The organism is Actinoplanes sp. NPDC051405 (genome assembly GCF_055586185.1).
Genome location: NZ_JBVJIR010000009.1, coordinates 112021 through 168163, shown reverse-complemented (window position 1 = coordinate 168163; position 56143 = coordinate 112021). Strand labels below are relative to the sequence as shown.

Genomic DNA, 56143 nt, shown 5'->3' with positions numbered 1-56143 from the left:
TCGCGGAGTCGTAGATCCGGGCCAGCACGCCGGCCAGCGACTGGTTGGCGATCGCGTCGACCGGCCCGGTGCGGTCGATGCGCCACAGCACCTCGCCGAGCCAGGCGGCAGTCTCCCGAGGACTGATCAGCCAGGCGGCAAGCGCCGCGCTCAGAGCGGTGCCCGTTGCGGTCAGCGCTGCCCGCCACTGTTTGGTCACCGCCAGGTACACGATGAAGAAAGCCGGAGTCACCGCCAGCGCCGTCGCCAGCCCCACCCCGAGGCCGGCCCAGGCGCCGGTCGACCATCCGCGGCGCAGCAGGTCGCCCGGGGTGCGGCCGCGCGGCGGTGAGGATGCCGGCCGGCCCGGCCACCACGCCGCCCGGCTGAGCGCCCACGCGCTTCGGCGCAGCGCCACGATGTCCGCGGTGACCAGGCCGAACGCGAGCAGGTCGAGCGTGCCGAGCCCGAGGGCGGCGCGTACCGGCTCGATGGTCAGGGCCAGGGCGCTCGCGGCCAGCACGACCGGCCAGGGGCGGCGGCCGTAGCGTCGTGCCACCGGGCTGACCAGCGCGATCATCGACAGGCCGAGGGCCGCCACTCCGGCGAGGGCGGTCAGCCAGCCGGCGAGCGGCAACGGCAGGAACACCGCGGGGGAGACGACGAACAACGCCGGCGGTGGCAGTGCGGTGCCGAGGTGGGTCAGCGGCGAGCGGTACGCGTACAGGCCGTCGCCGGCGAGGGCGTGGATGATCGCCGCCCGGTCCACGGCGAGGCCGCTGAAGCCGTACCGCTGGGCGATCGTGGTGATCGCGGCCAGGATGCCGACCCACGCGAGCAGGACCACCAGGCACCTGGTCGTGGCCGGACGCGCGGCAGTCCGCCTCGCGGGCATGGCGCGACCTCCCCGTAGCTCGACCCGGCGGCACGGCGCCGGTCTCGAGCGCGCCGCCGCCCTGGTGCTTCGACGGCTTAACGCCGGGCGAGCCCGTTAGGTGATTTACCCGGGGATCTTGCGCGCGGCGGCCGCGGAGACAGTGGCGATCTTGGCTTCGCGCCGGGCTGTCCGCACCGCGCGGCGCACCGAGCGTTGCGAGCGGTCCACCGCGTGGCTGGTCCGATAGCCGATGCCGGGCTTGCCCTGGGTGTCGACGGCGGCGAGCAGCAGGCCGCCGAGCAGACCGAGGTTCTTCAGGAAGTCGGTCTGGTGCTGCGCGCGCTGCGGTTGCGGATAGGTCCAGAACGGATGCCCGGCGAAGGTGGTCGGCACCAGGCCGGCGGCGAGCGCGAGGGCGGCCGGCCGGGTGAGGCGGCCGCTGGCCAGCAGCAGTCCGGCGACGACGTCGGACGCGGCCTTGGCCCGCACGAGGTCGCGCGCTTCGGTGGGCAGGCGCGGATCAACCTTCTCGATCAGCGGCGCGACCTTGTCGGTGATCCGCTTGGCCGCGGTGACCTTGGCATCCGGGTCGAGCACGACGCGGAGGCCGCTGACCACGAAGATCGCACCGAGCATGGCACGGGCTGCAGTACGCACAGGCTTCATAACCCTCGTTATACCCGGATCCGCGCCGGTGTGCCGGGTGAGTGGTGGACAGGGCTCCTGACCGGCCACCGTAGGCTTTCCGAGCATGACAGAGGTGCGGATCGAGCAACCTGAGGATGCCGACGGCATTCGCCGTCTGCTGGAGTCGGCGTTCGGCGGTGAGGCTGAGGCCCGGCTGGTCGCGGCTCTGCGGCCGACCCACGCCTGGCTGCCCGAGTTTTCCGTCGTCGCCGAGGAAAACGGCCGCCTGGTGGCGTTCGCGCTGCTCAGCAGGGTGATGGTCGGGGGCGAGGAAGCGCTCGCGCTGGGGCCGGTGGCCGTCACGCCCGAGCGGCAGCGACAGGGGCTCGGCACCAGCGTTGTCCGGGACGCGCTGCGGCGGGCCACCGAGGCGCGGGAACGGCTCGTGCTGGTGCTCGGCGAACCGGCGTACTACCGGCGGTTCGGGTTCGTGCCGGCTGCGCCGTACGGGATCACCAGCGAATGGTCCTCGGCCGGCGACGCCTGGCAGGTCCTGGCCCTGCGGCCGGTCGAGGCCCGCTACCCGTCGGCCTGGCGCCTCGTCTGAGCCACGCTAGGGCTGGGTGCGCAGATACCGCCCGAAGTGCGGCACGGTGAACGCCACCGTCCCCCGCTCGCCCGAGTAGATCAGGCCCTTCTTGATCAAGGCGTCCCGGGCCGGCGACAGGCTGGCCGGGCGCCGGGACAGCGCGGCGGCGATGTCAGCGGTCGGCACGGCGGCGTCCATGTCGTTGCCCGAGTCGCCGGAGAGGGAGGCCATCGCGCGCATGTACTCGCGTTCGGCCGGGGTGGCGCGCTCGAAGCGGGAGCCGAAGAAGCCGACCGCCAGCTCCGCCTCGGCCTCCGGCGCCGCCACCCGGACGTCCTCCGCGGTCACCGGCGACGTCGGCGCGTGGTCCCAGGTCGCCTTGCCGTACGCCTGCACGAAGTACGGATATCCGCCCGACTTGTCGTAGAGCAGGTCCAGCGCCTTGGGCTCGTACTCGACGTCCTCGCGGGCGGCGGGCGCGCACAGGGCCAGGTCCGCGGCGATCCGGTCGAGGCGGTCGATGCGCTGGTACCGGAAGAGGCGCTCCGAGTAGGACTTTGCCGCGGACAGGACGGCCGGCAGGTGGGGCAGGCCGGCGCCGACGACGATGAGCGGTGCGCCGAGCTGGGACAGCTCGTGGCAGGCGGCGCACAGCGCGGACACGTCCGTCGGGCCGAGGTCCTGCATCTCGTCGATGAACAGGGCGATGCCGGTGCCCACGTCCGTGGCCAGCGACGCGGCGTCGGTGAACAGCTCGACCAGATCGATCTCGATGTCGCCGGAGTCGGCGCGACCCCGGGCGGCCGGCACGTCGATGCCGGGCGTCCAGCGGTCGCGCAGTTTTGCCGAGGAGTCGTTGGCCCGCAGCGCGAAGGCCTTGAGGACGGCCAGCACCTCGTCGACCCGTTCCGGGTTGCGGTGGTGCGGGGTCAGCTCGCGGATCGCCATGTGCAGCGCGGCGGAGACCGGGCGGCGCAGCGACTGATCCGGCCGCGCCTCGATCTTGCCGGTGCCCCAGAGCCGGCCGATGGCGGCCGAGCGCAGGGTGTTGAGCAGGACGGTCTTGCCGACGCCGCGCAGTCCGGTCAGGACCAGGCTGCGTTCGGGACGGCCCCGGGCGACGCGTTCCAGGACGACGTCGAAGGCGTCCAGCTCACGGCCGCGACCGGCCAGCTCGGGCGGGCGTTGGCCGGCGCCGGGCGCGTACGGGTTGCGGACCGGATCCACGGATAGCACCGTATCGGGCTCTCTAGCCGAAAAGCTAGAGTTCGCAATCGAACGCTCTCTACGAGTGTCTAGCGTCAGCCCTAGAGAGCGCTAGTCGACCCCATACTCCTTGAGGCACAGCACGAAGTCGAGACTGTCCAGCTCGCTGTCGTAGAAGTACCACTTCGTGTACTTTTGAACCTTGCTGCACTTGGACTCGGCGTCAGCCTCGCCGGTGGTGCGGCCGTCGACGCGCCTGAGCACCTGGTAGGTGCCGCTGGCGCAGGCCACGATCTTGAGGTCGGGGCTGTCGTCCGCCGTACCCTCGTTGCGCACGCACTGGCCTTTGCCCACGAAGCGCGCGTCTTCGCTGCTCTGCGGCTCGGGCACCGAGCCGTTGGTGGCGCTCGCCGACGCGGTGGGCTGGGCCGACCGCCCGGCCTCCGGGTTGCCGGCCCGCTGCACCAGCCAGCCCGCGGTCGCCAGCCCGCCGATGATGAGCAGAGCGAGCACGACCACCAGAGCGATGATCGGAGTGTTGCGCTTGCGCGGCGGTGGCGCCGGCGGCTGCTGCCAGACCGGCGGCACGCCGTTCATCGGCGCCACGGGATAACCACCGTGGAAGCCCGCGGAATTCTCCTGCGAGGGCGGCACCGACATCGGCTGGCCACCCCAGGCCGTCTCGGGCACCGGCGACGGATGCGTCGCGGCGTCACCCCACGGATCGGCCGGCTCGGTGTACGGCTCGTCGGAACCCGGCGGTCCGCCGGCCGACCAGCCCTGGCCGGGGTAGGGGCCGTTCTGCGACATCGGGGTTCCTCCAGGCGCGGGTTCGCTGTACGCCACCGTAGCGTGCACGCCCGGCTCGTTCTCTCCCGGAATCGCGCCGACCTGGGCTCAACTCGGCTACAACAGGGCCATTCGCCTCGTCTGTCGGCAACGCGACCCGCGCGGGGGACGCCGGACCACTACCGTTCAGCCCCATGTCGTTCACGGTGACGGTTTGCGCGGCGATCTTCGGCGGCGCTTCGGCCGCCTTCGTCCCCCGCCTGGCGCACCGCCTGGCGGTGCCCCGCGGCAGCCGGCCGCGATCGACCTGCGCTGACTGCACGGCCGATCTACCGACCTGGGTACGGGCGGGAGCATCGTGCGACTGTGCCCGGGCACCGGTGTGGACCTTGACGACAGGTGCGCTGGTCGGGGGCGTGCTGGGCGCGACGATCGGGCCGGCGCCGCTGCTGGTGGTGCTGCTTCCCGCGGCACTGCTGGGCATCCTGCTGGCCTTGATCGACCTGCGCTGCCTGCGTCTGCCGGACCCGCTGGTGGGGTTGCTGGCGGTCGGCACGGTGTTGCCTCTCAGTGCTGTCGCTCTACTGACCGGCGAGCCTGCTGGTCTTGTGCGGGCGACTTTGGGGGCTCTGCTCAGCGGCGGTGTCTATCTGATCGTCGCTTTGCTGCCCGGCGCCGGGCTGGGAATGGGTGACGTGAAACTCGCCACGGTGCTCGGTTTCACGTTGGGGTTCGTGGGGTGGCCGGCCGTGGTCGTCGGGCTCATGGCACCGCATCTGATCAACGGTCCGGTCGCGCTGATGCTCTTGCTCGCCGGGAGAGCAAAACGCCGGACCGCTCTGCCGCTGGGGCCGGCTCTGCTGACCGGCGCGCTGCTCGGTTGCCTGGTCACTTAACTACCTGTCCCAGCTCAGAGGAGGCGCAGCTGGCGATCCTTGGGCCGGGACGGGACGGCGTCACCCATGCGTTCGAACAACCCCGCGTCGATCGCGTCCAGGAACGGTGTCGGTGACTGCTCGCGCTCCTTGCCGTGCCGGAAGCGCCGCGCCGCGTGGCTCACATAGAGCCGATCCTGCGCCCGCGTCAGCCCCACGAAGAACAAACGCCGTTCCTCAGCCGTCTCGTCATCCGTCGGCTTGCTGCCCGGCCAGCGCAGCGGCAGCAGCCCGTCCTCGCAGCCGACCAGGAACACGACCGGGAATTCCAGCCCCTTCGCCGCGTGCAGGGTCAGCAGGTTGACCGCCTCCGCCCGCGGGTCGAGCGCGTCGACCTCGGCGCCCGTGGCGATCTCCTGCAGGAAGCGGGTCATGTCCTCGCCGATCCGGTGGGCGAGCGGCATCAGCAGGTCGGCAGCCGTCCAGACGTCCTCGGGCGCGAGCTGCTCGGCGTCCAGGGTCGGCGCCGCGTACCGCTGAGCCAGGACCTGCGCGGTCAGCTTGACCCGGGCGGCCAGCGATCCGCCCAGGCCGTCGGCGTGCCGCAGCTCGCGCGCCAGCACCTGGACCCCGGGCCGGTCCCGCAGGCGATTGTGCGACCGCTTCTGCACCGGTACGCCGGCGCGAGACAGCGCGTCCACCACAGCCTGAGCCTGGGAGTCCGTGCGGTAGAGCACCGCGATGTCCGCGAAGGACAGGGTGCCCGGCGCGACCGCGCGGGAGTCGATGCGGCCGGAGTCGAGCGAACGGTGCGACAGGCCACCGACCAGCTCGTCGACGGTACGGACGACGAAGTCGGCCTCGTCCGCCACGCTGCCCGCGAAGTAGCGACCGACCAGCGGCGACTCGGGGTTGACGCGGGCCGGGTCCAGCCGGCGGCCCTGCACCAGCGTGGTCGGCGCGATGGCCTGCACGGCGGCGGCCAGGATCGGCGCCGACGAGCGGTAGTTGCGGGTGAGCCGGACCAGCCGGGCGTCGGTGAAGTCGCGGCTGAAGCGCAGGAAGTAGCCCACGTCGGCGCCGCGGAAAGAGTAGATCGCCTGGTCGGGGTCGCCGATCGCGCACAGGTTGCCGTCCGCCGGGGAGAGCAGGCGCAACAGCTCGTACTGGGTGTCGTCGACGTCCTGGTACTCGTCCACGAAGATCCACTGCCAGCGCTTGCGGTACCGCTCGACCAGCTCCGGCTCGTCACGCAGCAACGCGACAGGCATCGTGAGCAGGTCGTCCAGGTCGACGAGGTCCTGCTGACGGAGCAGTTTCGCGTACGCATGGTCGTCGTCGCCGGCCTGCTCACGGGCCGCGGCGCGCTCCGCGTCGTCGGCGATCCGCCAGCTCGCGCCGAGCCCGGCCGCCTTGGCGTTCTCCTTGAGAATGGTCAGCCCGAGCGAGTGGAACGTGCCGACCGTGATGTCCTCGGCCACGTCCGGGATCAGCGCGTCGAGCCGGTGGCGCATCTCCTCGGCGGCGCGCCGGGTGAAGGTGATGGCCAGGCAGCGCTCGGGGAAGACACCCAGCTCAGCACAGAGGTACGCGATCCGGTGCGTGAGCGTGCGGGTCTTGCCGGTGCCGGGCCCGGCCACGATCAGCAGCGGGCCGCCGGGCGCGGAGGCCGCCACCCGCTGCATGGCGTCGAGGCGGTCCAGCAGCCCGGTGCCGACCTCTTCCATGCCGGCCAGCATCGGCTCGAACGGCTCGTGCGGGCTGGCCGGCGGGGGCAGCGGCGGCGCCTTCTTCTTCGGCTCCTTGGCAGCCTTCGGGACCGGGGCACGGCCGATCGCCGGCTCGGCCTTGCGCTGCTGCGGCACCGGTACGGGGATCATGTCGAACAGCGTCTCGGCCTGCGGAGCGCTCTGCTTGTTGCGCAGTTCGCCGGGCTCGAAGAGGGTGATGACGCCGTACTCGCCGTCGTACCCGGAGATCCGCCGCACGTCGCCGCGCCGCAGCCGGTCGATGGCCTCGCGCAGCTGCTCGCCGCCGGCCTGGCCGATGTCGTCGAGCGGGACGTTGCGCAGGATGTCGAGCTCCGCGCCGAGGCCGGCGACCACGTGGTTGAGCTGGCCGTCGACGGTTTTCGACTTCGGGCCGACGCCGTTGATCTCGCCCAGGATCTCGGCGAGCTGGATGAGGTGCACGACCTGCTGGTCCCGTTCGCCGCCGTCGGTGCGGTCGGCCAGCTCCTCGACGCGGTTGAGCACGCCGACGGTCAGCGGCTTGCCGCACTCGGGGCAGCGGCCGCCGTGCTCGCGGGTCTGCTGCGGCGCCCAGTTGATGCCGCAGGCCCGGTGCCCGTCCGCGTGGTACTTGCCCTCTTCGGGGAAGAACTCGATCGTGCCCGCCAGGGTCTCGCCGGCCTTGATCGCGAAGTAGTCGGGGGCGCCGGTGAAGAGCGTCGCCTCCCGGGCCAGCGCCGCGGGCGAGTGCGCGTCCGAATTGGACACGAGCCGGTAGCGGTCGAGGCTGGAGACCCGCCAGTTCATCGCCGGGTCGGACGAGAGCCCGGTCTCCACGGCGGTGATGTGTTCGGCGAGGTCGGCGTAACAGTCGGCGATGGCGTCGAAGCCGGATTTGGAGCCCAGCGCGGAGAACCACGGGGTCCAGATGTGCGCGGGGACGAGGTAGCCGTCCGGGCTGGCCTCGAGCACGATCTCCAGCAGATCGCGGGAGTCGAGGCCGAGAATCGGGCGGCCGTCCGCGGTGAGGTTGCCGATCCGGCCGAGCGCGGTGTTGAAGCGCGCGGCGGCGGCCAGGTCCGGCATGTAGATCAGGTGGTGGACCTTGCGGGTGCGGTCGTCGCGTTTGTAGATCGTGGAGATCTCGACGCTGAGCATGAAGCGCGCGTCGGTGCTGCTCTGCAGGATCGGCGGCAGCTTGCGGCTGACCTCCTGCTCCGCGTCGGCGCCGAGCCGGTAGAGGCCGGGCTCGTCGGCGGGGACCAGATTTTCCCGGAGGTGGTCGAACCAGGCGGGATGCGTGAAGTCCCCGGTGCCGAGCACGGCGATGCCCTTGCGGCGAGCCCACCAGGCCAGGTTCGGCAGGGTGAGGTCGCGGCTGCAGGCCCGCGAATACTTGGAGTGGATGTGCAGATCCGCGACGTATGTGTCCGCGGTGACCGAGGACCCTGCGCTAACCGAGGGCACGCTGCATCCTGTCACGAGCGCCCGGCGCGCCACGAGCCGCCACGCGCGAAGTGACATAACCGATCCACGATTGAATCCTGCGGAGATGTGCCCCGTGGCTCAGCGCAACCCCCAAGATTCACTGCTAAGGGGTACGCAGCTCGATGACAGTGACCTGCGGCGGCGCGCCCACCCGCACCGGCGGACCCCAGAAACCGGCCCCGTTGGTGACGTAGACCGGCACACCGTCGACCGTGCCGAACCCACTGACCACCGGCTGCTCCAGCTTGACGAGCAGGTTGAAGGGAGCCATCTGACCACCGTGGGTGTGCCCGGAAACCTGAAGGTCTACGCCAAACGGAGCAGCGTCCCGGGCGACGACGGGCTGATGAGCCATGAGCACAACCGGCCGGCTGGTGTCGCGGTCCCCGAGGGCCCGTCGCAGATCAGGCCCGTCCCCGAAGTCGGCGCCGCCGATGTCGTTGACGCCGGCCAGGTCGAGCCCGTCCAGCTCCAGCCGCTCGTTCCGCAGCGGCTTCACCCCGAGCCGGGCCACCTCGGCGACCCACTCCTGGTAACCGGAGTAGTACTCGTGGTTCCCGGTGACGAAATAGGCGCCCCGGCGTGACTCGATGTTCGCGAGCGGCGCGGCGGACCGGCCCAGTTCGGCGACACTGCCGTCGACCAGGTCTCCGACGATGCAGACGATGTCGGCGTTGACGGAGTTGATGAGATTGACGATCCGGGCGGCGTGATTCGTGCCGGTCAGCGGGCCGAGGTGGATGTCGGACACGACGGCCAGCCGGGTGCCGTCCATGGCGCGGGGGAGCTTGGCGATGGGGAGTTGGAACCGGTCGAGCTGCGGGGGGCCGAGGGCGGTCTTCACGCCGTAGCCGGTGATGCCGGCTGCGGTGAGCCCGGCGAAGATCGCGGCGCCGCGGGCGAGGAGGAGCCGCCGGTCGATGCCCTGCGAGCCGGATGAATCGGTGGTGACCTCGGGCTTGCTTGCCCCTTCAGGGTCCGTATCGGCCGCGAGGCCGTCACCGGGCGTGGGCCGGGCGGCTCCCGCACCGGTCGTAGGCGGCCCGGCTGCAGCCGCAGCGGCCGGCGTGAGTCCAGCCGCTCCCGCAGTGGCCGGAGCGGCCTCGGCTGCTTCCGCGGCGGCCGTGGTGCGTCCGGCTGCTCCCGCGGTGGCCGGCGTGGGTCCGCCTGCTCCTGCAGTGGCCGTCGTGGGTCCGGCTGCTCTCGCGGTGGCCGTCGTGTGTCCGGCTGCTCTCGCGGTGGCCGGCGTGGGCCCGGCTGCTCCCGCAGCGACCGTGTTGTTCCCGGCTCCCGCAGCGGCCGTCGTGGCTGTGGCCTCGGCACCAGGGCCGGTTTTGGCCGGACTGGCGGACTTGCTCGTCGCCCGGATCCAGAGGTTGATCACCAGGCGCGGGATCTCCAGGACCGCCAGCGTCACCAGCAGGTAGAACATCAGCGCGATCCAGAGGTACCCCGGCCAGGCCAGCCACTCGACATAACCGGACCGCACCCCGATCAGGGTCGCCGGCACCAGCACTGCCAGCGCAATCGCCACGAAACCGCCGAACCGGCGCACCCGCCCAGCGCGGAACGGGTCCCGCACCAGCCGCTTCCACAGGTAGAAGTGGATCAGGCCGATGACGACGATGATGAGCGCGACGAACGCGATCAAGCTCAACCCCCAGCGAACGGCGGCAGGACGTCCACCGTCGCGCCGGCGGGCAATGCCGCTTGTCGATCATGACAGGCGAGTCCGTCCACCAGGAAGCTGGCCGCCTTCAACACCATCGCGAGCCGCTCGCCGTGCCGCTGCGCCAGAACCACGGTGAGGTCCTCGAGTGATCCGGCCGCGACGCTTTCCGACGAACAACCAGCAGCCGCCCGCGCCCCCGCGAAGTACCTGATTTCCACCAGGCCCGCACCGCTCGACACGTCAGCCCCCGATCGCTGACATCGGGCGGACCGGCTGCAGGAAGGAGGGGTCGTCGATCCCGTGACCCGCTCGCTTGCCCCACATCGCGGCCTGCCAAGCCTTGGCGATGTCCGCGTCCGGCCGCCCCGAGCGCAGCAACCCGCGCAGGTCCGATTCCTCCGTGGCGAACAGGCAGTTGCGGACCTGGCCGTCCGCGGTGAGCCGGGTGCGGTCGCAGTCGCCACAGAATGGCCTGGTCACGCTGCCGATCACCCCGACCCGGGCCGGATTGCCCGCCGCGTCGACGTAGCCGGGCACGAGCCAGGTCTCGGCCGGCGCTGTTCCACGTGAAACCGAATCGGGTAGCAGGCCGTACGGCTCGAGCGAGGCCAGGATCGCCTCAGCGGTCACCATCTCGTGCCGATCCCACTGGTGCTGAGCGTCCAGCGGCATCTGCTCGATGAATCTGAGCTGGTAGCCGTGGTCGAGCGCGAAGCGCAGCAGCGCCGGAGCCTCGTCGTCGTTGACCCCGCGCATGAGCACAGTGTTGATCTTCACCGGGGTGAGTCCGGCCTGGGCTGCCCCGGCCAGGCCCTTCAGCACGTCGGCATGCCGGTCGCGGTGGGTCAGCTCCATGAACCGGGCCGGCGACAGAGTGTCCAGGGAGACGTTGACGCGATTCAGGCCGGCGTCCCGCAGCGCACCCGCGAGCCGCTCAAGCCCGATGCCGTTGGTGGTGATGGAGAGCTTGGGCCGAGGTTTGAGCGCGGCGGCCGCGGCGATGATGCCCGTCAGCCCTCGCCGGATCAGCGGTTCGCCGCCGGTGAACCGTACGTCGGTGACGCCGAGCTGCTCGACGGCGATCCGGATCAGGCGGCTGACCTCGTCATCGGTGAGCTGCTGCTCGCGCGGCATCCACGCGAGGCCCTCCTCGGGCATGCAGTACGAGCAGCGCAGATTGCACCGGTCGGTCAACGACACCCGCAGGTCGGTCGCGACCCGCCCGAAGCGGTCAGCGAGCACACTCATGTCGACTCCTCGCCCCGCTGGTAGGCCACGTGGGCAGGAGCTCGGTGCCACCCGGATCGCCCGGCACGCTCGCTCACTGATCGAACGTAGCGCTTGGAGATGACATTTGGCGTCGCGCGTTCTGTGGTCCGGGGCACGCTGAGCGCTCAGCTCCGCAGTGCGGCGTCGGCCGTGGAGCGCACTGAGCTGCGGTAAGCCCCGCCGAACGCCGCTGTGTGCACCAGCAGGAGGTGCAACTGATGCACGGGTACGCGCTCGCGCCAGCCGTCCGCCAGGGGCCACTCCTCCGCGTACGCCCGCATGATCGTCTCCAGGTGCGGCGCCCCGCCGAAGAGCGCGAGCTGCGCCAGGTCGGTCTCCCGGTGCCCACCGTGCGCAGCCGGATCGACCAGCCAGGCCCGCCCGTCGGCGCCCCACAGGACGTTCCCCGGCCACAGGTCGCCGTGGAGCCGGGCCGGCGCTTCGTCCCCGCCGTACCCCTGGATCCGCTCGATCACCTGCTCCACAACCGCGACGTCCGCCGGCGGGACAGCGCCGCTGTCGGCCGAGATCTTCAGGTACGGCCGCAGCCGCCGCTCCGCGAACCACGGCCCCCACGGCCCGGCGGAGGGCGTGTTGTCCTGAGCCAACGGCCCGATGAACCCAGGCCAAGGCGCGCCGAAGGTATCCGCCCCCCGGCGATGCAGCCCGGCCAGCTCCCGCCCGAACCGCTCGGCGGCAGCCGGGGACGGCGGACCCGAGTCGATCCATTCGAGCGCGAGCATCTCCGGAAGCGCCACCAGCACCTCCGGGATCGGCACGGTCCCCGTCTCGCGAAGCCATTGCAGACCCGCGGCCTCGGTCGCGAAGAAGTGCTCGGGAGCGCTGCCGGACGGCCACGTCTTGGTGAACAGTGACGCGCCATCGTCCAAGGTCAGGCGGGATGCGGTGCATACGTCACCGCCCCCGACGGGGGTTTCCCGGATCCGCTGGTGGGTGAGAAATGTCGGGAGATGCTGGGGGTGCGCGCGCAGGTACGCCAGATCCACCGCCTTATCTTCCACTTCGGGTTACGGCGTGCCCGGATCGGAGTCAAAATGTCGGCATGACACCTGTCGCGGTGCGTTCGTACCGGCCGAGCGACCACAGCGCTGGTCGCCGCCTGTGGTCGGAGCTGACCAATCAGCACAACCAGATGTACGGCGATGCCGCCGACGATGCCGGCGCGGGTTTCGAGGAGTACCTCACCCGGCTGGATCTGAGCGGGCTCTGGGTCGCCGACCACGCCGATGACGGGGTGATCGGCCTGGTCGGGCTCATCATGCGCGGCCGCGCCGGTGAGGTCGAGCCGGTGGTCGTCACCGGCTCCCACCGGCACAAGGGGGTCGGCCGCAAGCTGCTGCGGCACGTCGCGGCGGAAGCGAAGAAGCGCAACATGGTCTCGCTGACGATCTCGCCGTCGTCGCGCAACGTCGACGCGATCCGCAGCCTGCACGCGGCCGGATACGACGTGGTGTCGTCGATCGAACTGACCATGGACCTGGACCGGCATGCCCATGACTGGCAGCAGGACGGGCTCGAGTTGCATGAGTTGCAGTTTCGTTCCTGAGCCGAGGTCGTGGGGGACGCCTGTGGATAACCCGGTTATCCACAGGCGCCGGGTTTGGCAGGCGGCGGCGGGCTGAATTCGGCCACGCTGCCGGGCATGAAAAAGCAGATGGTCAGTTCACCGGCCGAGCTCATCTCAGCCGTGCCGTTCCTGATCGGCTTCCACCCGGCGGACAGCCTCGTCGTGGTGGCGATGCAGGGCACGCTCATCACCTTCGCCGTGCGCATCGACCTGCCCGAACTCAACGCACCCGAGGAAGAGGCCCGGGCCGCGGTCCTGCACCTGGCAACGGTCGTCCTGCGCCAGGACGCCGAGGCGGTCACGATCATCGGGTACGGCGAAGAGCCCCGCGTGGCACCAGCAGTGATGCGCATCGCGGACGCATTCCGCAAGGCCGGCGCGGCGGTCGTCGACGAGCTGCACGTGGAAGACGGCAGGTTCTGGTCATACCTGTGCACGGACTCGACGTGCTGCCCACCGGAGGGCCAGCCGTGCGAGCCGGCGCACAGCGTGGTGGCGGCCGAAGCGACCTTCGCGGGGGCAGTGGCGCTGCCGAACCGGGAAGCCCTGTCCGAACAGCTCGCACCGGTGACGGGTGACGATCGCAAGGCGATGGAGGCCGCAACGGCGCGGGCGGTCCTGCGCTTGGCGGCCCTCGCCGGCGAACGCCCGCCGCCCCGGGAAGCCAAGACACCCGACGGCCCGCGTCCCGACAGCCCGACACCCGACGGCCCGCGTCCTGACAGCCCGATACCCGACGGCCGGCTGCCGAGCTGCTCGCTCGACGGGCGGGAGCGGGCCGGCAGCGGCTCAACAGAGGCACGTCGCAGCGACGCGCCGGACCTACCGCACCTGCCCGTCTCGCCGACCGGCGGAAGCCGCGGCGACCCGGCCCGCGCTCCGCGTTTCCACGAAACGACCGCCCAGCAGGCCGCGGCGGCCGCACGCGGCTGGAGCCGTCCCGGATCGGCCGAACTACGCCTGGGCAACGTCCTCTGGGCAAGCCTCGGTCTGAAGATGCCGGTGCCGGAAGCACCGGACGAGGTCGCCGAACGCCCGGACCTGGTGTCGGACGAGGACTACTTCTTCGCCCTGGTGCGACGAGCGGGCCGGTTGGCGGTGCGCGAGGCGGAGCGCTGCTACAGCACCGGCGGCCGGCTCAGCGACGACGCCGCCGCATGGCTCGGCGTCCTGTTGCTGCACATGCCGATCCGTGACTACGCCTGGGTCCGCACGCGAACAGAGGACTGGGAGCTGGCGCTCTGGTCGGACCTGGTTCGCCGGGTGGACACCCGCTACCGCTCGGCACCGGCGGCGCTGCTGGCCTTCGTGGCCTGGCGCAAAGGGATGGGTCCGCTGGCCAGCGTCGCCGTGGAGCGAGCCCTCGAATACAAGCAGGACTACCAGCTCGGGGTGCTGATGCAGGCCGCGATCATCACCGGGCTGCCCCCGTCGACGCTCGACGGCTGGCCGGCCGTGGACGGCCTGCCACCGATGGACGCCTCCCCCGAAGCGGACGAGCCTGACGAAAGCGAGGGTGCCCCGCAAGCGCGGTCCAAGAAGTCGAAGCCCGACTTGCCCACCGGCTCGGAGAAGGCGGCTCCGAGGAAGGCAACGCACCCGGCCAAGCCACAGTCCGCAAGAGAGGCAACCGACCGACCCGAGCGGCAGCCTGCGACTGAGGCAACCGACCAAGCCGAGCTACAGGCGGACAGCAGGGACCGGCCACGGCCGGTCAGCCACGTCCCGAGACCGGACAGCGTCAAGCGCCGCGAGAAGCTTCCGGTCCGGGTCGGACCCGAACCCGAAACCCGGCCCGGCGACGGAGCAGGAAAGCGCGAAAGACGAGGCCCCAAGCCTCGCCGCGCGGCTCACCGCCGGATCTGACTCTCGGTCGCGCCCGGCTGCCGGGCCATCCAAGATCAACGGGATGGCCCGGCCGAACTGATCAAGGCCTCTCAGACTCCTGCCGGACCGTATCGGCCCCCAGATCCCCACTACCTCGCAGGACAGCAGCCCCACCCGGCGTCGGGTTGTCCGCGACCTGCTGCAACCCAGGCACCCGGTCCTCGATCACAAAGCTCGCCCGCGTGTGCACAGCCGCCCCCGGCCGAGTCACATACGGCAACACCTGGAAGTCCGCCGTCATCGCGTCCTTCGTGATCGTCGTCCGGACGTAACCCCGCTGGTTGTTGTAGAAGCGCAGATGCGGATTCCAGGCCGCCCAAGGGTGCTGCCCCGAGGGCACATCCGCCCCGTCCCCCGTGGAGGTGATCGACGAGCACACCAGCTCCGTGCCGACCGTGCGCGACGTCGGGTCCGTGTAGTCCAGCTTCAGCTCGTCCGCCCAGTGGGCGTGCACGTCGCCGGTCAGGACCACCGGGTTGCGGACCCCGGCGTCCACCCAGCCCCGGGTGATGCGGTCGCGGGAGGCCGCGTAGCCGTCCCACGAGTCCATGCTCACCACCTTCGCCGGGCCGGCGTTGTTGTCGCGCTGGCCGAAGAAGACCTGCTGGCCCAGGATGTCCCAGCGGGCCGTCGAGCGGTGGAAGCCGTCCAGCAGCCACTTCTCCTGCTTTGCGCCGGTGATCGAGCGGGCCGGGTCCGTTGCGGCCGGGCAGTCCTTGTAGCCGTCGCCGCAGCCCTGGTCGTCGCGGAACTGACGGGTGTCGAGCATGTGGAACGTCGCCAGCCGTCCCCAGTGCAGGCGCCGGTACAGCTGCATGTCGATGCCGCGGGGGATCGAGGTTCGGCGCAGCGGCATGTTCTCGTAGTAGGCCTGGAAGGCCGCGGCGCGGCGGGCCAGGAAGTTCGGGTCCGGCTGCTCCGGGACCTCGTCCGCCCAGTTGTTCTCGATCTCGTGGTCGTCGAAGACCACCGCCCACGGCGCGACCGCGTGCGCCGCCTGCAGGTCCGGGTCGCTCTTGTACTGGGCGTGCCGCTGGCGGTAGTTCGCCAGGGTCACCGTCTCCGGGCCCTGATGGTCGCGCGGGTTGCCGCCGGGGATGTTGTACGTGTCCGGGCCGTACTCGTACTGGTAGTCGCCCAGGTGCAGGATCAGCTGCGGCTCATCCTCGGCCAGCCGCCGGTACGCGGTGAAGTAGCCGTGCTCGTACTGCGAGCAGGACACGAACGACATCGCCAGGGTGCCGCCGCTCGCCCATGGCGCCGGGGCCGTACGGGTCCGGCCGGTCGGGGACACGTACCGCTCCGCCTTGAAGCGGTAGAAGTATTCGCGGGCCGGCGCCAGCCCGTGCAGTTCGACGTGCACGGTGTGCGCCGCTGCCGCCCGGGCGACGGTGACGCCGCGGCGCACGATCCGGCGGAAGCGGGCATCGGCCGCGATTTCCCACTGCACCGGTACGTCGCGGGACGGCATGCCGCCCAGGCCGTCGTCGGCCAGCGGGGTCGGGGCCAGCCGGGTCCAGAGCACGAAGCCGTCGTGTTCCGGGTCGCCGGAGGCCACTCCGAGGGTGAACGGGTCGTTGCGCAGCGGCCCGCGGTACGGCGCGGCCGAGGCAGCCAACGGCCAGACGCTCGCGGCGCCGGCCGCGCCCACCGCAGCGCTGCTGAGCAGGAGAGTACGTCGTGAGAGTGCCATGCCGGCAGCCTCATGACCGTGAATGTCCTACCCAAGTGGCCCGGGTGAAGGGCCGAGGAAGACCGTACGAAGCTCAGACGGTCACGCGTTGCGTCCCCGCGTACACGTTCATGGTCTGTCCGCGCAGGAAACCGACCAGCGTCATCCCCGCCTCGTCGGCCAGCTCGGCCGCCAGCGTGCTCGGCGCCGACACGGCCGCCAGCAGCGGAATGCCCGCCATCCAGGCCTTCTGGGTCAGCTCGAAGCTGGCCCGGCCGGAGACCAGCAGCACGTGCCCGGTCAGCGGCAGCCGCCCCTCGCGCAGCGCCCAGCCGATCACCTTGTCGACGGCGTTGTGCCGCCCGACGTCCTCGCGCAGCACCACCAGCTCCCCCTCGGCGGTGAACAGGCCGGCGGCGTGCAGCCCGCCCGTACGGTCGAAGGTGCGCTGGGCCGCGCGGAGCCGGTCCGGCAGCTCGGCGAGGACCCGGGCCGGCACGGTGCTGTCGTCCGCGGCCACGTCGAACTGCGACCGGGTGCGGACCGCGTCGATGCTGGCCTTGCCGCACACCCCGCACGAGCTGGTCGTGTAGAAGTTGCGGCTCGGGTCGGTCACCGGCGGCGGCACGTCCGCACCGAGCACCACGTCGACCACGTTGTACGTGTTAGGCGTGTCAGTGCCCGCGCACAACTGCGCAGTGACCACGTCGGCCGCCGTACGGATGATGCCCTCGGTCAGCAGGAAGCCCATGGCCAGGTCGATGTCCTGCCCCGGGGTCCGCATCGTCACGGCCAGCGGGGTCTTGCGCAGCCGGATCTCCAGCGGCTCCTCGGCGGCCAGGTCGTCGGGGCGCCGCCGCGGCTCGGCCGTCCCATCCAGGTCGATCTTCATCACGGGTCGCCGGTTCATCGTGCGCGCCATCACCCGAGCGTATGTCGGCCGTTGCGGCCCACGTCAGGGCGCGAGCCGGCAGCCGCGCACGGCGCAATGCCGTCCGCACAGTCACGCTCATGTCCCCCACGGGATACGGTACGTACGTGGGGGGATTCGCGGCGGTGGTGTTGGCCGGCGGTGCGGCACGTCGGATGGGTGGTGCGGACAAGCCCACCATCCCGGTGGCCGGGCAGTCGATGCTGACGCGTGTCCTGGCCGCGGTGCACGATGCCGACCCGCAGGTGGTGGTCGGGCGCGTGCCTCCCGATCTTCCGGTGCCGGTCGCTTCGACCACGGAGCAGCCGCCCGGTGGTGGCCCGGTCGCCGCGACCGCTGCCGGTCTGGAGCTGGTTCCCGCCGATGTCAGCTTCACCGCGTTGCTCGCTGCCGACCTGCCGCTGCTGACCGGCGAGGCCATCGACGTGCTGCGGCTCACCGTCGAGTCGGCGCCGATGCAGGGCGCGGTCTACCGGGACGCCGAGGGACGGCTGCAGTCGCTCTGCGGGGTCTGGCGGACGACGGCTCTGCGGGACGCGCTGAAGCGGGTCGCCGAGGAGCGGGGCAGCCTGCACGGCGCCCCGATGCACGCGCTCATGGACCAGCTGCGCTTCATAGAGGTGTCCTGGCGCCGCCCGGGGCCGCCGCCCTGGTTCGACTGCGACACCGACGACGACCTCCGCACCGCCGAGGAATGGGCCCGATGACCGCACGCGACAACCGAGCAGCAAGCCGGTGAACGTGCTCGACACCTGGATCGCGGCGGCCTGCGATGAGCTCGGGCTGAGCCCCGACGACGTCGAGGCCAAATCCGTGCTGGACGTCGCCCGCGATGTCGCCCACAACGTCGTGCGCCCGGGTGCGCCCGTCACGGCGTACCTGATGGGTATTGCTGTGGGCCGCGGCGCGGACCCGGCGGAGGTCGCCGCCCGGCTCAGCTCGCTGGCCCTGGACTGGCCGGCCGACGGCCGGGAATGAGACGCGGCCGGTGAGCGCGCCGCGCGCTCGATAGGGTGGCGGGCGGAGGTACCGATCATGACGGCGGAGAACACTGCTGACCAGCCTGAGGGCGTGCTGCTGGACGAGCCGACCACGGCCGACCTGCGGGCGAAGGTGACCGAGGCCTGGCGGGAGTTCGCGAGCGCGCTATCCACGCTGCTGCCCACGCTGGCCGAGGGCGCGCACGTCGACATCACGCTCGACCCGACCGCTTCGGGCACCGGCACCGCCGTCTATTCGGTGAGCATGCGGGTGCTGCCGGACGGCGTCATCGAGGCGCTCGCGGTCGGCAACGCCGGCCTGCCGGAGGGGTTCCGGATGAACCGCGCTTCGGTCGCCGACCTGGTCGCGCTGGGCTGGTCCCCGCCGGGTGTGCTGCCCGGCTCGCGGGACTCGTTCGGCCTGCGGACCACCACCGACGGCGCCAAGCAGCTGGCCACGGTCGTGTCCCGCACGCTGCGCGACGTGTACGGCGCCCCGCACCCGGCGTTCCTGGTCTACCTCGTGCACGACGACGAGGACGAGCCGATCGAGACCGCACCGATCGGCACCGCCCGGCACGAGCCGAGCATCGACGAGGAGCTCAGCCTCGACGATCTGGACGAGGACGGCGTGCTCTCCGAGGCGCTGGCCAACGCCGCCGACGAGGTCATCCCGCTCGAGGAGCGGGTGCGCACGGTCGTCGCCACCATGAGCAAGACCACCGTCGACCAGTTGCAGGTCGACACCGACGGGGACATCGGCATCCGGGCCGGCTCGGCGATGGTCTTCGTCCGGTGCCGGGACAACCCGCCGCTGGTCGACGTCTTCTCGCCGATCCTCACCGAGGTGGAGCCGACCGAACAGCTCTACGTCAAGCTGTCCGAGCTGACCAACAGGATGCCGATCGGCCGGCTCTACTGCGCCCAGGACACGGTGTGGGCGTCGATCCCGGTCTTCGGCCGCAACTTCCAGGCCACCCATCTCATGCTCGCCGTGCAGGTGATGACCGGTCTGGCCGACGAGCTTGACGACCGGCTGCACGGGGAGTTCGGCGGCAAGCGTTTCTTCGGCGAGGGTGACAAGCCGGCCCCGCCGAAGGACGCCAAGGACGGCGACGACCACCGCCCGGGGATGTACCTCTAGTTTCCCAGCGGCACCCAGGCCAGCTGGTCCAGCGTGGACAGGTCGGAGGCCCGCAGGCCGTTCTCCGACAGCGTCCACAGCTCGGTCCCGATGACCAGCGAACGCAGCAGCCTGGTCTGGCTGACCTCGCCGGTGAGGGTGAGGTCGTCGGTCACCCGCAGGGCCAGCACGCCGCGGGACTCCACCGGCACGACCAGCATGCGGGTCGACGGCCACCAGAGCAGGGCGTGCGGGTCGTACTCGGCGCCGGAGTAGGCGCCCGGCAGGTGGTACTGCGCGAGCCGCTTCGGGTTCTTCGGGTCGGCCACGTCGAAGAGAGAGACCTGCAGGCCCTGAACGCGCCCGTTGCCGTCCGCCTCCTGGCCGATGCCGATGAGCCGGTCCTCGCCGACCGGTTGCAGGTGGGCCGAATAGCCGGTGATCTTCAGCTCGCCGGTGACCGTGGGCTTCGCGGGGTCGCGCAGATCGAGGCTGTAGAGCGGGTCGGTCTGCTTGAACGTGACCACGTAGCCGCGGGCGCCTATGAAGCGCACCGAGTAGATCCGCTCACCCTGGCCGAGCCCGTCGACGATGCCGGTCTGCACCAGCTTGCCGTCGCGCTCCGCCAGCACCCGTACGGCTGAGCGTTCCGTCGTGCCGTCCGTGGTGGCGACGCGCAGGTGTCCGTCCCATTCGGACATCGCGTACTGGTTGATCAGGTAGCCCGGCACGGTGCCGGACGCCCGGTAGGCCGGCGGCTGATTGCCGGTCAGGGCGAACTTGAAGAACTCGGTCCGCTGCCGTTCCCGGTCCGGGATGCGGCCGGGGAGCCGGTCGAAGCGCCAGCCGTCGTCGTTGGCGAGGTAGAGGCTGTCCGGCGTGGCGTAGACGGTGTCCCCGTCGGCCACGACCGAGACCGGGTCGCCGCTGCCCAAGGTCGGCCTGGTCAGGTCGAAGGTGAGGATGCTGACCAGGGCGGCACCCGAGTAGTCGGTGGGCCGGCTGACCCGGCCGCAGTCCGCCTGGCCCTTTGTCGTACCGGTGCTGTCGGTGACCTCCCAGCGGGGCAGCCAGGCCTCGGCCGGCGCGGCGTCGATCGCCTCGCGGTTCGCGGCGAGCCGCTTCTTGTCGTCAGAGCTGCCGCTGTCGATCGGGAACTTGATCCGCGGCGCGCTGCGCAGGACGACCCGGGCGGTGCTGCCGGTCATCCGGGCGTCGATCAGGTTGCCTTCCCCGCGGTAGCGGCTGACCACAGTGGGAGCGCCGGTCAGGTCGACCAGCAGCACCTGCGCCCGTTGCTCGCCCGGGTCCGGGCGATCGGACATGTAGGTCCGGTAGCCGGCCGTCGGCACGAGCACCAGGGCGGAATTGCCGGCGAGCAGCAGCTGGAGCGCGCCTCCCGGGATGCCGGCATCGAGGGCTACCTTGCCGGTCTCCTTGCGGGTGGCGACGTCGATGACCCGGAGGGTGCCGTTGCCGACGGTGACGATCCGCCGCCCATCGGTTTTGACCAGGTCCGGTTCGTCGGCGCCCTGCTCGTGCACGTTGGTGCCGGAGAAGTCGGGGGCCGCGGCCGCCGGCGCCGCGCCGGCCACGTCGGCCATGGTCCGGGCGCCGTCGCGGAGGGCCTCCGGATAGGCCAGCTGGCTGCCGGGCAGACCGTACGGCCCGACGCTGGCCTTGGCCGCCTTGCGCAGATCGTCGCCGAGCTGCCGGCAGGAGTCGAACGCGACCAGCCGCATCGCGCCCCCGCCGGAGGTGGGCAGCGGAGGAGGGGGTGCTGGAGAATCAGCGGTGCAGCCGGCGAGCGGGACGGTGAGCGCCAGGACGGCGCAGAACAGCAGACGGCGCGACATGGGGGTGGGACGCTGGGTGACCGTCCCGGGTTCCGGCTAATTCGGCGCGGGCACCGGGGTGGGGATCTCGACCAGCCGCGACAGCACCACCATGCTGCGGGTGGAGGTCACGAACGGCTCGGCCCGCAGCCGTTCGAGGGCCTGCTCCAGGTGCCCGATGTCGGCGGCCCGCAGGTGCACGAGCGCATCGGCCTGACCGGAGACCGTGTACGCCCCCACGACCTCGGGATGGCGCCGGGTGGCCACGGTGATCTGGGCCGGAGTGGTCCGCCCGGTGCAGAACAGCTCAACGAACGCCTCGGTGGTCCACCCCACGGCGGCCGGCTCGATGACGGTCGTGAATCCCTTGATGACCCCGCTGGAGCGCAGCCGATCGACGCGTCGTTTCACCGCGGGCGCGCTCAGCGAGACCTTCGCGCCGATCTCCGCGTACGAGGCGCGCGCGTCCGCCACGAGCAACGCAATGATTCGCTGGTCAACGGCGTCCATCCGCAACGATTCGCCTCCGACGAGCAAGAGTTAGGGCTGTTTTCCGCCGTGCCAGCGTACCTAGCCTTTACCTCATGAGCCACACGGAGCGCTTGCCGCGAAACAGGACATATCTCATGTGTCCGCCCGAGCACTTCACGGTCGAGTACGCGATCAACCCCTGGATGGACACCACCGTCCCGGTCGACCCGGCCCTCGCGCTCAAGCAGTGGCACCTGCTCCGCGACACGCTCAGTGACCTGGGGCATGCCGTGCACGTCCTGGACGCCCGGCCCGGACTGCCGGACATGGTCTACGCGGCCAACGGCGCCTTCTCCGTCGACGGCCGGGTCTACGGCGCGCGGTTCAAGTTTCCCCAGCGTGCCGCCGAGGCTGCCGCCCATCAGCTGTTCTACGCCGGTGGCCCGTGGACGTTCGCCGATCCTGAGCACGTCAACGAGGGTGAGGGCGACTTCGCGTACCTGCCCGGCGCGTACGGCGGCCTGATCCTGGCCGGTCACGGCTTCCGCACCGACCCGGCCGCGCACGCCGAGGCTCAGGAGGTCCTGGGCCGGCCGGTGATCTCGCTGAAGCTGGTCGACCCGGCGTTCTACCACCTGGACACCGCGCTGGCCGCGCTCGACGACCGGCACATCACGTACTACCCGGACGCGTTCTCCGCCGCCTCACAGCGCGTGCTGCGCCAGCTCTTCCCGGACGCGGTCATCGCCGACCGGGCCGACGCCGAGGCCTTCGGTCTCAACCTGGTCAGTGACGGTCATCACGTGATTCTCAACACTGAGGCGACGGCGATGGCCGACAAGGTGCGGGCGCACGGCTACACCCCCGTGCTGGTGGAGCTCACCGAGCTCAAGCGCGGTGGCGGATCGGTCAAATGCGCGGTCGCGGAGCTACGCCCCTGATCGGGCACTGGGCCGGCTGCGGCAAGATGGATCGTATGACCGACGACACCCGCACCACAGACCAGCAGGAAGACGACTCCGTCATCGTGGTGGGCCCCGACGGCCGCCCCCTGGGCACGGTGGGGACCGACGGCAACCTCAAGCCCGAGGAGCCCGGCAACCTGATCGAGCAGCCCGCCAAGGTCATGCGGATCGGCAGCATGATCAAGCAGCTGCTCGAGGAGGTCCGGGCGGCGCCGCTGGACGAGGCGAGCCGGGGCCGGCTGCGCGAGATCCACCAGCGTTCGATCAAGGAGCTCGAGGACGGCCTCGCGCCCGAGCTGCAGGAGGAGCTGGAACGGCTGTCGCTGCCGTTCGAGGGTGAGACGCCGCCCAGCGAGCCGGAGCTGCGCATCGCCCAGGCTCAGCTGGTGGGCTGGCTGGAAGGCCTGTTCCACGGCATCCAGGCGGCTCTGGTCGCGCAGCAGATGGCGGCCCGGCTGCAGCTGGAGCAGATGCGCGGCGGTGGCGCCGGCCGCCCGGCCCTGCCGATGGGCCCCAACGGCGTCATTCCCGGCATGCCGAGCCAGGGTGCCGGCGACGGCAGCGGCCGCACCGGCCAGTACCTCTAGATGTCGAAGAGCTTCTCGAGATAGACGGCCACGCCGTCCTCGTCGTTCGTGAGCGTCACCTCGTCGGCGACCTCACGGACGGCGGGATGGGCGTTGCCCATCGCCACGGAACGGCCTGCCCACGCCAGCAGGGGCAGGTCGTTCGGCATGTCCCCGAAGGCCACGACGTCCTCGGCGGTGAAGCCCTCCCGCTCGCAGAGCCAGGCCAGCCCGGCCGCCTTGGTCACCCCGGCGGCGGAGATCTCCACCAGCGCCGAGGACGACGAGTGGGTGGCCTCGGCGATCCCGCCCAGCGTGCGGCTGACCAGCTCGGCGAAGTCGTCCGGGCCGTAACTGGCCGAGCGGGCGAGCAGCTTGACCGCGGGCACGGAGGTGAGCTCCTCGGGCGAGGCGAGCACGCGGACCTGCTTGTGCTCGCCGTCCCAGTGCAGGGGCCACTTCTCCTCGTACCAGAAGCTCCGCCCGTCCTCGACCTCGACGGCCAGCGCCACGTCGGGCACCGCCTCGCGCAGCTGCCGGGTCACGTCCATGAGGAGCTCGACCGAGAGCGGCGCGGCCCGCAGGATCTCGTCGGTGTCGGGGTCGTAGACCACGGCGCCGTTGGCGCAGACGGCCGGCAGCGGCTCGGCCATCTGGTCGTAGAGCTGGCGCAGCCAGCGCACCGGCCGGCCGGTCACCAGGACCGTCGGGACGCCGCGGGTGTACAGCTGATCGAGGACCCCGATGGTGCGGGGGCTGAGCGTGCCGTCGGTCCGGATCAGGGTGCCGTCGATGTCGGAAGCGACAAGGCGAAAGGGTGGCATCACCTCGACAGTAGCCGGTCCAGATAGACCGCCACGCCGTCCTCGTCGTTGGTCAGAGTAACCTCGTCGGCGACCGCCAGCAGCGTCGGGTGGGCGTTGCCCACCGCCACCCGGCTCCACCCGGCCCAGGCGAACATCGGCAGGTCGTTGGGCATGTCGCCGAACACCAGGACGTCGGCCGGGTCGACGCCGACGGCCTGCGCGACCACCGCCAGGCCGGTGCCCTTGTCGACGCCCGGCGGACAGATCTCGATGTAGTTCAGGCCCGCCTGAGTGACCGAAGCCACGTCCGGCGACACGATCCGCTGGGCCACGGCGAGCAGGTCGTCGACGTGGTGGTCGAACGACCGCGCGAAAGCCTTGATCACGTCGCCGGTCAGGCACTCCGCGCGCGAGCGGCGCTCGACCACGACCGGGTACCGCCAGGTGGGGTCGTAGTCGCCCCAGAGCGGCGAGTCGTCGTGCTCGAGCGCCTCGACCATCACCGACAGCGGTCCGGCCTCGGCCTCCAGATCGGCCAGGACGGCGGCCAGGTCCCGGCCCGGGAGCCGCTCGCTGCGCAGGATCTGGCCCTCCTGCTGGTCGATCACCCAGCCGCCCTGGGCCAGCACGAGGAAGTCGGCGTCCCGGATGTCGCTGCGGACCAGGCTGGTCAGGCGGGGGCCACGGCCGGTGGCGCCGACGATGCGGATGCCGGCGGCCCGGACCCGCTGCAGGACCTCATGGGTGTACGCGGACACGGTGTCGTCACTGCGCACGAGCGTGCCGTCAAGGTCCGTGGCGATCAGCTTGGGCAGTCCAGGCTTGGCCATGTGTTCCTCCGAGGGTGTGACAACCCCCGCGGAGGGCGGAAGGAAAACGTTACACCGGCCCGGCTACCAGCGGCTATGCCATGAGGTAGCGGACCGGTTACCAGATCGTCAACGGACGGTCTTCAGTCCGTTTTCGGGTGGCGGGCGGGGCGGTTGGATGGGGGTTCGAGGACGTCCCGGCCACCCAGGTACGGCTGGAGGGCCTTGGGGACGCGTACCGAGCCGTCGGGCTGCTGGTGGTTCTCCAGGATCGGGATCAGCCAGCGGGTGGTGGCCAGCGTGCCGTTCAGCGTCGCGGCCGTCTGCGGCTTGCCGTCCTCGTCGCGGTAGCGGATGTTGAGCCGGCGCGCCTGGAACGTGGTGCAGTTCGACGTCGAGGTGACCTCCCGGTAGCGGCCCTGCGACGGCACCCAGGCCTCGCAGTCGAACTTGCGGGTCGCGCTGGAACCGAGGTCACCGGCCGCCACGTCGATCACCCGGTACGGGATCTCGACCTTGGCCAGCATCTCCTCCTCCATGGCGAGCAGCCGCTGGTGCTCGTCGGCGGCGTCCTCCGGCTTGCAGAAGGAGAACATCTCCACCTTGTCGAACTGGTGCACGCGCAGGATGCCGCGGACGTCCCGGCCGTGCGAGCCGGCCTCCCGGCGGAAGCACGACGACCAGCCGGCGAACCGCTCGGGACCTTTCTCCAGGTCGAGGATCTCGTTGGAGTGGTACGCCGCCAGCGCCACCTCCGACGTGCCGACCAGGTAGAGGTCGTCGGCCTCGAGCCGGTAGATCTCGCTCGCGTGCGCGCCCAGGAACCCGGTGCCCTCCATCGCCTCGGGCTTGACCAGCGCCGGGGTGATCGACGGGATGAAGCCGTGCTCGACGGCCTGGGCGATGGCCAGCTGCAGCATGCCCAGCTGGAGCAGGGCACCCACCCCGGTGAGGAAGTAGAACCGCGAGCCCGACACCTTGGCGCCGCGCTCGGTGTCGATCGCCCGCAGCGCCTCGCCGATCTCCAGGTGGTCCTTCGCGTTCTCGATCCGCGGGAGGTCGCCCACCTCGCGCAGCACGACGAAGTCGTCCTCGCCGCCCGGCGGGACGCCGTCCTGCACCAGGTTGGGCACCGCCAGATGCGCCTCGCGCAGGGCCTGGTCGGCCTGGACCGTCGCCGCCTGCAGCTCCTTGACCGTGGCGCTGAGCTCCTTGGTGCGCGCCAGCAGGGCGGCCCGCTCGTCGCCCTTGGCCCGCGACACCTCACCACCGAGGGACTTCTGCTCCGCCCGGACGGCCTCGAACCTCTGGGTCGCGGCCCGGCGCTCCTCGTCGGCGCGCAGCAGGTCGTCGACCTTCGACGGGGACTCGCCGCGCAGACGCTGGCTGGCGCGGAACAGGTCAGGATCCTCACGGAGGAGACGCAGGTCAATCACGACGACGAGCCTACCGGCGACGATGTCCCGCTTTCACCCCGATATGCCTCAGCTGGGCTTGTCGGTGTTGTCCTGGGACGTGGTGAACGGCTGCGCGGCGGTCACGGTCAGGTCGAACGGCGCGTCGGGCGGCTCGTCCTCGTCGCTGGTGGGCGGGCGCCGCCACGACCAGACCGGTGCCAAGGTCTCGACCGGCTCGGCTGCGTCAGCCGGGGTGTCGGCCGGCCCGGGCGGAGCACTCTGGTGCCGTCCGGCCAGGATCATCGCCACCAGGACCAGCACCAGGCCGATGCCGGCACACCAGATGCCCCGGCCGTGCGAGAGGGTGACCTGGTCCTCCTCCAGGTTGGTCAGGGCGAGCTGGCCGACGGTCCGGCTGATGTCACCCAGATACGAACCCATGGCCGCCACCATCGCGAGCAGAGCCCCGCCGACGCTGAGCGCGGTGAGCCTCGCGTACCGGCGGCCGGCCGGGGGACCGAACAGCGTCAGGACCACGGCGGCGACCAGCAGTAGCAAGCCGGTCAGATAGCCACCACCCCAGGCGCCCAGGTCGGCCGGCATGGTCTGCAACGGCCGGGTGCCCACCTCGCCGTCGCCCAGGGCGGTGCGGTCGATCTCGGTGAGCTGCCACTCGGAGACCAGCGAGCCGAACAGGGCCACCCCGCCCAGGGCCGCGGCGAGCGGCACGACCCGGCGGTCACCGGCGAGCCCGGTCAGGAAATCGCCGACGGCCGCACGGCGTCGCGGCGGGCGTTCCGCGTCGTCGTCCGGGCCGAACTCGACGACGGCCTCTCCGGTCTCCGGCATGAGATCCATCATTGCCCGTACCCGGTCCACCGACCAGTGCTCACGGACATGGACTAGCGTCAGGCGTATGCCTATTCGCACTGCTTCCGCCCGCTGGTCGGGCAATCTCACCGAGGGCTCCGGCACCATCAAGACCGGTAAGGGCGGGTACGAAGGGAACTACTCCTTCAAGTCCCGCTTCGAGGAGGGCGAGGGAACGAACCCCGAGGAGCTCATCGGCGCCGCGCACGCCGGCTGCTTCTCGATGGCGTTCTCCAAGGGCCTCGCGGACGCCGGCTTCACGCCGACCTCCGTCGAGACCACCGCCAAGGTTCACCTCGACAAGGGCGACGCCGGCTTCGGCGTCACCCGCATCGACCTCGAGACCGTGGGCGACGTCCCCGGCATCGACGAGGGCACCTTCGCCAAGATCGCCGAAGGCGCCAAGGAGAACTGCCCGATCTCCCGGCTGCTGTCGCCCGGCGCCGAGATCACCCTGAGCGCCAAGCTCGCCTGACGCCCGACCCGTGCTCCACCCGCGCATGCTCGCGGGTGGAGCACAATGGGCGGCGTGCCGGTCGAGATGAGCCGTGAACGCTTCGAGGACCTGGTCGGCGAGGCCCTGGACGAAGTACCGCCCGAACTGCTCAAAGTGATGAGCAACGTGGTCATCCTGGTGGAGGACCTGCCGCCGGACGGCGGCATGGGCCTGCTCGGCCTGTACGAGGGCACCGCGCTGACCGACCGCGGCTGGGACTACGCCGGCGTGCTGCCCGACCGGATCACCATCTACCGCCTGCCCACGCTGCAGGTCTGCGACACGGAGACGGACGTCATCGACGAGGTGGCGATCACCGTCGTCCACGAGATCGCCCACCACTTCGGGATCGACGACCAGCGGTTGCACGAGCTGGGATGGGGCTGAAAGGCGGACCCGGCCGTTGCTGAGGGCGCTTACCCTGGTACTCCACGCCAACAGGAGGACCCAATGCGCAGCGAACTGTTCTCGGCCGACAACCTCGAGAAGGAATCGAACCAGCCGGGACTGCGACTGCAGAACTCGAAACTTCTCAAGGCCGAGCTGAACGGCGAGTTCATGGCCCGGGTCGGCACGATGGTCGCGTACCAGGGCCAGGTGCAGTTCGAAGCCCTCGGCTCGGGCGGCATCGGCAAGTTCCTCAAGCAGAAGCTCACCGGCGAAGGCGTACCGCTGATGAAGGTGAGCGGCCGCGGTGACGTGTTCCTGGCGGAGAACGCCGCCGACATCCACATCATCGACCTCGAGCCGGGCGACGCCCTCTCCATCAACGGCGCCAACGTGCTCGCCTTCGACAGCACCCTGAACTACGACATCAAGATGGTCCAGGGCGTCGGCATGATGTCCAACGCGGGCCTGTTCAACTGCGTCTTCTCCGGCTACGGCCGGATCGCGGTCACCACCAAGGGCACCCCGGTCGTGCTGAGCGTCGACCAGCCGACCTATGTGGACCCGCAGGCGGCGATCTGCTGGTCGGCCAACCTGCAGACCGGCTACCACCGCGCCGAGCAGATGGGCCTGGGCACCCTGCTGGGCCGCAGCACGGGCGAGCGCTTCACGATGAGCTTCGCCGGTCAGGGCTTCGTGGTCGTGCAGCCGTCGGAGGAGCCGCCGGGCGGTCTCGCCGGCGCCGCCCAGGGCCAGCAGCAGCAGGGCGGCATCCTCGGCAACCTGCTGGGGAACTAGCTTCTCAGGATCAAGATCAGGCGGCCGTCCGGCCCGTCAGGGCCGGGCGGCACAGCAGGTGGTGGGGCGGTCAGCTGGGCTCGCCGGAGCGCAGGCGGGACAGCCAGGCCGCGCTGTCCGCGAAGTCCGCGTTGGTCAGGCCCGGCTGGGACGGCGCCGGCTCTTCGGCCGCCGCCTTCGACCAGCGGTGCCGGGGGTACGACCCCAGGAAGCGCACCTCCGCGCAGATCCGCCGCAGCCCCTGCAGCGCCTCGCCCAGCCGGGGTTCCGCGACGTGGCCGGTGCAGTCCAGGAAGAAGACGTAGACGCCCAGCTGCTCGCCGGTCGGGCGGGATTCGATGCGGGACAGGTTGATGCCGCGGACCGCCAGTTCGGTCAGCACCGACAGCAGCGCCCCGACGCGGTCGTGGTCGATCATCACGGCCAGGGAGGTCACATCGTCGCCGGTGGGGGGCGCGGGGCGGCCCGGGCGGGTCAGGAGGGCGAAGCGCGTCACCGCGTCCGCGTGGTCCGAGATCTTCTCCGCGAGGATCGTCAGGTTGTTGCGGGGTACGCCGATCGGGGCGCAGATAGCCGCGTCGTGTTCGCCGTTGGCCGCGCTGATCGCCGCGGCCGCGTTCGACAGGACGTCGACCACCACCGCGTCGGGCAGGTGGGTGCTTAGCCAGTTGCGGCACTGGGCGGAGGCCTGCGGGTGGGCCGCCACCGACCGGATCCGGTGCAGGCCGATGAGCTGGCGGGCGGCCAGCACGAACTCCACCGGCAGCACCACTTCGCGGGTGATGACCAGGGGCGCTCCGGTGCCGAGCTCGTCCAGGGTGACCGGCACCGCGCCACCGACCGAGTTCTCCAGCGGCACGAGCGCGGCGTCCGCTTCACCGGCGCGGACCGCTTCAAGCGCCTCGGGGACGCTGCGGGCGGGCGTCCGGATGCCGTGCTCGGCGGCGGGGATGGTGCGCAGCGCCTGCTCGGTGAAAGTGCCTTCGGGACCGAGGTAGACGAAGCGGGTGGGCGGGTTTCCCGGCATGCCAGCGAGCCTAGCGGCAACGGGCGCCGCTGACCCCGTACCGGTCAGGCGCCGCAGGCCCGGACCCGGATGCCCACCGGGGCTTTGGTCTGGACCTCGACGCTGCAGACGTCCGTGCCCGCCTCGATCACCTTGAGGGCCGTCGGGGTGCCGGTCGTGACGACGAAGAGCTGCTCGGCCTTCTTGGGGTCCTCGCCGGCGATCTGCACCTGGGCGAACTGCCACGACCCCGCGCAGAACGGCCCGTCGGACACGGCCAGCCGGCGGTCCGGGATTCCGGGCAGGCCCTTCAGGACCGCGACCACCTGCGCCGCGGTCGGCCCGCTGCGGCACTTCGGGGCCGGCGGCGTCGTCGGGGTGGGCGCGGCGGTGGTCGGCGTGGTGGTCCGCGGCGGCGTCGTGGTGACCTGCGGCAGCGTCGCGGGCGGTACGTACGGCAGCGTCGGCACGGTGGCCGGTGGGAACCCGCCGGTGGGCACCGGTACGGGCGCTGTGATGCCGCTGGGCAGCGGATACGCCGCACCTGAGGAGGCACTGACCCCGCTCGGCGCGTCCGGCGGCGCGGTGAGCGGTGGGGCCGGTGGCTCCCCGCACGCGGCGAGCAGCGTCACGAGCCCGGCGAGTGCCAGGAATCGGCAGCAGACGATGCGCAGCACGGGCCCATGGTAGGTCGTCCGGCCGGGAACGCGCCCCTCAGGAGATGTGAATCCAGGCGGACGAAGAACCTCAGGCGGAGGCGAGCCGGTGACCCGCGGCGGTCAGCGTGTCGACCGCCTCGGTGAGCCGCACCTGAGGGATCAGCAGATAGTCCGTGTCGTACGTGGAGAAGGCGACGATGTTGACCCGGGCGGCGGCCAGCGGACTGATCAGCGACGCCAGCACTCCGGTGAGCGCGAGGTCCAGCGGGCCGACGACGCGCAGGCAGCGCCAGGCGGCCTCGACGACGGCGCCCTCCGGCACCCGGTCGGCCGGGCAGATCACCGAGAGCTCGTCGGGCGCCCAGGTCACCGAGATGACGCTCTTGTCGTCCGGACCGCTGCTCAGGGAGGCCGGCAGGGCTGAACCGGCCGGCAGCCGGCACACCGCGTACTCCGCTGGTAGCAGATCTAGATCGAGCATGAAGGGAACACTACGGTCCGGACCCCCACGATCCCAATGGGTAGCCGGTGCGTTGATCGCCACACGAACGGGTTACTAGTACCGGATCGCCGAGAAGAAGGTCAGGGACGCGGCCACCCGGCCGCCCTCGGACAGCGGGCTCGCGATCGCGTCGACCGTGAGGTGGCTGTCCTCGCCGTTGGGCTGGACGCGCATGAGGCCGCGGGCCAGCTGTTCGCTGGTGAGGGCGAGCAGCGGCGGGATCTTCTCGATCTCCTGCTCGGTGAGGTCGCCCCCGCCGGCCGTGAAGTCGATCAGGCGCAGGGAGCCCTCGCCGCCGAGCAGTGGCTGCCCGACCGCGTCCAGGCCCTTGCCCAGTCCGAGGAGCTCGCTCGCCGACGGCGACACGGCCACGATCCTGAAGGCCGTGTCGATGACCAGACAGGGCTCGACAGCCTGCCAGACCGTCGCCGCCCAGCGGTCGACGCTAGAGACGAACTCGGACTCGGCCGGCGTACGCGCCTGCGGCACAAACGCTCCCGAGAGTGAGAGCTCGACGTGCGCCACCCGCACCTCCCTCTTCATCCGTGCCGTCCCGGACCGGCGTGACCTGACTCCGGCCGGACTGCCCGCGTCCGAAGCTTAGCCTCGGCTCCTCGAGTGTCCGGCCGGCGTCGCTCACGTCAACCTTCGACGGCAAGCGGTGCTCTGCAGGGAACGTTACCGGCGGGTCGCCCGCTTGTCAGCGGCCGTTTGGCCGCTTGGCAGCCACCGGTAGTCGCCGTTCGGCCGATAAGGGGCGTTTGCCCAGGTGGCCGGGTGTTGCGCCACCGCTGAGAGTTTGCTGGCGGTGGCGGGTGAAATCCGCGCACCACCGGCGATCAGCAACCGGTCGAGCTCCTTGTGGGTGGCCACGAGGCAGTCCTTGGGCAGACCGTGCACGCTGATCACCCCGGAGCCGACGAATGCCAGCACGGGGGTGACGGGCACACTCAGCCCGACGGCGGAGCTCATGGCCCGGCCGGCCCGCTTGGCGTCACGGCGAGCCTCGGCCACGTACGCCGGGCGCTTGCCGTTGATCTGGACGACGTCCCCGGCGATCAGCACCCGGGCGCGGCCGTGGTCGGCGACGGTGACGGCGTAGACGCCGCCCGGGCCGATCGCGAGGAATCCGGCGCGGTCGTCGGTGGGGTCGCTCTCGTAGCCCAGCGAGTCGGTGCGGGGCCAGTCGACGATGTGCCAGGCGGGTCCGAGCCGGTCGAGGCGCGTCAGTGCGCGGGCACCGGCTGCCTCGAGGCGGCGGGCGTCGCGCTCAGCGCGCCGACGGCGGGCCCACTCGACGGGGCTCTGGCGAGGCTCGAGCGCCGCGGGCGGTGCGGTGCGTCGAGGATCGATGGCGGGTGGATAGTTGCGAGACGGCACGGGCAGGGCGGGACGTGCGGGGAAGACAGTCACTGCGACCTCCGGCAAAAGGTCCATCGGGCTCTCTTTCCACTACGGTAAGTGTTGGACCCGGTACTCAAGCAAGTCATCGGACCGGAAAGAAAGCGGAATGAGTGGGGATGAATGCCGCATTCACGCACAAGTACTTTTTCCGTATGGTGCATCACACGACCTAGGGCTCCCCGAGAATCCGAAACGTCCCCGCCAAGTTAGCCTTACCTACCTTGATCGCGCAGCGTTGTCTCAAATTTCTGCGCGCTAAGTCACAGCATGGCTCCGGGCCGTGCGGCTCGCCAGTGATCACCCTCGCCGGTGGGCGCGCCCCGAGGCCCGTCAGCCCCTAGGCTCGACCCGTGGCCCACTACGTCGACAGCGAAGTGAGCCGGCTAGCCACGGTCATGCTGCACCGGCCGGGCGCCGAGCTCGCGAGACTGACCCCGCGCAACAACGACTCCCTGCTGTTCGACGGCATCCCGTGGGTGGGCCGGGCCCAGGAGGAGCACGACGCGTTCGCGGCCGCCTTGCGCGACCGCGGCGTCGAGGTGCTCTACCTGGGCGAACTCCTCGAGGAGACGCTCGCCGTGGACGCGGCGCGGGAGGCGCTGACCGAGAGCGTGCTCAACACTCCGCGCCTCGGCGACACCCTGCGCGAGCGGGTGGCGGCCCACCTGGCCGACCTGGCCCCCCGCGAGCTGGCCCAGGTGCTCATGGCCGGCCTGGCGCACGAGGAGGTCAAGCCGGGCCCCGGACGGTCGGGCGGGCTGGTCTACCAGCTCATGAACCGCCTCGACTTCGTCATCGACCCGCTGCCCAACCTGCTGTTCACCCGCGACTCCTCGGTCTGGGTGCGCGATCAGGTCGCGGTCACCAGCCTGGCCATGCCGGCCCGCAACCGCGAGACCACCCTGACCCGGGCCATCTACACCCACCACCCGCGGTTCGCGGGCACCGAGCTGCTCTACCAGCCGGGCCTGGAGCACGTGGAGGGCGGCGACGTGCTGCTGCTGGCGCCGAACGTGCTGGCCATCGGGGTCGGCGAGCGCACCACGCCGGCCGGGGCCGAGCGCCTCGCCCGCCGCGTCTTCGCCGCCGGGCTGGCCCACACGATCCTGGCGGTGCCGATCGCCCAGGAACGCGCGACCATGCACCTCGACACGGTCTGCACGATGGTCGACGTCGACGCGGTGGTGATGTATCCCAACATCGCGGACACCCTGCGGGCGTACCCGGTGACCGCGGGCTTCGACGGCGAGCCGGTGGTCGGCCCGTCCCGGCCGTTCCTGGACGCGGCCGCGGAGGCGATGGGCATCGACCGGCTGCGGATCATCGACACCGGGCTGGATCCGGTCACCGCCGAACGCGAGCAGTGGGACGACGGCAACAACACGCTGGCCATCGCGCCCCGGCTCTGCGTCGCGTACGAGCGCAACGTCGAGACCAACGCCCAGCTGGAACGGGCCGGCATCGAGGTGATCGCGATCAGCGGCTCGGAGCTCGGTTCCGGCCGGGGTGGTCCGCGCTGCATGAGCTGCCCGATCGAGCGCATCCCGGGCTGAGGTCGTTCAGGTGCCCAGGACGTGCGAGACGATCATCTCGGGCACCGGCACCTCGTCGCCGCCGGTGGCCTTGTCCGGGAAGTCGAAGACGGCCAGCATGAGCTGGACCGGGTAGTTCGGGGACTGGCCGATCGTGCGCACCGGCGTGCCGTCCACACTGAACACCAGCGATCCCGGCTGCCAGTCGACCGCGTACGTGTGGAACTCCGAGACGTCGATGGGCAGCGGCACAGTGGACCACTGCTCGGTCAGGCCGGGGTCACGGAACTTGTGCAGGCCGATGCCGACGTCGGCGGAGCCCGGCCGGACCGCGTCACCGAAGATCTCCATCACGCAGATCTCGCCGGAGTGCTGCGGCTTGTCCTCGATGCCGGAGAGCCAGAAGGCCATCATGGACCGTGGCGACAGCACGCCGCGGGCGCGCACCTCGATGTGGCCGTAGAGCGGGGTGTAGCCCCAGAACTCCGGCTCCTCGCTGGCCACCAGCAGGCCGTCGCGGAACGGCTGACCGCCGACCGGGCTGCCCACCGGGCCGGAGAAGCTCGCGCTCTGGATGCCGGAGACGCGCAGCGGGCCGTCGTGCACACCCTCGCACCACAGGCCCTGCTCGGGCGGGATGCTCAGCCGCAGCTCGCCGTCGGCCACCACGTACGTCGCCGCGGACGACGCGCGCGAGCTCCAGTGCGGCAGATAGTGCGGCAACCACACCGAGAGATCGAGCGCGTCGCCGGCGAAGCGGTCCTCCATCGACGCAATGTATCCAAGTGCTGCCCGGTCAGGTGCCCCGGATCGTGAACACCTTGGAGGTGCCGCCGACCGCGCGGTAGTCACCCGGCGCGTAGACGCGGTACGAGTACGTGGCCTGGCCGGGCGGGGTCGCCACGAGGGTGTAGCGGCCGCTGGCACGGATCAGAGCGGTGCCGACCTTGCGCCAGGTGTTGTCCGGGTAGCGGCGCTGCAACTGCACGGTCTTGCCCGCCGCGAGCGGCGTGACGTTGCCGTCGACGTTCACGTTCGTGCCGGCCGGCGCCGAGGTGGCGGCCGGTGTCGCGGTCACCACGTAGCGGGTGTACCGGACGTGGGCGCTGGTGACCGCGAGGTAGGTCGGCGGCCACGGCTGCCCCGGCTGGGCCTGGCCGGCGACCCAGGTGCACTGCAGCCACTGGGCCTCGTCGCCGCTGAGCGTGCGCTGGAACGTGCCGTCGGCCCCGGTGCGGCGGGACAGCGAGCCGGCCGGCTCAACGCAGCCGTTGTCCGAGGAGATCGTCAGAGGCAGGTTGGGCCAGGGTGCGTTCGTGGTGGCGTCCCAGGCCCGGATGCGCTGGGTCACCGGCTGGCCCTTCGTGGCCGGCTCCGGGCTGAAGGTCATCTCGATCATCGGCCGGTGCGAGCTCTGCACCTCGAGGCTGGGCGTCTCGATGATCGTGCGGGGATCGACGTCCAGCTGGTTCTGGAAGGTCTTGTCGAGCGCGAAGACCCGGGTCGGTTCGATCTTCCCGCTCCAGACCGACGTGACCGGCAGCGAGCCGGTCCAGATGCCGTCCTGGTCGGTGCCTTCGGTACGCCGGAGCACCACGTAGCCGTTGTACTGGCCGTTCACCTGCACGGCGGGGCTGGCGGCCTGGTCGCTGGGCACGTAGTCCGTTTGCTGGACACCGGTTTCGTCGGTGAGCCGGACGCGCACCTGCACGAAGTGGGTCTCGAGGCCGGAGACCGTCACGGCGGACTCGGCGAAGGTGATGGAGTGGACCTCGGGCGGCGCGGTGTCCGCCGCCGGCGCGGCGAGTGCCGGCGCGGCCGGAAGCAGGGATGACAGCACTGCCGCTGCCATCGAAACAGCGATAGACGTGCGCATGGCCCGCACTGTACGGAATCAGAGCCAACCTGTCCGACCCGTTCAGCGAGGGCGCCCGGGCCCCCGCCGAACGGGTCGGTCGGTCAGCGCAGCGTCAGCTGCCGGCTCACGAGGCCCTGCTTGGCGCGGCGGGCCGCGGCGTCCAGCGGGGCAGTCTCGGCCAGGATGTCCGTGTAACGCTTCGCGAAGTCGGCCAGCGGGGCCTCCCAGTCGCCGGCCTCGGGCTCACCCGGGACGTCCCAGACCGGGACCAGCAGGCCGTGCGCCCGGAACATGCCGGCGAACTTGGTGTTCTCGCCGAGCAGCAGGTCGCCGCTCGCGGAGAGGCGGGCCAGCGCGTCCAGCGCCGGGTCCTCCTCCTGCGGCAGCACCCAGCGCACGTGCGACTTGTCCGGCTGCACGCGGCACCAGTACGCGGCCGGCACCCCCAGCCGCACGGTCGGGTAGATCGAGGCGTTGGCCCGCTCCAGCGACGCCTTCACGTTCGCGTCCTCGGCCTGCTCGGCGTCGAGCCAGTACTCGAAGCCGTCGTGCATCGTGATGTCCAGCGGGCCGTCCATGAGGATGTCCTGCAGCCGCGGGCCCTCGCCCGGCAGCGCCGGCACCGCCACGGTGTCGCCCGGCTCGGTCCGCAGGGCACACAGGATCGCCACGGCGATGTCCCGGGACACGTCCCCGGACTGCACGTGCCGCTGCAACCCGACGAAGACCCGGCCGTCCTGGCGGGTCATCGCCGGCCAGGCCATCGGGAGCACCGTCGAGAGGGTGACGGGACGGTCCCCGTACTCCTCGATGATCTCCGGTTTGAGGGTCAGCGGCGCGGAAGCGGCCGGAACCAGCTCGCGCAGCGCGATCCACTCCGGCTCGTCGGCCAGGCCTTCGAACGGCCGGGCGACGAAGATGTCACGCACCTTCTGGCGCTTGGGGGCCGCGTTGGCGGCCGCGCGGGGATTTCGACGCTTGCTCACGGCGAACCAGCCTAGGCGGTGGCCGCGGGATCCAGGCACTCCGGGCCGTCCGCGGCGAAAAGGATCATCAGGTCAGGCCCGTGGGAGCCGGACCTCCGCGACCGTGCCGCCGCCCTCGCGGGGGCGCAGCGAGACCCAGCCGTGCTGCCGTTCCACGATGCGGCGGACCAGGTAGAGGCCCAGTCCGGCGCCCGGGTTGCGGCCGCGGTCGTGGGACTCGCCCTGCCAGTAGCGTTCGAAGGCGCGTTCGACGTGCTCGGGCTTGACGCCGATGCCGCGGTCGGCGACCCGGAACGTCACCGTCGTCTCGTCGGCCTCGGCGCCCACCTCGACCTCGGTGTCGCGGGCCGAATACTTGTCCGCGTTGGTGGCGAGCTCGGTGAGGATCGTGGCGAGCGAGTCGCGGTCGCCGAACGCCTTCGGCAGCTCGCCCGGCAGCCGGTCGAGCACCAGCCGGCGGCGCAGATCCTCGGGCAGCTGCCCGGCCGCGTGCCGCAGGCCGTCGACGAGATCGAACGGGCCGGGCGGGTGGGCGCCGACCTCACCGTCGTCGCTGGTGGCCGAGAGCAGCCGGTCCACCAGCCGGGCCAGCTCACCGGCGCGGGCGCCGATCACCCGGACGGCTTCCTGGCGCCCGTCCTCGCCGAGGGTCTCCCAGTGGTTGGTGAGCGTGTCCGCATACCCCTTGATCACGGTGACCGGGGTGCGCAGCTCGTGGCTGGTGACGGCGACGAACAGGTCGCGGTCCTCGTGCCGGCGGTCCTGGTCGGTGGAGTCCCGGAACGTGACGACCCGCATCGCGGCCGTGTTGGGCAGATCCCCGGCGGTGACCTTGAGCAGCCGGCCGGACGGCAGCCGGTGGACCAGCACCTGGCCGGGCGGCGGGACCGGGAACTGCAGCGGGCGGCCCAGCATCTCGCCGACGGTACGGCCGGTGAGCTGCTCGGCGGCCGGGTTCCAGAGTTGCACGATGCCGTCGCGGTCGATGATGGTCAGCCCGTCGGAGAGGGCGGCCACCACCGGGCCGTCGCCGTGCACGGGCAGGCCGGCCTGGTCGCCGTACATGTGGCCGACGTTGGTGGCGAGCAGGTCCAGCACCTCGTGGTGCTCCGGGCCCGGCTCGTCGTGCTCCTCGCCGTAGTAGACGAACAGGGAGCCGACGACCAGGCCACCGATCTCGCACCGGGCACCCAGCACCCGGTGGCGTTCGCCGCCGTCGATCTGGGCGGCCGTCTCGTCGTCGAGCGGGACGAGCTGCGTCCGGCTGCCGGTGGTCAGGCGGGCGTCCGCGCGGTCGACCCGGCGGCCCAGCGCGCGGGCGCAGATGCCGCTGGCGGCGATGATCCGGCCGTGCCCGGGGCTGTACTCGGAGAAGCCGGCGCCGAGCCCGCCCAGCACGTCCTGGGCGAGGCGGACGAGCTGGTTCAGCACGGCCAGGCCGGCCTCACCGGCGTTGATCCGCCTCAGAAGCTCGATCTGCCCTCGCGTCAGCGCGGCGTAGTCGGGACGATCCGGCATGTCTGCGAGTCTGCCTCGCTTACGGGCTTTTGGGCAGAGCGGTTGGTGTGGATCTTGCCGCTAACCGGGTTGAGAGTGGCCGGGGTCACACGGGCGGTACCTTCTCGAGGCGATCGAGCACAAATTTCGGCCGGTCGCTGATGATGCCGTCGGGTCGCTGGGCCAGCACCAGATCAAGATCCGGTTCCTCGTTGACCGTCCAGATGTAGGTCTGGTGGCCGGCGGCGCGCAGCGCCGAGACCAGCTGCGGACGGGACCGGATCAGGCCGATCCCGGGACCGGCGATCCGGGCGCCGAAGGGCAACCGGCCGCGGCCCACGCCGGGTGGCACGATCTCCAGCAGGTAGACCGTCGGGATCTGCGGGGCCAGCCGGCGGACTCGGCGCAGGGCCAGGGCCGCGAACGACATGACGGTCACCTGGATGGGATCGTCGGGCTTCGGCTCCGCCAGGCCGTACCGGCGCAGCATCTCGACCAGCCGGCGCTCGACGTCGGCGCCGTACCGTGACGGGTGTTTGGTCTCGATGAGTAGGCGCACCGGGCGGCCGCGGTCACGCAGGGCAGTGAGCAGCCGTTCCAGCGTGAGCAGCCGGACGTGATCCGCCAGCCACTCCTCGGCCGCCGCGGCCGGGTGCCAGGAGGCGAAGTCGAGCTCCTCCAGCTGGGCCAGCGTCTTGGTGCTGACCAGGCCGGTGCCGTTGCTGGTCCGGTTGAGCCGCCGGTCGTGCACGCACACCAGATGCCCGTCGCGGGTCAGCCGGACGTCGCACTCCACACCGTCGGCGCCCTCGTCGAGGGCTCGCAGATAGGCCGCCAGAGTGTGCTCCGGCAGCGCGTCGGCTCCGCCGCGGTGGGCGAAGACCAGAGGTCGGCCGGAGGTCACAGGATGCGGGGTGGCTGACCGTCCTCGCTGACGACATCGCGGCCGTCGCCGGCCCACGCCTGCATGCCGCCATCGAGGTTACGGACGTTGTCCCACCCGTTGCCCATCAGATACGACACGACCTGGCCGGAGCGCCCGCCGGAGCGGCACACCACCACGACCTCGGTGTCCTGGGGGATCTCGGCGATGCGTGCCGGGACCTCCATCATCGGCAGGTGGTGGGCGCCGGGCGCGTGGCCCGCCGTCCACTCGTCGGGCTCCCGCACGTCGAGCAGGTAGGCCGTGGGCTGCACCTGGGACGGCGTCACGCTGGGTACCTGAGGTCCGAACACCCGACCAGCGTAGAGCTACTTCTCCGGGGCCACGACGTCCGGGTTGCCGATGATGAAGTCGGCGAGTTTGTCCTGCTTGACGGCCCGGTACATGTCCATCGTCTTGGGCGTGATCGCCTCGCGGCCCTTGCCGTTGCCGGCGAACGAGCCGTTGTTGCTGCGCAGCAACACCAGGTCGTTGGCGGCCACCCCCTTGAGGGTGAAGATGAAGTCCGCGACCGGTACGCCGCCGGTGTCCAGCACGAAGGCCTTGCCGGCGGCCTTCATCAGCCCGCTGACCTTCACCGGGTTGGTCAGCACGCCGCTGCCGCTGGCCTTCTTGGCCATCGCCTTGATCAGCTGCTGCTGGTGGCGTTGGCGGTCGTAGTCGCCGTTCTTGAGGCCGTAGCGCTGGCGGGCGTAGTCGAGGGCCTCCCAGCCCTCCATCTCCTGGCAGCCCTTCTCGTGCCAGATCGGCGTCTGGGACCGGCCGGTCTTGCGAGCCTCCGCGAGATACATCGGCTTGCCGCCCACCTTGACCATGTGGTGCGACTTGACCCGCTGGTCCACGCACATCTTCACGCCCTTGAGCGCGTCGATGACGCCCTTGAAGCCGTTGAAGTCGATGATGGCCGCGCCGTCGAAGCTGATGCCGGTCGTGTTCTTCAGCGTCTGGGCCATGAGCTGCGCGCCGCCGGCCCAGCCGCCGCCGTTCTGGGCGCCGTGGAAGAACGCCTCGGTGGCCTTGGCCGTGCCGCCCGGATACCTGCTCTTGGCGAAGGCGGGGACCTGCACCTCGGTGTCGCGCGGGACCGAGACGAGGTACGCCTGGTCGTGGCTGGCCGGGATGTGCAGGATGATGATCGTGTCGGCGTGCAGGTCGTCGACGGCCCAGCGCTTGCGCGCGTCGACGCCCATCAGCAGCAGGTCGATCGGGCCCTTGAGGCTGTTGCCGCCCTCGGCCGCCGTCTTCTTGGTGTCGCCCAGCAGGTTGTCCTGGGTGACCGCGCTCGTCGCGCTGCTGACCACCCACTTGGTGCCGACGATGCCGGCGCCGCTGGCCATCATCAGGACCGCGCCGAAGATCAGGGTCGCTTTGGCCCAGGCCGGGTCCTTCTTGCCCTTGGTGCCCTTCTTGCCGCCCTTGGGCGGGCCGGGCGGCCGGGCCGGGGCGGTGCGCTTGGGGGCCGTGACGGCGTCCCGATCCAGCGACGAAGCACGTCGGGGGGTCTGGACGGTCATGCGCTCTCCAAGCGGGTCGGGATCCGGGCGGACATCACTGTACGTTCAACTTCGATCTCTTGCGAGGCCTTGTGCGTTTCATGTCGATGACACGCAGCGTTAAACAAAGGGCGCGGGCCGGCGGTGACCGCCGACCCGCGCCGTTTGCCCGGGTTACTGCCGGATCAGCCGTTGGCCTGGCTCGCCGGCGTCTTGGTCGAGGTCATCCACTCATCCATCTTGTCGGCAGCGATCGCCTTGTATAAAGCAAGAGCCTTCTCCCGATCGGAGACGACGACGCTCTGTCCGGAGATCGTCTGACTGCCCAGGTTGGGGCTGGTGATGAAGGTGAGGTTCTCGCCGCGCAGGCTGCGGAACTGCAGGGCCATGTCGGTCAGGGAGAAGTCCTGGTCGGCGGTGATCGCGCTGGTGGTCGCCTTGAGGAAGTCGTTGAGCTTGGCCGGGTTGCTCAGCGTGCCGGTGCTGGCCGCCTTGTCCATCAGCGCCTTCAGGAACTCCTGCTGGTGCTGCATGCGGGCGAAGTCGCCGCGGGCGAACTGCTTGCGCTGGCGGATCCAGTCGAGCGCCTCGGCACCGTTCATGTGCATGGTGCCCTTCTTGAACTTGCGGAACGGCTTGTGGATCGAGGTGATGCTCTGCTCGACCTTGAGGTCCACGCCGCCGAGGGCGTCGGTGACCTCTTTGAAACCGCCGAAGTCGATCGCCAGCACGTGGTCGAGGTGCACGTCGGTCATGCACTCCACGGTGCGCACCGCCCGGGGCAGGCCACCGAAGGCGAACGCCGCATTGATCTTGGCGCGGCTGCCGCTGCTGCAGTCCGCCGAGTTGCCGGAGGGGATCTGCACCCACAGGTCGCGGGGGATCGACACCAGCTGGGCGGACTTGTGGTCGGCCGGGATGTGCATGACGATCAGCGTGTCCGCACGCCACTCGTTGGTGTTGTCCTTGGTCGCGTCCGGATCCCGCGAGTCGCTGCCGACCAGCAGGATGTTGAGCGCGCCGTCGACCGTCTTGGCGGGGCGGCCCTTGGTGATGTCCTCGAAGGCGTTGGTGCGCTTGAGGTCGTCGTTGAGGCCGTTGGCGTAGCCGTAGAGCGAGATGCCGGCGATCAGCGCGCCGACCACCAGCACGGCGGCGACCACGGCGGCGATCCGGCCCCAGCGCGGCTTGCGCTTGCCCTTGTACGGCCGGCCCGGACGGTCGCCGCCGCCGGGGCCGCGCGGCGGGCCGACCGGCCCGCGCGGAACGCCGCCCGAGCCGCGCGGCGGCCAGTCGTCGTAACCACGGGGAGCGCCGGCGCGCCCCGACACGGGCCCGCCGGCGGCGGCGCGGCCCGAGCCGGGCACCGAGGCCCGGCTCATCGAGCCCGGCACGGAAGCCCGGCCGGAGGAGCTACCCCAAGGGGACGTGGTCGCAGACATGACTTCAGGTTACGTACCCGGAACCGGGCATAGCGTGCATCGACACTGGCGCGGCACGAAGGGAGGAGACAATTACTGTTCGTGAAACGTTCACTACCGTGGCGAAATGCTCAGCTCTTGAAGAAGTCGATCGTGCGGCGCAGGCCCTCTTCCGGCCCCACCTGCGGTTCGTAGCCGAGCAGGGTGCGGGCCAGGGTGAGGTCCGGTCGGCGCTTCTCCGGGTCGTCGGCCATCCGCTCGACCAGATCGATCTTCGAGTCGCTGCCGCACAGGCGCACGATCAGCTCGGCCAGCTCCAGCATGGTCAGCTCGTGCTCGGTGCCGCAGTTGATCGGGCCGGTCTCGTCCGAGTCGAGCAGCAGCAGGATGCCGTGGACCAGGTCGTCGACGTAGGTGATCGACCGGGTCTGGGTGCCGGTGCCGTGCACGGTGATCGGGGCGCCGCGCAGCGCCTGGCTGATGAAGGTGGGGATGGCCCGGCCGTCGTCGGGGCGCATCCGCGGGCCGTACGTGTTGAAGATGCGCACGATCGCGGTCGAGAGATTGTGGAAGCGGTGGTAGCCCATCGTCGCCGCCTCGGCGAACCGCTTGGACTCGTCGTAGACCGAGCGCACACCGATCGGGTTGACGTTGCCCCAGTACGACTCCGGCTGCGGGTGCACCAGCGGGTCGCCGTACGCCTCCGAGGTCGACGCCATCAGGAAGCGCGCCGCGTCCGCGACCGCCCGGTCGAGCAGCGCCAGCGTGCCCACCGAGCCGACCTTGAGGATCTCCAGCGGCAGCTTGGCGAAGTCGGTCGGGCTGGCCGGGGACGCCATGTGCAGGATGGCGTCGAAGCGCTCGGCCATCGCCGGGTGCGCGGGCAGGCCTTGGACGAGGTCGGCCTCGATCAGGGTGAAGCGCGGCTCGCCGGCCAGGTGGGCCACGTTCTCCTTGGCCCCGGTGACGAAGTTGTCGATCGCCACGACGGTGCAGCCCCGGTCCACGAGAGCATCGACGACGTGGGACGGCACGAAGCCGGCGCCGCCGCTGACGAGAATCCGATGGCCTGCGCCGTACCGCTGTTGCACTGACATGGACGACACTCTAAGCGAACGGGGCCGACGCGCATTTCGCGCGTCGGCCCCGGCCGGTACTGCCCTGTCCGTCAGTGAGCGCCGAAGCCGGTCAGCGACCGGACCTCGAGCTCGGCGTACTTGTCCGCGTCCGTCTCCTTCGAGATCACCGTGCCGATCCAGCCGCAGAGGAAGCCGATCGGGATCGAGATGATGCCGGGGTTGCTGAGCGGGAACCAGTGCCAGTCGCTGTCCGGGAACATCGCCGTCGGCGAGCCGGAGACGACGGGCGAGAAGAACACCAGCCCCACGGCGGAGATCAGACCACCGTAGATGGCCCACAGCGCCCCGGAAGTGTTGAACCGCTTCCAGAACAGGCTGTAGATGATCGCCGGCAGGTTGCCCGAGGCGGCCACCGCGAAGGCGAGCGCCACCAGGAAGGCCACGTTCAGGCTCTGGGCGAAGATCGACAGCAGGATCGCGATGGCGCCGATGACGAACGCCGAGATCCGGGCGACCCGTACCTCGTCGCGCTCCGACGCCTGGCCGCGCTTCATGACGCTGGCGTAGAAGTCGTGCGCCACGCTCGACGACGACGCCAGGGTCAGGCCGGCCACCACCGCGAGGATGGTGGCGAAGGCGACCGCCGCGATGATGGCGAGCAGCACCGCGCCGCCCGTGTCACCACCGAAGTAGTCGATGCCCAGCGCCTGCGCCAGCTGCGGCGCGGCCGTGTTGCCCGCCTTGTCCTGTGCGGTGATCGCCTTGCCGCCCACCAGAGCCGCCGCGCCGAAGCCCAGGGCCAGGGTGAACAGGTAGAACGTGCCGATGATGCCGATCGCCCAGAGCACGCTCTTGCGGGCGATCTTGCTGGTCGGCACGGTGTAGAACCGGGTCAGGATGTGCGGCAGGCCGGCCGTGCCGAGCACCAGGGCGATGCCGAGCGACAGCAGGTCCATCTTGCTGTAGAAGGTCTTCGCCGCGTCACCGGCTGTCTCCACGCCGTACCGCAACCCGGGTTCCAGGAACGCGGAACCCTTGCCGGACTGTTCGGCGGCGTCACCGAGCAGCGACGACAGGTTGAACTTGTAGTGCGCCAGCACCAGCAGGACCATCAGCAGTGCGCCCGTCATCAGCATGAACGCCTTGACGATCTGCACGTACGTGGTGCCCTTCATGCCGCCGACCACGACGTACACGATCATCAGCGCACCGACCAGGATGATCGTGGCGATCTTCGCGGTGTCGGCGTCCATGCCCAGGAACGTGGTGCCGGGCTTGATCCCGAGCAGCAGGCTGACCAGCGCACCCGCACCGACCATCTGGGCGATCAGGTAGAAGATCGACACCACGATGGTGGAGACCGACGCCGCCGTACGCACCGGGCGCTGACGCATCCGGAACGCCAGCACGTCGGCCATCGTGTACCGGCCCGAGTTGCGCAGGAACTCCGCGACCAGCAGCAGCGCCACGAGCCAGGCGACCAGGAAGCCGATCGAGTACAGGAAGCCGTCGTAGCCGTACAGGGCGATGAGGCCGGCGATGCCCAGGAACGAGGCCGCCGACATGTAGTCGCCGCCGATCGCCATGCCGTTCTGGAAGCCGGAGAACGACCGGCCGCCGGCGTAGAAGTCGGTCGCCGTCTTGGTCTGCCGGCTCGCCCAGATGGTGATGCCCAGGGTGATCGCGACGAAGACCAGGAACAGCGTGATGGTCAGGGTGCGGCTCGTCGAGGAGGTGGCCTCGGCCGCGAGGTAGAGGTGGGGTTCCATTACTTGGCCGCCTCCGTGTCGGTCTCGGGGGCGTCGTCCGTGCGGGCGGCGGGCGTCGCCGCACTGCGGGCTGCGGCACCGGCCGTCAGGTCCTCACGGATTTTGTCGGCGGTCGGGTCGATCTGCCGGGCCGCGAACCGGGAGTAGTACCAGGCGATCACGAACGTCGAGACGAACTGCAGCAGGCCGAGCAGCAGCGCGACGTTGATGTTCCCGATGAGCTTCACGGACATGAAGCCCCGGGCGTACGCCGAGAGTAGGACGTAGAGCGCGTACCAGAGGAAGAACGCGACGGTCACGGGGAAAATGAAGTTGCGCAGCTTGCGGCGCAACCCGGCGAATTCATCGGATCGCTGGACCTCGAGATACTTCTCGGTCGGGGTCGCTTCGGTTGTCAACGTGGCTCACCACCTTCGTGGGGGCGGGTCTTTTCCGCACCGTACGAAGCAGTGGTGGCGATCACTGGCTGCCGGTCGTCAGGTGCGCCGAGCGGCGCCCCTGTTGCGCTTACCGGTCGAGCCCGCGGTACCTGCCGCGGAAGTGGAGCAAAGGGACGAGCCCGGCGTCATCGAGCTGAATCGTCTCGATCGTCGCTTCCACCAGCAGGCCCCAGCCGTACGGCCGCTGCCCGTCCAGCCGGCAGCCGGCCCACGTGCCCGCGCCCGCCGGCACCCGGCCGTAGTCCGTCCCGGTCCAGTCGTCGCCGGCGAAAAGGCCACCCGGAGCAGGCATCAGGCCGGCGAAACGATCGGCCAGTTGCTGGTCGCCCGGGCCGAGCGGGGTGACGGCGAAGCGCCCGGCCACCGAGACGGCGTCCCAGAAGTCGCTCTCCTCGTCGACCAGACCCAGCACGCGGCCGGGCTCGCCGTCGGCGACCAGCATGGAGGAGACGGTGAGACCGGCGGGTCCGGGCGCGGTCCAGAGCGTGACGGGCGCGGCCAGCCGCCCGCGCAGCCGCCGCACCGCGGACTTGTCCTGCTCCGGGGTGGCGAACGGGTCACTGGAGTGGATGTGCGCGCCAGGCTCGACAGGTTTCACGGGAAACATTGTGCCGCCCGCGGCGGTAATATCGGTCGCGTGAACACCGCGTGCCCGCAGAGCTGGCGTCCGTCCTAGCGACGGCCACCACTTCCGCACGCGCGGGCCGTCCCATCGGACGGCCCGTTCTGTGTTTCCCGGGTCGTCCACGACCTCCCAGGGAGACAGAGATGACCACCCAGACACTGAGCCTCGAGGACCGGATCGCCGCGCGGCCCGGCGACTTCCGCGTGCTGACCGGTGACCGGCCCACCGGACCCCTGCACCTCGGCCACTACTTCGGCACCCTGCGCAACCGGGTCCGCCTGCAGCACAGCGGCGTCGACCTGGTCGTGGTGGTCGCCGACTACCAGGTGCTGACCGACCGCGACGTCGCTGAACGGCTGGTGCCCACGGTCGAGGGGCTGATCCTCGACTACCTCGCCGCCGGGCTCGACCCGGACCGGGCGACGATCTTCACGCACAGCGCGGTGCCGGCGCTCAACCAGCTCGTCCTGCCGTTCCTCAGCCTGGTCAGCGTGCCCGAGCTGCAACGCAACCCGACCGTCAAGGACGAGATCGCGCACTCGCGGCAGAGCTCGGTCAGCGGGCTGATGTTCACCTATCCGGTGCATCAGGCCGCCGACATCCTGTTCTGCAAGGGCAACCTCGTGCCGGTCGGCCAGGACCAGCTGCCGCACGTCGAGGTCACCCGGACGGTGGCCCGGCGGTTCAACGAGCGCTACGGGCCGGTCTTCCCGGTGCCCGAGGCGTTGCTGGGCGCCGCGCCGCTGCTGCTGGGCACCGACGGGACGAAGATGAGCAAGAGCCGTGGCAACGCGATCGCCCTGTCGGCCACCGCGGACGAGACCGCCCGGCTGATCCGCGGGGCCAGGACCGACGCCGACCGGCACATCACCTTCGACCCGCAGACGCGGCCGGAGGTGTCCGGGCTGGTCCAGCTCGCCGCGCTCTGCCTGGACCAGGACCCGCACGAGGTGGCCGCGACGATCGGTGCCGCCGGGGCCGCCGCCCTGAAACGGACGGTCACCGAGGCGGTCAACGAGTTCCTGGCGCCGATGCGGGCCCGGCGGGCCGGGTACGCGCAGGAACCGTCTCTGGTGCGGGAGGTGCTGCGGACCGGCAACGCGCGGGCCAACGCCGTCGCCGACCAGACCCTGCAAGAGGTACGGGAGGCGATGGGCACCCGTTACTGACGTGCGGTCACCGTGGCCAGCAGCTCGGGCATCCGCCTGTCCAGCATCGGACCGGCCAGGCGGAGCCCGAGCAGCAGGGCGCCGGCGCCGTAGACCAGGCCCAGCGGCAGGCCGGCCCACAGCCAGACGTCATGGGCCAGGAACGCGACGAGCTGCATCGGCACGGTGATCAGCGCCGCACCGAACAGGGCCGCGAAGGTCAGCAGTCCCTTGGCCATGCCGCCGCCCGAGGACAGGGCGAACGGGTTGGCCGTGTCGGGCAGCGCGTAGGCCACCCGGACCGAGATCGGCAGGACCAGGGCGAGGCCGACGCCGTACGCCGCGGCCAGCATGCCGATCAGGGCGGGGATCGTCTCCGGGCGGCCCACGGCGACCCCCACCACGATCGCGATCACCAGCAACGCCGGGACCACGTACACGGAGAAGCCGGCGACCCGCGAGGTCAGCTCAAGCCGGCCGGGGACGCCGGCCACGACGTTGGCCGCGTAGGCACTGCCCTCGAAGCCGAACTGGTTGGCCAGGCTCACCGCGGCCAGTGCGCCGACGAAGATCAGCATGCCGGTCGGGGCGCCGGCGGTGCCGCTGCTCACGCCGATGAACACCGGCAGGAAGATGCCCACCACGCTGAAGGTGATGAGACTGGCCCGCCGCCGTGTCTCGCGCCACCAGTACCGCATCTCGCGGGCGGTCAGCGCGCCGAACCGGGTGCGGGGCAGCCAGCCCGGCACCAGCTGGGCGACCGGCTTGCGCACCGAGGCCGCCCGCTCCCGCCGGCCGGACCGGCCGACCGAGCCGAGCATCGCGCGTTCGAGGGTCGCCGACCACCACCACAGCAACAGGCCGATCGTGGCCAGGACCAGGACCAGCTTCACCGGTACGGCCCACAGCCGGCCCGCGGCCACATCCAGACCCATGCTGTACGGCGCCCCGAACGGCGTCCAGGCGACCACGTCGGCCACTCGGGCGATGCCGGCCCAGTCGGCGTTCTCGGCCCCGGCAAGGGCGGCCAGTTGCAGCGGCCCGAGCAGCGCGGCGACACAGGCCAGCAGCACGGTGGCCAGATCGCGGGCCCGCCGCGACCGCAACGCCGTGGCGAAGGCGCTGGTCAGCGACCGGCTGATCGCCGCGCAGAGCAGGATGCCGGTCACCACGCCGACGAACTGGACGAGACCGGCACCAGGCCCGCCGAGCCGCGCCGCCGAGTCGACCATGCCCAGCGTCCCGGCGAAGGTGGCCAGCGCGGGCACCCCGGCCAGCGACGCGACGAACAGACCCCGGATCAGCGTGCGCCGGGGCAGCGGCAGCAGCGCGAAGCGGGCCGGATCGAGGGACTCGTCCACGCCGAAGAAGACGAGCGGCAGGAACAGCCAGCCCAGCACGAGCAGACCGCCGGCCAACGGCAGCGCCACCTCGGCGGCCCGCTGCTCACCGAGCAGGCCGGGCAGGCTGAATAGGGCGTATCCGCCGACAGCGGCGCACGCGGCGAGGACCGCCCCGAGCACGAACAGGGCCACCCGCCAGGTCTGACCTCGCAGGCCGTTCGCGGTGATGCGCAGCTTGAGCTTGACGAAGTGCCGGACGCCTACAGCCACGCGAGTTCCGACCCCGTCGCTGTCCGGCCGCCGACGACCTCGACGAAGACGTCCTCCAGCGAGCGCTCGCCGCGGACCTCGGCGAGCGTGCCGCCCAGCCGGATCGTGCCGTCGGCGAGGATCGCGACGTGGCTGCACAGCCGCTCGACCACGGCCATCACGTGGCTGGAGAAGACGACCGTGCCGCCGCCGGAGACATAACGCTGCAGGATGTCGCGGATCAGCGCGGCGGACACCGGGTCGACCGCCTCGAACGGCTCGTCCAGCACCAGCAGCCGGGGCGCGTGCAACATGGCACAGGCCAGGCCGATCTTCTTCTTCATGCCCGCGGAGTAGTCGACGACCATGGTGCGGTTGTCCGCGCCCAGGGCCAGGACGTCCAGCAGCTCGGCGGAGCGCTGATCGACGACGCCGGCGTCCATCCCGCGCAACAGCCCGTGGTACGCCAGCAGCTCAGTGCCGGTGAGCCGGTCGAAGAGGCGTACGCCGTCGGGCAGCACGCCGATCCGGGCCTTCGCCGCGGCCGGGTCGGCCCACACGTCGTACCCCAGGATCCGGGCCTGGCCCGCGTCGGGCCGCAGCAGGCCGACGGCCATCGACAGGGTGGTGGTCTTGCCGGCGCCGTTGGGGCCGAGCAGGCCGAAGAAGGAGCCGGCCGGCACGTCGAGATCGATGCCGGCGACCGCCAGCTTGGTGTCGAACCGCTTGACGAGACCACGCAGCGCGAGCGCCGGATCCGGGCTCAGGCGCTGGTGGGGAACCGTCATGTCCCCGAACCTAACGGTTGGTGAGCGGCCCGGGCCACCCCTGCGGATGGTCCGGGCCACTTGTCACACCTGGAAAGGGTGGACCCCCGTTCATCCCACCCGTTCGATCACGGCGCGCCGGATGAGGAACTTGCCCGCCTCGCGGACCTCCTCGAAGGCGGCGTTGTTGAGCAGCACGCAACTGCCCGACGGGGTCGCCACCTTGACGGTGATGCTCTTGTTGTTGTCGAGGTTCGTCACCTTGAGCGTGGTGCCGATCGGGAACGTGCCGCTGGACGCCGCCGGTGCGCCGCCCTCACCGGACAGGGTCACGGTCGAGCCCTTGCAGACGACGTCGCCGGTCGCTGCCCCGCCGGCCGGCGCCTTGGTCGGGGCGGCCTTGGTGGGGGCCTGGGCCGGGGCCTTCGTCGGCGGCTTGGTGGCCGCCTTCGTCGGCGCGGCCTGCACGTTCCCGGTGCAGCCGGCGGCCGCGCGGCGCTGGTTGATCAGGTCGACGACGGCCTGCCGGTTGGCGATGCGCGCGTCCGAGAGGGCGTCCGGGTTGGCCCGCTGACCGGCGATGAAGTCCAGGTTGTTGCGCAGGGCGCCGTCCAGGCCCGCGCAGTTCTCGCCCGCGCTGCTCATGCCGGTGCTCACCGCGAACGCCCCGCCGGCCAGTGTCGCGGCCGCCACGCCGATCAGCAGTTTCCGGGCCCGGCCGCTCATCCTGTTCCTGCGGTACATGCAGCGCTCCTTCGCGTTCGTCCGGCTGCCCCGTTGCAGCATCGTTAGCTACGGGGCGGGCGCCGCGAAGAGTTCAGACAAGTTTCTTAAATATTGTTAAGGGTCATCCTCAGAGACGCAGCGACTCCGGAGCGTGCAACCGCAGCATGGTCGCCCCGATGTCGGCCGGCACCCGGCGTTTGCTCAGCAGCGAGCCGACCACCATGACCAGGAACGCCAGCGGCACCGTCCAGGCCGCGGGCTGCTCGATCAGCTGCGCCGGCCACCCGGACAGCGGCGGGCCGAGCACCGTGATCAGCACCGCGGCCATCGCGGCCCCGCCGCCGGCCAGGATCCCCGCCACCGCGCCGACATCGGTGAGCCCCCGCCACCAGATGCCGAGCACGAGCAGCGGGCAGAAACTCGACGCGGCCACGGCGAACGCCAGCCCGACCACCCGCGAGACATCCATGTTGGCGACGTAGATCGACAGCGCCATCGGCACAATCGCGGCGAGCACGGTGGCCAGTCGGAAGTCCCGCACGGAACCACCCCGGTCGGCATGCAGGATGTCGGTGAAGACCACCCCGGCGACGCTGGTGAGCAGGCCCGACGAGGTGGACAGGAACGCGGCCAGGGCGCCGGCGGTGACCAGGGCACCGAGGAACTGACCCAGGTGTCCGCCGCCGAGAGCCGCCTCGGGCAGGAGCAGCACCACGGCGTCGGTCCGGCCGGTCATCAGCAGCTGCGGGGTGTAGATCCGGCCGAGGACGCCGTACAGGGTGGGCAGCAGGTAGAAGCAGCCGACCAGGGCGAGAACCACCAGGGTCGTGCGCCGGGCCGAAGCGCCGTCGGGGTTGGTGTAGAAGCGGACCAGCACATGCGGCAGGCCCATCGTGCCCAGGAAGGTGGCAAGGATCAGCGAATAGGTGGCGAAGAGCGTGGTGTCACCGCCGGGCAGCAGCCAGTCGGCGCCCCGGTGGTCGTCGACGGAGCTGACCTCGGGCACGGCTTCGCCGGCCGCGAAGGTGCGCTCCTCGCCCTCGACGACCCGGCTCTGCGAGCCGTCGGGCAGCGTGAGGGTCGCCGCGTCGGTGAAGGTCACGGTCGTGGTCGCCGAGAACGCCGGGCCGGCCGGGGGCGTCACGGCCGGGCGTCCGTCCGACTGCCACTGCATGACCAGGAAAATCACCGGTACGGCCAGAGCGGTAAGCTTCAGCCAGTACTGGAACGCCTGCACGAAGGTGATCGCCCGCATCCCGCCCAGCGCCACGTTCGCGGTGACGACCAGACCGACGAGCAGCGCACCCCACTCGTACCGGCCGCCGGTGACCGTGGTGAACGTCAGGCCGGCGCCCTGCAGCTGCGGCACCAGGTAGAGACAGCCGATGAAGACGACGAAGACGGTGGCGAGCCGGCGCAGCACCGGCGACCGCAGCCGCACCTGGCAGAAGTCCGGCAGGGTGAACGCACCCGAACGGCGCAGCGGGGCGGCGACGAACAGCAGCAGGGCGAGATAGCCGGCCGCGAAACCGACGGGATACCAGAGCACGTCGACGCCGTAGCGCAGCACCAGGCCGGCGACGCCGAGGAAGGACGCGGCGGAGAGGTACTCGCCGCTGATCGCGGCGGCGTTCCAGCTGGGGCTGACCGAGCGGGAGGCGACCAGGAAATCGGAGGTGGTGCGGGCGAAGCGCAGCCCGTACGCGCCGATCCCGACCGTGATTGCCACGACCAGGATCAGCCCCGGGACGACGTACGGGTTCACCCTTCCGGCCTGTTGATGACGGCGGTGAAGTCCTGCTCGTTGCGCTCGGCCCAGCGCACGTAGGCCCAGCCGACCCCGATCAGGAACGGGAAGGAGAGCAGGCCGAGCAGCAGCCAGGGCAGGTTGACGCCGAGCAGTTTGGCCCGGCCGACCGCGGGCGCCACGGCGAACAGCAACGGCAGCGCGCCGAGGCCGGTCACCACGACCAGCGAGAGCCGCAGGGCGAGCGCCAGCTGGGCCCGTACCAGTCCCTTGACCAGGGCTTCGCCGACCGGCGTCTGTTCGGCGAGGTCGGCCCGCGCGGGGTCGGGCGCGGGCCGGCGTGCGGCCGCCTCACCGAGGACGACGCGGGTACGCCGTACCTTGGTGCCGTCCGTCGGGTCGCCGTCCATGCCCGGCAGTCTTGCCGCCGCCGCGCCGATGTCAAGACACGACCTCGGCACGGCGTGCGCAGCTGCCTCCCCGGTCAGTACGAGGGGTAGTCGCCCGGGCAGGTTGACGGTGCCGGCGCCGGCTTGTGAGCCAGCAGGTCCCGGGCCTGATGCCGACCGAGGTTCCAGCCGCGCCAGTCGTCCTCGTTCTGCTTGAGGTCGGCGGCGATCGGGGCCAGCACGCAGTTCCGGTCGGCGCCGGTCAGCCGGTCCAGAGCTGGGACGGCGTCGGCGGAAAGGTTCGACAGGTACCGGGTGTCGATCCGGTCGGTCTGCTCGTACCGGGTGACGTTGTGGTCGGCGATGAGCCGGTCCGGGTTGGCACCGGCCAGGCCGAGCAACGCCAGTACCCCGGCGGCGACCACGGCCCGGGGCAGCCAGAGCGCGGTGAGCCGGATGCCCGCGATCAGGATGAGCACGAAGACGAGGCCCAGCCACAACTCGCAGAGGGAGACGAGCAGGCGCAGCCGGGTCAGGCCGTACGTGTCGGCGTAGAGGTCCATGCGATGCGTGGCCGAGGCGACCACGACCAGGGTGAGCAGGGAGAGGGCGCCGAGGATCACGCGGATCAGAACGCGGTCGGTGCCGGTGTCCCGCGGAGCCCAGCGGGCCGCCCCGGCGAGAACCACGAGCGTCAGTCCGGTGACGACCAGCAGCTGCCAGAAACCGCCGCGGGCGTACTCGGCGTAGGTCAGGCCGTCGGTGTCCAAGACGTGCTTCGACCCTCCGAACAGGACGGTGAGCTGCACGGCGACGAACATGGCGAACAGCAGCACCAGCAACGTCAACGGCACCGCCCACTCGAGCCGGGCGACCCGACGACCGCCGGGCCGCTCCAGCCCGTCGAGATCCGGCGGCGCGGCCCGCAGATACGCGGCGCCGCCGAGCACGAACGCGGTGACGACGAAGACAAAGACCCAGCGGAAAACGGTGACGCCATTGATGTCGGGCATCGCCCGGCCGACCAGCTCGGCGAAGGCGGCATCGGCCGAGGCGAACAACGAGCCGAAGACAACAAGAAGTGCGACCGAGACGGAAACCGTGGCGGTGACCCGTAGACCCTTGCCACCACCCTTTGCGCGGACGGCGGTGAACCCGCGCCGGACCCAGGGCAGAGCGCGGAAGCTCGCGAGTGGAGCCATGAGCACGGCGACGACCATCGCCCGCAGGGATCGCCCACCGGCTACGGCCAGCGCGCCGGTGACCACGGCGGTGCACAGGCAGAGGAAGAACAGCCAGCCCGCGGCCCGGAACGTGCCGACGGCGAGCAGGGCGACGGTGGCTGACGACCAGAAGTAGCGGGCCTTGCTGAGAGGTCGGGGGCCGCGGCGGACAAGCGGGGCCGGGCCTGTGGTTTTCGGCTCGGGATCGGGCACGATGCGGGCGACGACCAGCGCGGCCACGCCGGCGATCGCGGTGACGAACCAGCCGACGCCGGCGCGGTCGAGAGGAACGCTGAGGGCGGCCACCGCGGCGGCGACCAGGAGGGCGACGATGGTTGCGCGGGAGGCCGGGCGGGTGGGGCCGGGCCAGCGGTTGCCGAACAGGGATACGTCGGCCCATGGTCCGTGCAGCTGGGCTACCTGCAGGGCGGTCGGCTGCGCGCCGGGAGAGCCGGGCTGCCTCGGTGTGTGTTGCGCCGGGCCTGATCTCGCCTGGCCTTGCTGTGCGGGGCCTTGTTCTGACGGGCTTTGTCGTGCCGCGCCTTGGTGTGCGAGGCCGGGTGTCGCCAGGGCGGGTTGTGCGTGGCTGGTCCGGGCGGTGGGCAGGGCTGTCCGGCTTGCGGGGGCGCCCGATTGGTCGGCGTTCTGTGCCCGGATCCATTCGGGGGTTGCTACGCGCTTTGTCTGGGCCACCGGCTCAGCAGGCGATGGCGTGGCGACGGGTCCGCCCGGTGCGGTTGCCGGACCGGGTCCGGTTGGCGAGGCCGAGGTTCGAGTGGGGAGCGGGGGTGAAGCTGGGCTGCCCACGGAGCTGGCTTCTACCGGACCGGCGCCCGCTGGGCCGCCAGCAGCCGGGCCGGCGGCTGCGGGCCCGCCTGTTGGCGACGCCGGCGGAACTGCCCGAGTCGGCCAGGACGACGCAGGCCCGGCCTTGACCTTGTCGCCGGTCGAGCTGCTGCCGGACGGCTGAGCGGGCGTCGCCGACGCAGCTGCCTGATCACCCGCTGAGTGATCAGGGGCGCCGGCCGGTTCGTTCTCGGGTGTCGGGGCTTGGTTTTTGGACACGGTGAGTTCCTCCTCCGGGAGGGTGAGAGCCGAACTACGTCAGGAGAGCGAGGGACGGACCGGCTGCAACGGCAGAGTCACGTGAATCAGGCAGCCCGGCCGCTGCGCCTGCACAGTCGTGCCTGTTGGGCCGGCGGCGGTCGGGGGCCGGACCGGGTCGACGACCGCGATCGTTCCGCCGTGGAGCTGGACCACCCAGTGGGCGATCGCCAGACCCAGCCCCGTGCCTCCGTCCTTGGCTCGTTCGCCTCGGGTGAAGCGTTCGAAGACCCGGTCGCGGTCGGCCGGGGGGATGCCTTCGCCCTCGTCCGCCACCGCCACCACCACGTGGTCGTCGTGGCGTTCGGCCCGGACGGTGACCGTGCCGCCCGGCGGGCTGTGCCGAGCCGCGTTGTCGAGCAGGTTGGCGAAGACCTGGTGCAGGCGTTCGCGGTCGCCTTCTATGCGCAGGGCCGGGGCTGCGACCACGAAGTGGACGTCGTGGCCTGCCCCGTCCGCGTTCACTGTTGCTTCGCGGATCACGTCGTTCAGGAAGCTTCGGACGTCGATCGGTGCGCTGGCCATCGGGACCACGCCGGCGTCCAGGCGGGACAGGTCGAGCAGCTCCGTGACCAGGCGGCCGAGGCGTTCGGTCTGGGTCAGGGCGGTGCGCATTGTTTCCGGCTCCGCGTCGGAGACGCCGTCGACGATGTTCTCCAGCAGGCCGCGCAGGGCCGTGATCGGGGTGCGGAGTTCGTGCGAGACGTTGGCGATCAGCTCGCGGCGTTGCCTGTCCGCCGCGGCCAGGTCCGCGGCCATCTGGTTGAACGCCGTGGCCAGCTCGCCGATCTCGTCGCGGGACGTGGCGCGGACCCGGCGGGTGTAGTCGCCGCGGGCCATCGCCCGGGCCGCGTCGGTCATCTCCCGCAGCGGGACCGTGGTGCCGTGCGCCGCCACCTGCAGGGTGACGAGCCCCAGGGCGACCGCGATCGCGAACCAGGACAGCTCCACGCGCATGAAGTCGAGGCTCCACCAGAAGATCAGCAGGCCGACGCCGCCGGCCAGGCCGAGCGCCACCGACAGTTTCGCCTTGATCGAGCGGACCGGGTCGAGTGGGCGGGGCAGCAGGCCGAGCGCGGGCGCCAGCCAGCCGAGGGCCAGGCTCAGCGGCAGCGACACCCAGCGCAGCAGGCGGCTGACCAGCCGTGAGTTCATCGTTCGACTTCCAGGGCGTACCCGACGCCGTGGACCGTACGGATCAGGTCGGCGCCCAGCTTGCGGCGCAGGCCCTTGATGTGACTGTCGACCGTGCGGGTGCCCGAGGCGTCAGCCCAGCCCCACACGTCGGCGAGCAGCCGTTCCCGGGGCAGCACTGTGCGGGGACGGCCGGCCAGGTGCACGAGCAGGTCGAACTCCGTGGGGGTCAGTCTGGCCTCGACGCCGGCCCGCTGGACGCGGCGCTCGGCCAGGTTGATCTCCAGGTCGCCGAAGCGCAGCAGCTGTGACTCCGCCGGGGTGGGGTCGCTCGGGGCGGAGCCGCGGCCGGCCCGGCGGAGCAGGGCGTGCACCCGGGCGGTGAGCTCGCGCATCGAGAACGGCTTGGTGAGGTAG

At 71.1% G+C, this 56143-nt stretch carries 56 protein-coding genes (2 of these 56 running past the window's edge); 14 read left to right on the top strand and 42 right to left on the bottom strand.

Annotated features, from left to right (window positions below; translation table 11 throughout):
- Both ACZ6S4_RS20805 and ACZ6S4_RS20800 read right to left on the bottom strand, forming a co-directional pair.
- On the bottom strand, nt 1–874 hold the 5' portion of the coding sequence (locus ACZ6S4_RS20805; protein ID WP_465476519.1) for a glycosyltransferase 87 family protein. Its footprint begins 623 nt before the window's first position; the window shows 874 of its 1497 coding nt (coding positions 1–874); it begins with the start codon at nt 872–874; its stop codon lies beyond the left edge, outside the window.
- Nucleotides 875–979: 105 nt separating this feature from the next.
- The gene (locus tag ACZ6S4_RS20800) at nt 980–1522 is read right to left on the bottom strand and encodes a DoxX family membrane protein (RefSeq protein ID WP_465476518.1); all 543 of its coding nucleotides are present in this window, start codon (nt 1520–1522) and stop codon (nt 980–982) included.
- Nucleotides 1523–1607: 85 nt separating this feature from the next.
- Here ACZ6S4_RS20800 and ACZ6S4_RS20795 point away from each other — a divergent pair, with 85 nt between their 5' ends.
- A complete protein-coding gene (locus tag ACZ6S4_RS20795; RefSeq protein WP_465476517.1) occupies nt 1608–2090 on the top strand; it encodes a GNAT family N-acetyltransferase in 483 nt (160 codons plus the stop codon).
- Nucleotides 2091–2096: 6 nt separating this feature from the next.
- Here the strand turns inward: ACZ6S4_RS20795 and ACZ6S4_RS20790 are convergent, their stop codons facing one another.
- Nucleotides 2097–3299 carry an ATP-binding protein gene (locus ACZ6S4_RS20790; protein ID WP_360546582.1) on the bottom strand — a complete coding sequence of 401 codons (1203 nt, stop codon included), beginning with the start codon at nt 3297–3299 and terminating at the stop codon, nt 2097–2099.
- Between the two features lie 90 nt (nt 3300–3389).
- Nucleotides 3390–4088: an LppU/SCO3897 family protein gene (locus ACZ6S4_RS20785; RefSeq protein WP_465476516.1), complete on the bottom strand. Its 699-nt coding sequence runs from the start codon at nt 4086–4088 to the stop codon at nt 3390–3392.
- 368 nt (nt 4089–4456) lie between these two features.
- Here ACZ6S4_RS20785 and ACZ6S4_RS20780 point away from each other — a divergent pair, with 368 nt between their 5' ends.
- A complete protein-coding gene (locus tag ACZ6S4_RS20780; protein WP_465476515.1) occupies nt 4457–4963 on the top strand; it encodes a prepilin peptidase in 507 nt (168 codons plus the stop codon).
- A gap of 14 nt (nt 4964–4977) precedes the next feature.
- Here ACZ6S4_RS20780 and ACZ6S4_RS20775 read toward each other — a convergent pair whose 3' ends face one another.
- From ACZ6S4_RS20775 to ACZ6S4_RS20755, 5 genes are all read right to left on the bottom strand, one after another.
- A complete protein-coding gene (locus ACZ6S4_RS20775) occupies nt 4978–8139 on the bottom strand; it encodes a UvrD-helicase domain-containing protein (protein ID WP_465476514.1) in 3162 nt (1053 codons plus the stop codon).
- A 124-nt stretch (nt 8140–8263) separates the two neighbouring features.
- Nucleotides 8264–9592, bottom strand: coding sequence for a metallophosphoesterase (locus tag ACZ6S4_RS20770; protein ID WP_465476640.1), 1329 nt, complete (start codon nt 9590–9592; stop codon nt 8264–8266).
- A gap of 221 nt (nt 9593–9813) precedes the next feature.
- Entirely contained in the window at nt 9814–10071 is a 258-nt protein-coding gene (locus ACZ6S4_RS20765; RefSeq protein ID WP_465476513.1) for a MoaD/ThiS family protein, read from the bottom strand.
- Nucleotide 10072: 1 nt separating this feature from the next.
- On the bottom strand, nt 10073–11080 hold the full coding sequence (moaA, locus tag ACZ6S4_RS20760) for a GTP 3',8-cyclase MoaA (protein ID WP_465476512.1): 1008 nt from the start codon (nt 11078–11080) through the stop codon (nt 10073–10075).
- Nucleotides 11081–11226: 146 nt separating this feature from the next.
- Nucleotides 11227–12108 (bottom strand): fructosamine kinase family protein, encoded by an 882-nt coding sequence (locus ACZ6S4_RS20755; protein WP_465476511.1) that lies wholly within the window; start codon nt 12106–12108, stop codon nt 11227–11229.
- A gap of 56 nt (nt 12109–12164) precedes the next feature.
- Between ACZ6S4_RS20755 and ACZ6S4_RS20750 the strand changes: the two genes are divergently transcribed.
- Entirely contained in the window at nt 12165–12668 is a 504-nt protein-coding gene (locus ACZ6S4_RS20750) for a GNAT family N-acetyltransferase (protein WP_465476510.1), read from the top strand.
- Nucleotides 12669–12764: 96 nt separating this feature from the next.
- Nucleotides 12765–14555 carry a DUF4192 domain-containing protein gene (locus tag ACZ6S4_RS20745; RefSeq protein WP_465476509.1) on the top strand — a complete coding sequence of 597 codons (1791 nt, stop codon included), beginning with the start codon at nt 12765–12767 and terminating at the stop codon, nt 14553–14555.
- 61 nt (nt 14556–14616) lie between these two features.
- Here the strand turns inward: ACZ6S4_RS20745 and ACZ6S4_RS20740 are convergent, their stop codons facing one another.
- Nucleotides 14617–16269 carry an alkaline phosphatase D family protein gene (locus ACZ6S4_RS20740; RefSeq protein ID WP_465476508.1) on the bottom strand — a complete coding sequence of 551 codons (1653 nt, stop codon included), beginning with the start codon at nt 16267–16269 and terminating at the stop codon, nt 14617–14619.
- A gap of 73 nt (nt 16270–16342) precedes the next feature.
- On the bottom strand, nt 16343–17170 hold the full coding sequence (fdhD, locus tag ACZ6S4_RS20735; protein ID WP_465476507.1) for a formate dehydrogenase accessory sulfurtransferase FdhD: 828 nt from the start codon (nt 17168–17170) through the stop codon (nt 16343–16345).
- An 89-nt stretch (nt 17171–17259) separates the two neighbouring features.
- Here fdhD and mobA point away from each other — a divergent pair, with 89 nt between their 5' ends.
- From mobA to ACZ6S4_RS20720, 3 genes are read left to right on the top strand one after another with little or no spacing between them, the layout of a single operon-like run.
- Complete coding sequence (mobA, locus tag ACZ6S4_RS20730) at nt 17260–17886, top strand: molybdenum cofactor guanylyltransferase (protein WP_465476506.1); 627 nt, start codon at nt 17260–17262, stop codon at nt 17884–17886.
- A gap of 28 nt (nt 17887–17914) precedes the next feature.
- A complete protein-coding gene (locus ACZ6S4_RS20725; RefSeq protein ID WP_465476505.1) occupies nt 17915–18157 on the top strand; it encodes a DUF6457 domain-containing protein in 243 nt (80 codons plus the stop codon).
- A 57-nt stretch (nt 18158–18214) separates the two neighbouring features.
- On the top strand, nt 18215–19303 hold the full coding sequence (locus ACZ6S4_RS20720) for a T3SS (YopN, CesT) and YbjN peptide-binding chaperone 1 (RefSeq protein ID WP_465476504.1): 1089 nt from the start codon (nt 18215–18217) through the stop codon (nt 19301–19303).
- On the opposite strand, the gene ACZ6S4_RS20715 is transcribed toward ACZ6S4_RS20720, so the two are convergent.
- A complete protein-coding gene (locus ACZ6S4_RS20715; RefSeq protein ID WP_465476503.1) occupies nt 19300–21138 on the bottom strand; it encodes a beta-propeller domain-containing protein in 1839 nt (612 codons plus the stop codon). The genes ACZ6S4_RS20720 and ACZ6S4_RS20715 overlap by 4 nt on opposite strands.
- 36 nt (nt 21139–21174) lie before the next feature.
- Nucleotides 21175–21633 (bottom strand): Lrp/AsnC family transcriptional regulator, encoded by a 459-nt coding sequence (locus tag ACZ6S4_RS20710; RefSeq protein ID WP_396092635.1) that lies wholly within the window; start codon nt 21631–21633, stop codon nt 21175–21177.
- Nucleotides 21634–21701: 68 nt separating this feature from the next.
- Between ACZ6S4_RS20710 and ddaH the strand changes: the two genes are divergently transcribed.
- Both ddaH and ACZ6S4_RS20700 read left to right on the top strand, forming a co-directional pair.
- Nucleotides 21702–22529 (top strand): dimethylargininase, encoded by an 828-nt coding sequence (ddaH, locus tag ACZ6S4_RS20705; protein WP_465476502.1) that lies wholly within the window; start codon nt 21702–21704, stop codon nt 22527–22529.
- Between the two features lie 35 nt (nt 22530–22564).
- Nucleotides 22565–23140 carry a bacterial proteasome activator family protein gene (locus ACZ6S4_RS20700; RefSeq protein ID WP_212992349.1) on the top strand — a complete coding sequence of 192 codons (576 nt, stop codon included), beginning with the start codon at nt 22565–22567 and terminating at the stop codon, nt 23138–23140.
- Here the strand turns inward: ACZ6S4_RS20700 and ACZ6S4_RS20695 are convergent.
- The 4 genes from ACZ6S4_RS20695 to ACZ6S4_RS20680 all read right to left on the bottom strand — a co-directional run bounded on the left by ACZ6S4_RS20695 (nt 23137) and on the right by ACZ6S4_RS20680 (nt 26980).
- Entirely contained in the window at nt 23137–23943 is an 807-nt protein-coding gene (locus tag ACZ6S4_RS20695) for an HAD family hydrolase (protein WP_465476501.1), read from the bottom strand. The two genes, ACZ6S4_RS20700 and ACZ6S4_RS20695, sit on opposite strands and share 4 nt — an antisense overlap.
- Nucleotides 23943–24755: a Cof-type HAD-IIB family hydrolase gene (locus ACZ6S4_RS20690; RefSeq protein WP_465476500.1), complete on the bottom strand. Its 813-nt coding sequence runs from the start codon at nt 24753–24755 to the stop codon at nt 23943–23945. Before ACZ6S4_RS20690 ends, ACZ6S4_RS20695 begins: the two co-directional genes overlap by 1 nt.
- 122 nt (nt 24756–24877) lie before the next feature.
- A complete protein-coding gene (gene serS, locus ACZ6S4_RS20685) occupies nt 24878–26170 on the bottom strand; it encodes a serine--tRNA ligase (protein WP_465476499.1) in 1293 nt (430 codons plus the stop codon).
- Between the two features lie 48 nt (nt 26171–26218).
- A complete protein-coding gene (locus ACZ6S4_RS20680; RefSeq protein ID WP_465476498.1) occupies nt 26219–26980 on the bottom strand; it encodes a hypothetical protein in 762 nt (253 codons plus the stop codon).
- Nucleotides 26981–27047: 67 nt separating this feature from the next.
- On the opposite strand from ACZ6S4_RS20680, the gene ACZ6S4_RS20675 reads away from it, so the two are divergent.
- The 3 genes from ACZ6S4_RS20675 to ACZ6S4_RS20665 all read left to right on the top strand — a co-directional run bounded on the left by ACZ6S4_RS20675 (nt 27048) and on the right by ACZ6S4_RS20665 (nt 28682).
- Nucleotides 27048–27476, top strand: a complete 429-nt coding sequence (locus ACZ6S4_RS20675; RefSeq protein ID WP_360546536.1) for an OsmC family protein — start codon at nt 27048–27050, stop codon at nt 27474–27476.
- 45 nt (nt 27477–27521) lie between these two features.
- Nucleotides 27522–27884, top strand: coding sequence for a metallopeptidase family protein (locus ACZ6S4_RS20670; RefSeq protein ID WP_465476497.1), 363 nt, complete (start codon nt 27522–27524; stop codon nt 27882–27884).
- A gap of 63 nt (nt 27885–27947) precedes the next feature.
- Entirely contained in the window at nt 27948–28682 is a 735-nt protein-coding gene (locus tag ACZ6S4_RS20665; RefSeq protein ID WP_465476496.1) for an AIM24 family protein, read from the top strand.
- Between the two features lie 70 nt (nt 28683–28752).
- On the opposite strand, the gene pheA is transcribed toward ACZ6S4_RS20665, so the two are convergent.
- From pheA to ACZ6S4_RS20640, 5 genes are all read right to left on the bottom strand, one after another.
- A complete protein-coding gene (gene pheA / locus ACZ6S4_RS20660) occupies nt 28753–29709 on the bottom strand; it encodes a prephenate dehydratase (RefSeq protein WP_465476495.1) in 957 nt (318 codons plus the stop codon).
- A 44-nt stretch (nt 29710–29753) separates the two neighbouring features.
- Entirely contained in the window at nt 29754–30365 is a 612-nt protein-coding gene (locus ACZ6S4_RS20655; protein ID WP_465476494.1) for a hypothetical protein, read from the bottom strand.
- A gap of 70 nt (nt 30366–30435) precedes the next feature.
- Nucleotides 30436–30828, bottom strand: coding sequence for an ACT domain-containing protein (locus tag ACZ6S4_RS20650; RefSeq protein ID WP_212992339.1), 393 nt, complete (start codon nt 30826–30828; stop codon nt 30436–30438).
- 75 nt (nt 30829–30903) lie between these two features.
- Nucleotides 30904–31392 (bottom strand): hypothetical protein, encoded by a 489-nt coding sequence (locus ACZ6S4_RS20645; RefSeq protein ID WP_465476493.1) that lies wholly within the window; start codon nt 31390–31392, stop codon nt 30904–30906.
- A 135-nt stretch (nt 31393–31527) separates the two neighbouring features.
- Entirely contained in the window at nt 31528–32262 is a 735-nt protein-coding gene (locus tag ACZ6S4_RS20640; protein ID WP_212992398.1) for a hypothetical protein, read from the bottom strand.
- Between the two features lie 341 nt (nt 32263–32603).
- Here ACZ6S4_RS20640 and ACZ6S4_RS20635 point away from each other — a divergent pair, with 341 nt between their 5' ends.
- On the top strand, nt 32604–33806 hold the full coding sequence (locus ACZ6S4_RS20635; RefSeq protein WP_465476492.1) for an arginine deiminase: 1203 nt from the start codon (nt 32604–32606) through the stop codon (nt 33804–33806).
- A 6-nt stretch (nt 33807–33812) separates the two neighbouring features.
- On the opposite strand, the gene ACZ6S4_RS20630 is transcribed toward ACZ6S4_RS20635, so the two are convergent.
- The 12 genes from ACZ6S4_RS20630 to ACZ6S4_RS20575 form a co-directional block, all read right to left on the bottom strand.
- The gene (locus ACZ6S4_RS20630; protein WP_465476491.1) at nt 33813–34553 is read right to left on the bottom strand and encodes a glycoside hydrolase family 16 protein; all 741 of its coding nucleotides are present in this window, start codon (nt 34551–34553) and stop codon (nt 33813–33815) included.
- 28 nt (nt 34554–34581) lie between these two features.
- A complete protein-coding gene (locus tag ACZ6S4_RS20625; RefSeq protein WP_465476490.1) occupies nt 34582–35661 on the bottom strand; it encodes a hypothetical protein in 1080 nt (359 codons plus the stop codon).
- Between the two features lie 83 nt (nt 35662–35744).
- Complete coding sequence (locus ACZ6S4_RS20620) at nt 35745–36629, bottom strand: DUF5926 family protein (protein WP_465476489.1); 885 nt, start codon at nt 36627–36629, stop codon at nt 35745–35747.
- Nucleotides 36630–36701: 72 nt separating this feature from the next.
- Complete coding sequence (locus ACZ6S4_RS20615; protein ID WP_465476488.1) at nt 36702–38147, bottom strand: sensor histidine kinase; 1446 nt, start codon at nt 38145–38147, stop codon at nt 36702–36704.
- An 85-nt stretch (nt 38148–38232) separates the two neighbouring features.
- The gene (locus ACZ6S4_RS20610; protein ID WP_465476487.1) at nt 38233–39030 is read right to left on the bottom strand and encodes a glycerophosphodiester phosphodiesterase; all 798 of its coding nucleotides are present in this window, start codon (nt 39028–39030) and stop codon (nt 38233–38235) included.
- Nucleotides 39027–39362, bottom strand: a complete 336-nt coding sequence (locus tag ACZ6S4_RS20605) for a rhodanese-like domain-containing protein (protein WP_465476486.1) — start codon at nt 39360–39362, stop codon at nt 39027–39029. Before ACZ6S4_RS20605 ends, ACZ6S4_RS20610 begins: the two co-directional genes overlap by 4 nt.
- Before the next feature lie 15 nt (nt 39363–39377).
- Complete coding sequence (locus ACZ6S4_RS20600) at nt 39378–40583, bottom strand: LCP family protein (RefSeq protein WP_465476485.1); 1206 nt, start codon at nt 40581–40583, stop codon at nt 39378–39380.
- A gap of 164 nt (nt 40584–40747) precedes the next feature.
- The gene (locus ACZ6S4_RS20595) at nt 40748–42004 is read right to left on the bottom strand and encodes an LCP family protein (protein WP_465476484.1); all 1257 of its coding nucleotides are present in this window, start codon (nt 42002–42004) and stop codon (nt 40748–40750) included.
- 110 nt (nt 42005–42114) lie between these two features.
- Nucleotides 42115–43080, bottom strand: coding sequence for an NAD-dependent epimerase/dehydratase family protein (locus ACZ6S4_RS20590; RefSeq protein ID WP_465476483.1), 966 nt, complete (start codon nt 43078–43080; stop codon nt 42115–42117).
- 71 nt (nt 43081–43151) lie between these two features.
- Nucleotides 43152–44831, bottom strand: a complete 1680-nt coding sequence (locus ACZ6S4_RS20585; protein WP_465476482.1) for a solute symporter family protein — start codon at nt 44829–44831, stop codon at nt 43152–43154.
- A complete protein-coding gene (locus ACZ6S4_RS20580; protein WP_465476481.1) occupies nt 44831–45229 on the bottom strand; it encodes a DUF485 domain-containing protein in 399 nt (132 codons plus the stop codon). The genes ACZ6S4_RS20585 and ACZ6S4_RS20580 overlap by 1 nt, the downstream gene beginning before the upstream one ends.
- A 109-nt stretch (nt 45230–45338) precedes the next feature.
- On the bottom strand, nt 45339–45878 hold the full coding sequence (locus ACZ6S4_RS20575) for a flavin reductase family protein (RefSeq protein WP_465476480.1): 540 nt from the start codon (nt 45876–45878) through the stop codon (nt 45339–45341).
- Between the two features lie 161 nt (nt 45879–46039).
- Between ACZ6S4_RS20575 and trpS the strand changes: the two genes are divergently transcribed.
- A complete protein-coding gene (trpS, locus tag ACZ6S4_RS20570; protein WP_465476479.1) occupies nt 46040–47065 on the top strand; it encodes a tryptophan--tRNA ligase in 1026 nt (341 codons plus the stop codon).
- Here trpS and ACZ6S4_RS20565 read toward each other — a convergent pair.
- The 8 genes from ACZ6S4_RS20565 to ACZ6S4_RS20530 form a co-directional block, all read right to left on the bottom strand.
- Nucleotides 47059–48657: an ABC transporter permease gene (locus tag ACZ6S4_RS20565; RefSeq protein WP_465476478.1), complete on the bottom strand. Its 1599-nt coding sequence runs from the start codon at nt 48655–48657 to the stop codon at nt 47059–47061. The two genes, trpS and ACZ6S4_RS20565, sit on opposite strands and share 7 nt — an antisense overlap.
- Nucleotides 48648–49424 (bottom strand): ABC transporter ATP-binding protein, encoded by a 777-nt coding sequence (locus ACZ6S4_RS20560; protein WP_465476477.1) that lies wholly within the window; start codon nt 49422–49424, stop codon nt 48648–48650. Before ACZ6S4_RS20560 ends, ACZ6S4_RS20565 begins: the two co-directional genes overlap by 10 nt.
- Before the next feature lie 90 nt (nt 49425–49514).
- Entirely contained in the window at nt 49515–50147 is a 633-nt protein-coding gene (locus tag ACZ6S4_RS20555; protein ID WP_465476476.1) for a hypothetical protein, read from the bottom strand.
- A gap of 109 nt (nt 50148–50256) precedes the next feature.
- The gene (locus tag ACZ6S4_RS20550; RefSeq protein WP_465476475.1) at nt 50257–51894 is read right to left on the bottom strand and encodes a sodium/solute symporter; all 1638 of its coding nucleotides are present in this window, start codon (nt 51892–51894) and stop codon (nt 50257–50259) included.
- Entirely contained in the window at nt 51891–52286 is a 396-nt protein-coding gene (locus ACZ6S4_RS20545) for a hypothetical protein (RefSeq protein ID WP_360546489.1), read from the bottom strand. Before ACZ6S4_RS20545 ends, ACZ6S4_RS20550 begins: the two co-directional genes overlap by 4 nt.
- Nucleotides 52287–52360: 74 nt before the next feature.
- A complete protein-coding gene (locus ACZ6S4_RS20540; protein ID WP_465476474.1) occupies nt 52361–53794 on the bottom strand; it encodes a DUF4153 domain-containing protein in 1434 nt (477 codons plus the stop codon).
- Nucleotides 53795–54592: 798 nt separating this feature from the next.
- Nucleotides 54593–55747, bottom strand: a complete 1155-nt coding sequence (locus ACZ6S4_RS20535; RefSeq protein WP_465476473.1) for a sensor histidine kinase — start codon at nt 55745–55747, stop codon at nt 54593–54595.
- Nucleotides 55744–56143, bottom strand: the 3' portion of a protein-coding gene (locus ACZ6S4_RS20530; RefSeq protein ID WP_465476472.1) for a response regulator transcription factor. The gene runs 296 nt beyond the window's last position; 400 of the gene's 696 nt are visible here — the last part of the coding sequence; its start codon lies off the right edge, out of view; the stop codon is at nt 55744–55746. Before ACZ6S4_RS20530 ends, ACZ6S4_RS20535 begins: the two co-directional genes overlap by 4 nt.

Coding starts and splice junctions, on each gene's coding strand:
- ACZ6S4_RS20800 (WP_465476518.1), bottom strand. CDS start 1,522: ATGAAGCCTGTGCGTACTGCAGCCCGTGCCATGCTCGGTGCGATCTTC.
- ACZ6S4_RS20795 (WP_465476517.1), top strand. CDS start 1,608: ATGACAGAGGTGCGGATCGAGCAACCTGAGGATGCCGACGGCATTCGC.
- ACZ6S4_RS20785 (WP_465476516.1), bottom strand. CDS start 4,088: ATGTCGCAGAACGGCCCCTACCCCGGCCAGGGCTGGTCGGCCGGCGGA.
- ACZ6S4_RS20770 (WP_465476640.1), bottom strand. CDS start 9,592: ATGTTCTACCTGCTGGTGACGCTGGCGGTCCTGGAGATCCCGCGCCTG.
- moaA (WP_465476512.1), bottom strand. CDS start 11,080: ATGAGTGTGCTCGCTGACCGCTTCGGGCGGGTCGCGACCGACCTGCGG.
- ACZ6S4_RS20750 (WP_465476510.1), top strand. CDS start 12,165: ATGACACCTGTCGCGGTGCGTTCGTACCGGCCGAGCGACCACAGCGCT.
- ACZ6S4_RS20745 (WP_465476509.1), top strand. CDS start 12,765: ATGAAAAAGCAGATGGTCAGTTCACCGGCCGAGCTCATCTCAGCCGTG.
- ACZ6S4_RS20740 (WP_465476508.1), bottom strand. CDS start 16,269: ATGGCACTCTCACGACGTACTCTCCTGCTCAGCAGCGCTGCGGTGGGC.
- fdhD (WP_465476507.1), bottom strand. CDS start 17,170: ATGGCGCGCACGATGAACCGGCGACCCGTGATGAAGATCGACCTGGAT.
- mobA (WP_465476506.1), top strand. CDS start 17,260: ATGTCCCCCACGGGATACGGTACGTACGTGGGGGGATTCGCGGCGGTG.
- ACZ6S4_RS20720 (WP_465476504.1), top strand. CDS start 18,215: ATGACGGCGGAGAACACTGCTGACCAGCCTGAGGGCGTGCTGCTGGAC.
- ACZ6S4_RS20715 (WP_465476503.1), bottom strand. CDS start 21,138: ATGTCGCGCCGTCTGCTGTTCTGCGCCGTCCTGGCGCTCACCGTCCCG.
- ddaH (WP_465476502.1), top strand. CDS start 21,702: ATGAGCCACACGGAGCGCTTGCCGCGAAACAGGACATATCTCATGTGT.
- ACZ6S4_RS20700 (WP_212992349.1), top strand. CDS start 22,565: ATGACCGACGACACCCGCACCACAGACCAGCAGGAAGACGACTCCGTC.
- ACZ6S4_RS20695 (WP_465476501.1), bottom strand. CDS start 23,943: ATGCCACCCTTTCGCCTTGTCGCTTCCGACATCGACGGCACCCTGATC.
- ACZ6S4_RS20690 (WP_465476500.1), bottom strand. CDS start 24,755: ATGGCCAAGCCTGGACTGCCCAAGCTGATCGCCACGGACCTTGACGGC.
- ACZ6S4_RS20680 (WP_465476498.1), bottom strand. CDS start 26,980: ATGCCGGAGACCGGAGAGGCCGTCGTCGAGTTCGGCCCGGACGACGAC.
- ACZ6S4_RS20675 (WP_360546536.1), top strand. CDS start 27,048: ATGCCTATTCGCACTGCTTCCGCCCGCTGGTCGGGCAATCTCACCGAG.
- ACZ6S4_RS20670 (WP_465476497.1), top strand. CDS start 27,522: ATGGGCGGCGTGCCGGTCGAGATGAGCCGTGAACGCTTCGAGGACCTG.
- ACZ6S4_RS20665 (WP_465476496.1), top strand. CDS start 27,948: ATGCGCAGCGAACTGTTCTCGGCCGACAACCTCGAGAAGGAATCGAAC.
- pheA (WP_465476495.1), bottom strand. CDS start 29,709: ATGCCGGGAAACCCGCCCACCCGCTTCGTCTACCTCGGTCCCGAAGGC.
- ACZ6S4_RS20650 (WP_212992339.1), bottom strand. CDS start 30,828: ATGCTCGATCTAGATCTGCTACCAGCGGAGTACGCGGTGTGCCGGCTG.
- ACZ6S4_RS20645 (WP_465476493.1), bottom strand. CDS start 31,392: ATGAAGAGGGAGGTGCGGGTGGCGCACGTCGAGCTCTCACTCTCGGGA.
- ACZ6S4_RS20630 (WP_465476491.1), bottom strand. CDS start 34,553: ATGGAGGACCGCTTCGCCGGCGACGCGCTCGATCTCTCGGTGTGGTTG.
- ACZ6S4_RS20625 (WP_465476490.1), bottom strand. CDS start 35,661: ATGCGCACGTCTATCGCTGTTTCGATGGCAGCGGCAGTGCTGTCATCC.
- ACZ6S4_RS20615 (WP_465476488.1), bottom strand. CDS start 38,147: ATGCCGGATCGTCCCGACTACGCCGCGCTGACGCGAGGGCAGATCGAG.
- ACZ6S4_RS20600 (WP_465476485.1), bottom strand. CDS start 40,583: ATGACCGTCCAGACCCCCCGACGTGCTTCGTCGCTGGATCGGGACGCC.
- ACZ6S4_RS20595 (WP_465476484.1), bottom strand. CDS start 42,004: ATGTCTGCGACCACGTCCCCTTGGGGTAGCTCCTCCGGCCGGGCTTCC.
- ACZ6S4_RS20590 (WP_465476483.1), bottom strand. CDS start 43,080: ATGTCAGTGCAACAGCGGTACGGCGCAGGCCATCGGATTCTCGTCAGC.
- ACZ6S4_RS20585 (WP_465476482.1), bottom strand. CDS start 44,831: ATGGAACCCCACCTCTACCTCGCGGCCGAGGCCACCTCCTCGACGAGC.
- ACZ6S4_RS20575 (WP_465476480.1), bottom strand. CDS start 45,878: ATGTTTCCCGTGAAACCTGTCGAGCCTGGCGCGCACATCCACTCCAGT.
- trpS (WP_465476479.1), top strand. CDS start 46,040: ATGACCACCCAGACACTGAGCCTCGAGGACCGGATCGCCGCGCGGCCC.
- ACZ6S4_RS20560 (WP_465476477.1), bottom strand. CDS start 49,424: ATGACGGTTCCCCACCAGCGCCTGAGCCCGGATCCGGCGCTCGCGCTG.
- ACZ6S4_RS20555 (WP_465476476.1), bottom strand. CDS start 50,147: ATGTACCGCAGGAACAGGATGAGCGGCCGGGCCCGGAAACTGCTGATC.
- ACZ6S4_RS20545 (WP_360546489.1), bottom strand. CDS start 52,286: ATGGACGGCGACCCGACGGACGGCACCAAGGTACGGCGTACCCGCGTC.
- ACZ6S4_RS20535 (WP_465476473.1), bottom strand. CDS start 55,747: ATGAACTCACGGCTGGTCAGCCGCCTGCTGCGCTGGGTGTCGCTGCCG.